Source organism: Citrobacter sp. S55_ASV_140, from assembly GCF_018919505.1.
Lineage (GTDB): Bacteria > Pseudomonadota > Gammaproteobacteria > Enterobacterales > Enterobacteriaceae > Citrobacter > Citrobacter werkmanii.
Genome location: NZ_JAHLQZ010000016.1, coordinates 1 through 44,467, shown reverse-complemented (window position 1 = coordinate 44,467; position 44,467 = coordinate 1). Strand labels below are relative to the sequence as shown.

The window sequence follows — 44,467 nt, the reverse complement described above, 5'->3', positions numbered from 1 at the left end:
TCCTCGATAATATGCAGCGGATTTTGAATACTCGTGCCGGTAGCCTCAAACATTTGCCCGACTACGGTCTGCCGGATATGACCAAAATCCTCCAGGGGATGCCAGGAACGGCGCATCAGCTTATCAGCATACTTTCTCAGGTTTTATTGAAATATGAACCGCGACTAAAAGGTATTCAGGTAACGATGCAGGAGCAGGAAGCGCCGGGGCATTTGCGTTATGCAATCGATGCTGAACTGCAGGACCTGGGCATTGTTCGCTATGGCACTGACTTTACCCCTGAGGGACGGGTGCTTATTCGTCATCTTAAGAAGCAGGGCTGGCTTGAGACGAGAGTGTACTGACATGGAAAAGAATCGCATCATCACCGGTGGCGACCCGCGTGCTTTTACGGAGTTCGGGCAGTTACGCGATGAAATCAGCAAACTGACTCACCCCGCGCGCCCGGATGTTGACTGGCACAAGGTTGAACAGTTAAGCCTGACATTGTTTCGTCATAACGGCGTCGAACTGCAAACCCTGGCCTGGTATACCGTCGGCAGAATACGTAATGCGGGCCTGGTAGGGCTTGCCGAAGGCGCGGAACTTATGGAAGCCTTATTGACGCATCACTGGAGTGCTATATGGCCGCAGCAGACGCATGCCCGCGTTGATATTCTGGCATGGCTGTCTGCCCGTTTACAGCAAGAATTGCGTATGCTGACGCTGTCATATGCTGATTTATCAATGGTGTATCGGGTTGAACAGAGTTTAAAACATGCCTGCGAAGTGCTGCAGCGACTTGAGTTGAAAGCGCTGAGTAAACTGGAGGCAGTGGTTACCTGGATGCACAATGCTGCTTTGCGTCTGGAGAAGGCTGAAGCGGATTCGGGAGCGGGCGCTGTGATGATACCGGCTTCAGGTGCGACCATTAACGTTGAGACGTCAGTGCCACAGTTGGTCTTTGTGGTTAATGAACCTGTGCCATCAGAGCAATCGAGCGCAACGGTTTTTGCTACTCAAACCGCACATGGAACCCGACGGATGTGGTTGGGGTTTGCGATCGGTGTCATGGTGACTGCGGTCGTAAATACAGGCGCTTTTCTTGGTATCACTCATATGCGCGCCGACGGATATGAACTGGTGAAGCCATTGCCGCAGATGCTGACGCCAGAGCAATTGTCCACGTTGAGGCAATCTTCAGATTTGAAGGAACAGAAGCAGGAAATAATTGCCGCAACGCAAGGGCAATTGGACGTTTTACATGACCTGTCACCTTTGTGGTCGAGAGAATATGCCGCATCATTAGCGCAGCAGTTAGTCACCCTGTGGCCGGAGGAATCGCAGACAACGACATTCGTTAGTGGGTTACAGAAAGCGTTAACCACGGAAGCATTGCCGGAAAGCGCTCTGCAAAACTGGCATGATGCCCAGCAGGGTCTGGACGCGTTAACCGCCCGGCTAAATATGCTTGATGAACGCAAAGGTAAATATCTGACGGGGTCGGAGCTGAAATCAGCCATTTTCACTATCCGCCGCCAGCTTGACCAAACGCCGCCGACAGAAGAGTTATTGCGTCAAATAGATGACGAATTAAAAAAGCAGGGGAGTGTATCACCCGCTTTGTATCAGCAGCTCGATATGCGGATTAATCAGCTTCTTAATCGCTATATGCTATTGAAAGAAAGCGCTACGGGAAGGGATTAGATTCTATTCCCCAAAAAGCAAAAACCCGCCTTTTGGGCGGGTTCTTTAAATAGTGGTGCCCGGACTCGGACTAACGCCGTAGGCGTTGAACAGCGTGCTTGTCGCGCTGGCCCCGAAGGGGTGAGCCGCTGGCGGCGAATAATCGAACGGAGTTCGATGGAGAGTCCGCTTCTCCAAAAGCAAAAACCCGCCTTTTGGGCGGGTTCTTTAAATAGTGGTGCCCGGACTCGGAATCGAACCAAGGACACGGGGATTTTCAATCCCCTGCTCTACCGACTGAGCTATCCGGGCAACGAGGCGCATTAAACCCGATTCGCTTCGCTTCGTCAACGAAATTTCTTCAAATCAATGCAGACTGCACAATCTATCACCACATTGCTGCTATTGCACGCATTCTCAGGCAAAAAATGCCGTCCACGCGGCGGAAAGCGGCATTGCCAGCAGCAGGGCCGGAAGCATATTTACAACGGCAAACATTTTGATGCCGCAAATACGTAAACCGGTTGCCAGCAGCAATAGTCCGCCTACAGCGCTGAAATCAGCCATCATCGCAGGCGTGGTCAGGGGTAAAATCAGCGCCGCGCAGGCGGCCAGCGTCAACTGGATTGCCAGCATCGGCACACAAATGGCAGAGACCGCGATCCCCAGCGAACAGGCAAAAATGATGGCCGTGAAGAAATCAAGAAACGATTTCGCGATTAATATATTTGGATCGCCGGTCATGCCTTCATGTATCGCCCCGAAGATCCCGGTTCCGCTGGCGCAAAACAGCACGATGATGGCCACGTAACTTTGGATAAATGATTCATGCGTTGCGTTGGCGTCCGAACGGGTGAAAAGCTGCTGTGCTTTGGCTACGGCGGCGTTAATCCCTTTCTCCAGATGACAGAATTCGCCAATTAACGCGCCAACCAGCGTTGCCAGAACCATTACCGGCAAGTTGGCGCATTTGATAACCAGCAAGATACCAATTCCCAAAGAGCACAGGCCGAATATGGAGGTCATCGAGACCCGAATGCGCTCCGGTAAATGCTGGCTAAGTAGTGCGCCGAAAACGCCGCCAAATAAAATGGCGCCGCCATTAATAAAGGGTCCGATTACCACGTTTGCTCCTGCATACCCATTATCGTCTTGATCCTGAAGGCAATTGACTGGGTGAAATTATGTTTCAGATTGCATTATTATGCCGCTAATTTCAGACAAAATGTTTGTTTATCTGTGAGGTTTTAGCTCCGGATTTTATCTTGCGCCTGTCAGTGAAAGGTGCCATGATTGCGCGAATTTTCTCCTGTCTGAATGGGGCTGCCTGGGATGAAATTATTCCCCCTACATCGCCTTCCCTATCGCCTTTTTGCGCGACGCTTGCCCCTTCCTGCAACATATCTTCACGCTTCCACCATGCGGTGAGGTAAGCGCACGCTCACTGCAGGATAACAGTAAGATCAGAGGCTATCTGCTTTTACTGATGTCTGGCGGTCGGGGCTGGTAACCAGTTTGACCTGTCATTTCGTGGGCAAAGCAGTGCGGCTTTGCCGGGACTTTTGATTTTCCCGAAACGGGTTATTGCGCTTATGAAATCAATGAAAATTGCCGCCAGTAGTGAACTGGTCTCTCGTCTGTCCAGCCATCGTCAGGTGGTCTCGTTGGACAGCACTGATTTTACTGACGTTGCGGCAGTCGTCATTACCGTTGCGGACAGCCGCAGCGGGATCCTTGCTTTGCTTAAACGCACAGGTTTTCATTTACCCGTGTTTCTGTTCGCGGAATCCGATGTGGAGGTGCCAGCGGGAGTCAATGCGGTCATTCGCGGTCAGGCTCAGGAGTGGCTGGAGCTGGAGACTGCTGCCTGTCAGTATGAAGACGATCTACTGCCGCCGTTCTACGACACGCTGACCCAGTATGTCGAAATGGGGAACAGCACGTTTGCCTGCCCGGGACACCAACACGGTGAGTTTTTTAAGAAGCATCCTGCGGGGCGGCATTTCTACGAATTCTTTGGTGAGAATCTGTTTCGTGCGGACATGTGCAACGCTGACGTTAAGCTTGGCGATCTGCTGATTCATGAAGGGTCAGCGAAACATGCGCAGAAATTTGCCGCGAAAGTTTTCCACGCGGATAAAACCTACTTTGTGCTGAACGGAACCTCTGCGGCCAATAAAGTGGTAACCAATGCGCTGCTGACGCGTGGGGATCTGGTGCTTTTTGACCGTAACAACCATAAGTCGAACCACCACGGCGCGCTGATCCAGGCGGGTGCAACGCCGGTTTATCTGGAAGCGGCGCGTAATCCGTTTGGCTTTATCGGCGGCATTGATGAGCACTGCTTTGATGAGCAGTACCTGCGTCAGCAGATCCGTGAAGTTGCGCCACAAAAGGCTGACCAGCCGCGTCCGTTCCGTCTGGCGATCATTCAACTCGGCACTTATGACGGCACGATCTACAACGCCCGGCAGGTGATCGACAAGATCGGTAGCCTGTGTGATTACATCCTGTTTGATTCCGCATGGGTCGGCTACGAGCAATTTATCCCGATGATGGCCGATAGCTCACCGTTGCTGTTGGAGCTTAATGCTAACGATCCGGGGATCTTTGTGACGCAGTCAGTACACAAACAACAGGCTGGGTTTTCGCAAACCTCGCAGATCCACAAAAAGGATAACCACATTCGCGGCCAGGCGCGGTTCTGCCCGCATAAGCGGCTGAACAACGCGTTTATGCTGCATGCTTCCACCAGTCCGTTTTATCCGCTGTTTGCGGCGTTGGACGTTAACGCCAAAATTCATGAAGGCGAGAGCGGTCGTCGGCTATGGGCGGAGTGCGTGGCGCTGGGAATCGAGGCCCGTAAAGCGATAATTGCTCGCTGTAAGATGATTCAGCCGTTTATTCCCCCGGTGGTTGATGGCAAACCGTGGGAAACCTATCCGACGGCGGTGATTGCCAGCGAGCGTCGCTTCTTTAGCTTTGAGCCTGGCGCGAAGTGGCATGGTTTTTCCGGTTACGCGCGCGACCAGTATTTTGTCGATCCCTGCAAGCTGTTGTTAACTACCCCGGGCATTGATGCGCAAACCGGGCAATATACTGAGTTTGGTATTCCGGCGACGATTCTGGCGCATTACCTGCGTGAAAACGGCATTGTGCCGGAGAAATGCGACCTCAACTCGATTCTGTTCCTGCTGACCCCGGCTGAAAGCGCAGAGAAAATGGCGCAACTGGTGGCGATGCTGGCGCAGTTTGAACAGCACATTGAGAATGACACGCCGCTGGCTGAAGTGCTGCCCACCATCTTCAACAAGTATCCGGTGCGCTACCGGGATTACACGCTGCGTGAACTGTGTCAGGAGATGCACTCACTGTACGTCAGCTTTGATGTGAAAGATCTGCAAAAAGCGATGTTCCGTCAGGAGAGTCTGCCTGCCGTGGCGATGAATCCGCAGGATGCCAACAGCGCTTTTATTCGTGGTGATGTTGAACTGGTGCGTATTTGTGATGCTGCTGGCCGCATTGCGGCGGAAGGTGCGCTGCCTTATCCTCCGGGCGTGCTGTGCGTGGTGCCTGGCGAAGTCTGGGGCGGGGCGGTGCAACAATACTTCCTGGCGCTGGAAGAGGGGGTAAACCTGCTGCCTGGCTTCTCGCCGGAGCTGCAAGGCGTTTACAGTGAGACGGATGCAGACGGCATTAAGCGTCTGTATGGATATGTTGTGAAATAAGCGCCATCTGGCCAAAAAGAAGGTCACCTGATGGTGACCTTCTTTCATTATAAAGATTAGTGTGCGATGGTCTGCGTGCCTGCCGGAACGCGCACGTGTTTGTATTTAAACAGCGCAACGAAGGCAAATGCCAGAACCAGCGAGTAACCTGCGAAGATTAGCCACACGGTCTGCCAGTCGGTAATACCGTTCAGCGTGTAGTGTTCAACCACTTTGCCGCTCACCAGACCACCCAGAATACAACCGAAGCCGTTGGTCATCATCAGGAACATACCCTGTGCACTGGCACGAATTTCAGGGCGAACTTCTTTCTCCACGAACACGGAGCCAGAGATGTTGAAGAAGTCGAAGGCGCAGCCGTAAACAATCATCGACAGAACCAGCAGTACGGTACCGAACGGCGTCGGATCGCCGTAGGCAAACAGGCCGAAGCGCAGCATCCACGCGACGATACTGATCAGCATCACGTTCTTAATACCGTAACGGCTTAAGAAGAACGGGATGGTCAGGATAAACAGGGTCTCAGAAATCTGTGAAATCGACATCATCACCGATGCGTGTTCAACGATAAAGCTACCAGAGAACAGCGGGTTGTTGTCGAAGCTGTGCAGGAAGGTATTACCAAACATATTGGTAATCTGCAGCTCCGCGCCCAGCATCATTGAGAAGATGAAGAAAATCGCCATGCGCTTGTTTTTAAACAGCGCAAAGGCATCCAGACCCAGCATAGACGACCAGCTCTGGTTTTTCTGCTGATTGTCGACCGGAATATGCGGCAGCGTCAGAGTGAACAGCGCCAGTACCACAGACAACGTCGCACCGATATACAGCTGCATATGACTCAGTTCAAAGCCGGAGAAGCTTACGCCCCACATCGCCATGATAAAGCCGATGGTGCCCCAGATACGAATTGGTGGGAAATCGGTAACGATATCCATCCCGGCTGATTGCAGACGATAGTAGGAGATGGTGTTGATGAGCCCCAGCGTTGGCATATAGGCCAGTGAGTTAAGCAAAATCACAAAGAACATGGCGCCTGGCGTGGTGACTTCGGCTGCGGCGAACAGCGTTGCGGCACCGACCAGGTGACAAATGGTGTATACCCATTTCGCACTGACCCATTTGTCGGCCACGATCCCTAACAGCGTCGGCATAAACACGGCGGCGATCCCCAGCGAGCTATACACCGCGCCAATGGATGCACCATCGAATTTAAGGGTGACAAACATATAGGAGCCGAGAGTAGTCAGCCAACTACCCCATAAGCAGAACTGCAGAAACGAGAGAACTTTCAGCTGCAGCTTAAGATTCATGTTAATTTCCTCACACCGTAATGCGGATGAATGTTTTAAAAGGCACATTTGCCGTGGCTATATGATGTGATTCTATCAACGAGCAGCACTCTTTTTTTGTTACCTGTGACAAATATTTGCAAACAATTTCTAATTGCAAGGCAAAAGAGTGATGGAGTTAACACTTTTCCCTCTTCTGAACCTCGTTTAAGGGGCCAGAAGAGGGATACATTAGCGGCGTCGATATGATTTTTGTGCGGAATTGACCTTGTAAAGGTATCGGCGTGATTCAGCTGATGGGTGTCGGGTGGTCAGGATTTGATAAACGTCCCCAGGGGACATGCTGTTAATGATATTCGCGGCCTGAATTTTATCATTCGAGAACACACGCAGCACGCTGCCGGCACCGCCGTTATACGCGGTGATCACCGCATAGCGACGCGAGGTTGGATTATCAATGCCGCCCAAATAGACATTGTTGAGCATGGCCAGATAAGCCGTGCCGGTATCAATGTTGCTGGCCGGGTCAAACAGGAAGCTGCGGCTAGGTGTGCCTGATCGCCCTTGCGAGCGGAAAACATCTTTCCCGGCGCTGTGTTGTACCACCTGCATCAGTCCCAGCGCATCGGCATGGCTGACCGCATACGGGTTAAACGAGGATTCGGTTTGCATGATGGCCAGAATCAGCGATTCGTCAACGCCATACTTACGCGATGCCTGACGCACCATGCCGATGTATTTATGCGCGCGCTTATCAAGGTGGTTTGGTACCAGATTGATCGTTACGCTATAAATGATACGCAGGCCATTGCTGCGGCTTTTAAGTCGCGTTTGCAGCAGGTAGTTGGCAAAGTTGGTGGCACGTCCCTCCCAACGAATTGGCTGTCCGGTATTATCGACCACCTGTCCGTACAGGAACGGCTCTTTGGAAATCTTAATGTCGTCGACATCGGAATAGAGATCGATAGAACCCGGATCATCGCCCATCAGCAACGTCTTGATAATCGCCCGACGCAGGTGCCCGGCAGGATCTGTTCCGGCAATGGTCTCGACGGTTATCGTACCGTCATCAAAGTTGATGTGGCTGCGGGTTTGGTACTGATCGGTATACTTTACGTAGTCCTTCGGACCCGCAATCAGCACTTCCTTAAATCCCCACAGATTCTCAATGTTATGGGCAAATTGCCCCATCAGAATATCAAAACCGTTGGTATCCTTGACCCAGGCTTCGTTATAGGAATCGCCTTTTTTGGTCGAATTGGAACAGGAGATGAGCAACGGCGCAATAACGGCAAGCGCGAGATATTTTTTCATCATTCCGGGAGTGCGTGTTGTGTTTGTTATATGCAAGGACCAGATTAAATCGTCGGCCGGATAAGCGCAGCGCCATCCGGCAACGGTTCTTATGACTCTGGTGTATAGCCTTCAATATGCACGTCCTTACCCTCAAACAGGAAGTTGATCATCTCCTGCTCCAGCAGTTTACGGTGCTCGACGTTCATCATATTGAGTTTCTTCTCGTTAATCAGCATGGTTTGCTTGTGCTGCCATTGCGCCCAGGCTTCTTTAGAAATCTCGTTATAAATGCGTTTTCCCAGATCGCCTGGGTACAGCTGAAAATCCTGACCTTCTGCTTCGCGTTGCAGGAAAGTGCAAAAAATCGTTCTGCTCATAAAAAATCCTCTCTTTCGACCGCTACGTTAAACCTGTGTACCGGCACGTAATTGCTGTAACAAACGCTCCACGGGAGCCGCCAGTCCAACAGATGGCGGTTGCGCTAAGTTATACCAGAGCGCGTTGCCTTCATCCATGCATGAGGTGCATGAAGACACGGGAAGCCACATAGGCACAATATCTAAGTGGAAATGGCTAAAGGTATGGCGAAACGCATTAAGTTGGATCAGATTATCTGTGTTAATTTGCCGTTGCGCCAGCCACTTACGCAGCCCATCTTCGTCGTCAAACTGCGGAAAACAGTATAAACCACCCCATAAGCCGCTGGGCGGACGCTGCGATAGCAACACCTCGTCATCATGCTGCAGCAGTAAAAAATAGCCCGTACGTTCCGGTAACGTCTGTTTGGGTTTTTTACCAGGATACAGCGCCCAGCTTGCATTGGCGGCCGCTACACAGCCATTTTCTAACGGACACAGCGAACATTTAGGCTTTGAACGTGTACAAACCATAGCGCCTAAATCCATCATCGCCTGGTTAAAACGCTCAACGCCGTGGGCAGGCGTAACCTGCTCGCTCAGTTCCCACAGTTTCTTTTCGACCTCTTTTTTCCCCGGCCAGCCGCTTACAGCATAACAGCGAGCCAGCACGCGTTTGACGTTACCGTCAAGAATCGGAAAATGCTGACCCAGAGAGAGTGAAAGGATCGCGCCTGCGGTCGAGCGTCCAACGCCTGGCAGGGCGGCGACTTCATCAAAGGTTTGCGGAAAAGTACCGCCATGCAGCGCCACAACCTGCTGCGCGGCTTTATGTAAATTGCGCGCACGGGCGTAATAGCCCAGTCCGGTCCATAAATGCAGAACTTCATCCAGCGGCGCATGGGCCAAATCCGTTACCGTCGGAAAGCGCGTCATAAAGCGCTCAAAATAGGGGATAACGGTGGCAACCTGAGTTTGTTGCAGCATCACCTCAGAGAGCCATACTTTGTAAGGCGTCTTGTCAATTTGCCAGGGCAGCGTCTTGCGCCCGTATTTGTCGTACCAGCTCAAAACCTGAGCTGAAAATTGAGAGGCTTGCATGATTACCGTTTCATTATTGCCGGGGGCAAGATTGCAGCACAGCGGCAACGGGGTGTAAACCGGAACTTTCCGCTGCTCACTTTCTTCCTTTACTTGCATCCGGCAACTAACTTTGGATAATGCCCGTTTTCAGAACTCAAACACAGCAGACTAAACTTTTATGAAGAACGACGTCATTTCACCGGAATTTGATGAAAACGGCCGCCCTCTGCGCCGGATTCGTAGTTTTGTTCGTCGCCAGGGGCGACTGACGAAAGGGCAGGAACACGCGCTGGAAAACTACTGGCCGGTGATGGGCGTTGAGTTCAGCGAAGAGCCTGTAGATTTCGCTGCGCTGTTTGGTCGCGATGCGCCAGTCACGCTTGAAATTGGTTTTGGGATGGGGGCTTCGCTGGTGGCGATGGCGAAAGCGCGTCCGGAACAGAATTTCCTCGGCATCGAGGTTCACTCGCCGGGCGTTGGCGCGTGTCTGGCTTCAGCCCATGAAGAGGGCGTCGAGAACTTGCGTGTCATGTGCCATGATGCCGTTGAAGTCCTGCATAAAATGATTCCTGACAATTCTTTATCTATGGTTCAGCTGTTTTTCCCTGACCCGTGGCATAAAGCACGTCATAATAAACGCCGTATCGTTCAGGTACCGTTTGCTGAGCATATCTTAAGTAAGCTGAAGCTGGGCGGCGTGTTCCATATGGCAACCGACTGGGAAGCGTATGCGGAGCACATGCTGGAAGTGATGTCCTCTATCGACGGGTATAAAAACCAGTCAGAGAGTAACGATTATGTACCGCGCCCACAATCGCGCCCGGTAACCAAATTTGAACAACGTGGTCATCGTCTTGGCCACGGCGTATGGGACTTAATGTTCGAGAGGGTGAAATAATGGCAAAGAACCGTAGCCGTCGTCTGCGTAAAAAAATGCACATCGACGAATTCCAGGAAATAGGATTTTCGGTTGCATGGCGTTTCCCGGAAGGTACATCTGGAGAGCAGGTCGATAAAATCGTTGATGACTTTATCGATGAGGTTATCGAACCGAACAAACTGGCCTTTGACGGCAGCGGCTATCTGGCCTGGGAAGGTCTGATCTGTCTGCAGGAAATCGGCAAATGCACCGAAGAACATCAGGCAATCGTCCGTAAGTGGCTGGAAGAGCATAAACTTGAAGAAGTGCGCACCAGCGAACTTTTCGATATTTGGTGGGACTAAGTAGCACAGGGTCGGCAAATGCCGGCCCGATTTGTATTGAGGGAAAGATATGATGCGCAAAACGCTGCTGGCGGCAGTCCTAACGTTCACGGCGATGGCCGCACATGCCGATTATCAGTGCAGCGTCACCCCACGTGACGATGTGATTTTGAACCCACAAACGGTGCAGGTGAAAGGCGAAAACGGCGATCTGGTTATTACCCAGGCCGGCGATGTCACCTTTAACGGTAAGCAGTACAACCTGAACGCCGCACAGCGTGAGCAGGCTAAAGATTATCAGGCCGCGTTGCGTAGCAGCCTGCCGTGGATTGACGAAGGTGCCAGAGCGCGCGTAGAGAAAGGTCGCGTGGCGCTGGACAAAATCATCGCCAAAGAGGTCGGTGAAAGCAGCAACATGCGTGGCCGCTTAACCAAGCTGGATGCGCAATTGAAAGCGCAGATGAACCGCATCATCGAACATCGTACTGATGGGCTGACCTTCCACTATAAGGCGATTGACCAGGTCCGCGCCGACGGGCAGCAATTAGTGAATCAGGCGATGGGCGGCATTTTGCAGGACAGCATCAACGAGATGGGTGCCAAAGCTGTGCTCAAAGGCGGCGGTAATCCGCTGCAGGGCGTGCTCGGGAGCCTCGGTGGTTTGCAAACGTCAATTCAGAACGAATGGAAGAATCAGGAACAAGACTTCCAGCAGTTTGGCAAAGATGTTTGCGCCCGCGTCGTGACGCTGGAAAACGATCGTAAAACGCTGGTTAGCACGCTGAAATAATTTTCACCTCTTTTTAACGGCACAGAAACATTCTGTGCCGTTTTATTTTGTATCTTTCTGTTTTTTTGATATCCATCTCTAAGAATGGCAATTTGATGGAGATATAAATCTGGTTAATTGGATGCCGTCACATTATTCATCTGTAAGATAGACATAATGCTGCAAATTCAAGTAACTGGAGAAATAACATGGAGTTTTTCAAGAAAACGGCACTTGCCGCACTGGTTATGGGTTTCAGCGGCGCGGCGCTTGCACTGCCAAACATCACTATTTTAGCAACCGGCGGGACCATTGCCGGCGGTGGTGATTCCGCGACAAAATCTAACTACACGGCAGGCAAGGTAGGCGTAGAGAATCTGGTTGAAGCCGTACCTCAGTTGAAAGACATCGCGGTTGTTAAAGGCGAGCAGGTGGTGAACATCGGCTCTCAGGATATGAATGACGACGTCTGGTTAACGCTGGCGAAAAAGATTAACACCGAGTGTGATAAAACCGACGGTTTTGTCGTGACACATGGTACGGATACCATGGAAGAAACCGCCTATTTCCTCGACCTGACCGTCAAGTGCAACAAGCCGGTAGTGCTGGTGGGTGCAATGCGTCCGTCTACAGGGATGAGCGCCGATGGTCCGTTCAACCTGTATAACGCAGTGGTGACGGCTGCAGACAAAGCCTCTGCCAACCGTGGCGTGCTGGTGGTGATGAACGACACCGTGATGGATGGTCGCGACGTGACCAAAACCAACACTACCGATGTAGCCACCTTCAAATCCGTTAACTATGGCCCGCTGGGCTACATCCATAACGGCAAGATTGACTACCAGCGTACGCCTGCGCGTAAGCACACCACGTCTACTCCGTTCGATGTGTCTAAGCTGACCGAACTGCCGAAAGTGGGGATTGTTTACAACTACGCTAACGCCTCGGATCTGCCGGCCAAAGCGCTGGTCGACGCGGGTTATGCGGGTATCGTCAGTGCGGGTGTAGGTAACGGCAACTTGTATAAAACGGTATTCGATACGCTGGCCACTGCCGCGCATAAAGGTACCGTCGTGGTGCGTTCCTCCCGTGTACCAACCGGCTCCACCACGCAGGATGCTGAAGTTGATGATGCGAAATACGGCTTTGTGGCTTCAGGTTCTCTGAACCCGCAAAAAGCGCGTGTTCTGCTGCAGCTTGCGCTGACGCAAACCAAGGATCCTAAGCAGATCCAGGAAATGTTTAATCAGTATTAATCGATGCAGGTGGCTGCGCTTATCGCCCTAACCCTGTAGGCCTGATAAGCGCAGCGCCATCAGGCAATTTGCCGGATGGCGGCTCAAGGCCTTATCCGGCCTACATCGTTACCGTATTACTCCGCCAGGAACAATTCCAGCAGCGAATTCAAAAACAGCTTACCGTGTTGGGTAATCTGCCAGTATTCATCGCATTCACTCAGGTAACCCTGGGCGATAGCTGCATCAATCTGTCCACGAATAACGTCTTCGGCAAGCCCGGTGTATTGCGTGAATTCTGCACGCGGCGCGGCCTCCAGTAGCCGGAAACGGTTCATAAAGAACTCGAACGGCTTGTCGGCTTCGGCGACATCACGCTGGCTTTCCAGGTAACGTCCTTGCATGTATCCGCGTGGATGCCGCGTTTTGGTGGTGCGCAGGATGCGTCCGTCCGGGAAAGTGATTTTGCCGTGCGCGCCGCAGCCAATGCCAAGATAGTCGCCAAAACGCCAGTAATTGAGATTGTGCTGACACTGATAGCCCGGTTTCGCATAGGCTGAGGTTTCGTACTGTTGATACCCCGCGGCAGTCAGCAACTGGTGGCCTTGCTCAAAAATATCCCACAGCGCGTCATCGTCCGGTAATACCGGCGGACGTGAACCAAATAGCGTGTTGGGTTCGATAGTCAGCTGATACCAGGAGAGATGCGGCGGGTTGAGCGCGATGGCCTGTTGCAAATCGCCCAACGCCTCTTCCAGAGTCTGATCCGGCAGGCCGTGCATCAGATCGAGATTAAAGCTACGTAGCCCCAGACCGCTCGCCAGATTCGCGGCACGTTTGGCTTCTTCCGGTCCGTGAATACGCCCCAGGCGCTCAAGTTTGGCGACGCTAAAGCTCTGTACGCCAATGGAGATTCGGTTTACGCCAGCGCGTTGATAATCAACAAAGCGATCGGCTTCCACCGTACCGGGATTCGCCTCCATCGTGATTTCTGCATCCGCGGCCAGCTTCAGGCTTGCGCGCACGCCGTCGAGCAGTGTTTGCATTGCCGGGCCAGAAAGCAGGCTCGGCGTACCGCCACCGATAAAAATTGTCTTTACTTCACGTTCCTGGGCGTGGGCAACCTCAGTATCCAGATCGCTCAACAGATGCTGCACATAGTCGTCATGAGGAACATCGCCCTTCAGTGCATGCGAGTTAAAGTCGCAGTACGGACATTTTTGCACGCACCACGGGATGTGAATATAAAGACTTAGCGGCGGAAGCTTAACCATTACGCAGGGCATCCAGCAGCAGCTTCAACGCCTGTCCGCGGTGAGAAATCGCACTTTTCTCTTCCCGGGTCAGTTCAGCCGCCGTTTTCCCTTCAGTCGGCACAAAGAAGATCGGGTCGTAGCCAAAGCCACCGTTTCCGGCAGGTTCACGGGTAATAATACCCGGCCAGCTTCCGTGGCACACTACCGGCGTTGGATCGTCTGCGTGGCGCATATAGACCAGCACGCAGTGGAACTGTGCCTGGCGCTTGTCATCAGGAACATCCTGCAGGGTGTGAAGCAGTTTTTCCAGATTCTGCCTGTCGGTCGCATCTTCGCCGGAATAACGGGCCGAATAGATGCCCGGCGCGCCGCCCAGGGCGTTCACCGCCAGACCGGAGTCATCAGCAATGGCCGGTAGTCCGGTAATTTGCGCGGCATGACGCGCCTTCAGAATGGCATTCTCAATAAACGTCAGCCCGGTCTCTTCTGCAGAATCAACACCCAGATCCGTTTGGGCAACGACATCAAGTCCGAAATCACTCAGAAGAGAGGCGAGTTCACGCACTTTACCGGCATTGCCGGTCGCGAGGACAACTTTTTGCATGGGATACCTAATCAGTTAGTGCCGCAATTTCGGGCGGGATCTGTTGCGGATGAATGATTTTAACCTGTTTGTGACGGCCAAGCTCGCCCTTCTCAATAACGACCTGGCTTTTTGCCACACGGAACTGTTTGCCGAGAAATTTCACCAGATGGCTGTTCGCTTGCCCATCCACCGGCGGGGCGGTAATGGCGACTTTTACTTCGTCGCCATGCAAACCCACAATACTGTCACGGCTGGCTTTAGGCTGAATGTAGAGCCGTAAAACCAGACCGTCGTCGCAGGGTGTAACGGCACTCATAGCGCCATCCACAGCCCCGGCAGCAGCATATTACCTGTCGCCTGTAACACTTCCGCGATACCCATGTTAATCACATAGAGCAGCAGAACCAGAATCATCGGCGAGAAATCGATGCCGCCCATGCCCGGGAGTATACGACGGATAGGGCGCAGCAGTGGGTCCGCCAGTTGGATCAACACATATTCAACAGGGCTGCGGCCCTGACTGACCCAGCTCATAATCGCCATCACCAGCAGTACCCAGAAAATCAGCAGTCCGATGGTCTTGAGGACAATCAGTACGGCGGCGATCCAGATAATCGGCTGGAACGTGACCACCTTAAACAGCACGATGGCTTTGATAAAGCTGAGAACGAACGCAACTAATGCCGAGGCGCTGTCAATCGGCCCCATCGGGGGAATCACACGGCGTAACGGCCCAATAACAGGCTGAGTGATTTTCACTATAAACTGCGAGAACGGGTTGTAAAAATCGCAGCGAGACCATTGCATCCACACGCGTAGCAGCAGCGCCATGGTATACAGCTCAATTACCGTTGAGAGCAGGAAGGTCAACGTATTCATGGTGTTCCTTAGTTTTCCCTATTTTTTAGTGTAATCACGAGCACCAAAAATGGCGGTGCCAATGCGCACCATCGTGCTACCCGCCGCAATTGCGGCATCCATATCATCAGACATCCCCAGTGAGAGGGTGTCGATGCCTGGGTAGCGTGTTTTCAACCCGGTAAATGCTACAGCCATTTGCTGTGCAACTTCAAACTGCCTTACATAATCTGACTCAGGCGCCGGAATTGCCATCAGACCACGCAGGTTAATACGCGGCAATGCGGCGACCTCAGCGGCCAGTGCATCAAGCTCTGCCAGCGGAATACCCGACTTACTGTTCTCATCGCTGATATTAATTTGGATCAGCACATTCAGCGGCGGCAGTTCCGCCGGGCGCTGTTCGCTCAGACGGGCAGCGATGCGTAGGCGATCAATCGTATGACACCAGTCAAAATGTTCAGCGACCAGACGGCTTTTGTTGGACTGCAGTGGGCCGATAAAGTGCCACTGCAGATCGTTGACGCCTTGTTCCCGGAAGTAGCGAATTTTATCCACTCCTTCCTGAACATAGTTTTCACCGAAGGCTCGCTGACCTGCGGCAATGGCATCTTCGATGGCGCTCGCAGGTTTGGTTTTACTGACTGCAAGCAACGTAACTTCTTCTGAAGACCGCCCGCAACGCGTCGCGGCGGCTGAGATTTTGTCCCGGACCTGTGCCAGGTTATGCGCGATATCGTTCATTTTCCGAGGATGTTCATATGAATATGGAAGAAATAGTGGCCCTTAGTGTAAAGCATTACGTGTCGGATCTACACCTGTGCAATGCATGGCCTGCGCGCTGGCGCATACGCGGAAATGTCGAAATCGCGCCGTTTACCACGCCTGACGTAGAGACGTTGCTGATGTGCTGGCTCAGTGAGCAACAACAGGTACAGTGGCAGAAACAGGGGCAGCTGGATTTTGCCATTACGCTGGCGAACTCACGGCGTCTGCGCGCGAGCGCATTTGTGCATCAGCAGGGAATCTCTCTGGCGCTAAGGCTATTGCCGCTTGATTGCCCATGTTTGGATGATCTCCAGACTCCCGCCGCCTTACCTGAGTTGCTGCACAGTGAAAATGGATTAATTCTGGTGACCGGCGCTACCGGCAGCGGTAAATCAACGACCCTGGCGGCGATGGTGGCATATCTTAATCAGCACGTCGCGGGACATATTTTGACGCTGGAAGATCCCATTGAATATCGTTACACCAGCCAGCGTTGTCTCATTCAACAACGGGAGGTGGGCGTACACTGCGCTTCTTTCGCCGCCGGTTTGCGCGGCGCGCTACGCGAAGATCCTGATGTCATTCTGCTGGGCGAGCTGCGCGACGTAGAAACCATTCGTCTGGCGTTAACGGCTGCGGAAACCGGGCATCTGGTGCTGGCAACGTTACACACGCGAGGGGCGGCTCAGGCGATTGCGCGGCTGGTGGATACTTTTCCCGCACCGGAGAAAGATCCGGTGCGTAATCAACTGGCAGACAGCCTGCGGGCAGTGCTTTCGCAAAAGCTGGAACAAGATAAGCAGGGAGGACGCGTGGCGCTATTCGAACTGCTCATCAACACGCCCGCCGTCGGTAACCTGATCCGTGAAGGGAAAACGCATCAGCTACCCGGCGTAATTCAAACCGGGCAACAGACAGGCATGCAGACGTTTACGCAGAGCCTGCAGCAGCGCCAGGCGCAGGGACGGCTTTAGTAGCCCTGCTCGAAATAGCTTTCGAGAATAATAACGGCAGAAGCAGAGTCCACTTTACCTTTATTCAGTGCCCGGTACCCGCCTTGCTCAAACAGGCCGGAACGGGCTTCGACGGTACTCAAACGCTCATCATGCAACGTCACGGTAACGCCAAAACGACCGTGAATACGGTTAGCGAACTTGCGTGCGCGTGCGGTAAGGGGTTGTTCGGTGCCATCCATATTGAGCGGTAAGCCGACAATGATTTCGTCCGGCTGCCACTCTTTCAGCAGGCGTTCAATCAAATTCCAGTCCGGCGTACCGTCCTGTGCTTTGATCGCGGGCAAGGGTCTCGCGGTACCGGTAATACGCTGACCAATCGCAACGCCAATGCTTTTGGTACCAAAGTCGAAAGAGAGTAATGTTCCGCTCATCAGGCATGTCCCGCCACGCCAGGCATGGTCAGAATATCTATCCCGATAAGTTTCGCCGCATCGCGCCAGCGGTCGGCAATCGGCGTTTTAAACAAGATGTTGAGATCGGCGGGGGCCGTAAGCCAGGCATTATCCAGCAGTTCTTGTTCGAGCTGGCCTTTTTCCCATGATGAATAGCCTAGCGCAACCAGCACCTCAGAGGGTTGCTCCTGCGTACCTAAGGTTTCTAATACATCGCGGGAGGTGGTGATGATGGTGTTATCTGAAATGCGGATACTGGATGCAAAGCGTGACGGCGGGGTATGCAGAATAAACCCACGGTCTTCCGCCAGCGGTCCGCCGAGCATCACCGGTTTATCCAGACGAATAGCCGGATCGCGTGCTTCAGGTGTAATTTTCAGCTTTTCCAGAATCCCTTCAATTTGTAAGTTTTCCAGAGGTTTATTGATGATAATCCCCATTGCTCCGTTCTCATTGTGTTCACAGATATACACCACGGAACGGCGGAAAATCGGATCCTGGAGAGCAGGCATGGCAATAAGAAAGTGATGCTGTAAATTCATTGTCAGAGGTTCTGTTTCCTGGTTCAAAAAAGCAACAGCGCCCAGTATGCGTACAAATACGAGCGCTGTCACTATGAGTATTGGTAGGATCCCTTCTACCGGCGAGTTCTTTTATTTTTGCAAACGAGCCTCAATGGCATCCATCAACATACCGGTAATCGAAACCGGGAATTCTGCTTCAATCTCACGAATACAGGTTGGGCTGGTGACGTTAATTTCCGTCAGGCGATCGCCAATGATATCCAGACCGACAAAAATCAACCCCTTCGCTTTCAGCGTTGGCCCAATGCGGCGGGCAATTTCCCAGTCGTTGTCGGTTAATGGACGCGGCTCGCCACGACCACCGGCGGCCAGGTTGCCACGGGTTTCACCACCCTGCGGAATACGCGCCAGGCAGTACGGAACGGGTTCGCCATCCACGACCAGTACGCGTTTGTCGCCGTCTTTGATTGCTGGCAAATAGTTCTGCGCCATGCAGTAGCGAGTACCATGTTCGGTCAGCGTTTCGGCAATAACGCCGAGATTCGGGTCACCTTCCTTCACACGGAAAATAGATGCGCCGCCCATGCCGTCCAGCGGCTTGAGAATGATGTCGCTGTGCTTTTGCCAGAAGGCTTTTAGCTGCGCTTTGTTACGGGTGACCAGCGTTTCTGGCGTCAGGTCGGCAAACCATGCGGTAAAAAGTTTTTCGTTACAATCGCGCAGGCTCTGCGGTTTGTTGACGATTAACGTCCCTTTTTCTTCTGCACGTTCCAGAATATAGGTCGCGTAAATGAACTCAGTATCAAATGGCGGATCCTTACGCATCAGAATCACATCCAGATCGGCCAGCGGGAGATCCTGCTCACCCTTGAACTCATACCATTTGTCGTAGTTCTGCTCTACGCTCAGGGTCCGCGTACGGGCGCGGGCTTCACCGTTGATCAGATAAAGATCGGCCATCTCCATATAGTGAATTTCGTAACCACGACGTTGTGCTTCCAGCAGCATAGCGAAGCTGGAATCCTTCTTGATGTTGATGCTTGCGATGGGATCCATCACGATGCCGAGCTTGATCATTGTTCTTCTCCGTTAGCCCAGATCGCCAAAACGCACCTGTAGCGCGGTAATGGCGGTGAGCGCAGTTGTCTCAGTACGCAGAACGCGAGGTCCTAACAGAATATCAGTAAACTGATAACGTGCGGTCATGGCAATTTCATCTGCCGACAGCCCACCCTCCGGGCCAATCAGCAAGCGGATGCGCTCTACCGGCAGCGGCAGCGTATTGATGCTGGCGCTGGCGCGAGGATGCAGGTTCAGTTTTAACCCTTCGTCCTGCTCAGCGCACCATGCTTCCAGATCCATTGCCGGGCGAATTTCAGGCACCCGGTTACGACCGCACTGTTCGCAGGCGGCAATGGCGATTTTCTGCCACTGCTGGAGCTTTTTGTTCAGGCGTTCACTGTCCAGTTTAACGCCGCAGCGCTCAGAAAAAAGTGGCGTAATGAGGCTTACACCCAGTTCGATCGATTTCTGGATAGTAAATTCCATTTTTTCGCCGCGCGACATCACCTGGCCCAGATGGATGTGCAACGGCGATTCACGATCGTCGAGTTCGGCGTTAAGCACCTTCACGTCAACGCTTTTCTTGCTGGCGTGAGTGATTTCGGCGTCAAAGATTTGATTGCTGCCGTCAAACAGCTGTAACGCCTGGCCTGGTCCCATACGCAGCACACGACCGATATGGTTGGCGGCATCTTCACACAGTGAAATTTGGCTGCCGGAAGCGAGTGGTTCAGGGTGATAAATGCGAGGAATGCGCATAGTTAAACATCCGCGTCATGGCCCTGGGCTGCGAAAGGCCAGGGCATGGTTAAAAATATTGCCGCTAGTGTAGGTTAGCTCTTTTGCGCCTGGCAAGCGCGTTGCACATAGGGGTTATGGTTCCCCTGTACCTTCGCAATGCGTTCGTCGCGCTCACACTCCCAGTCGGTAACCGGATATTGCTTGTTCCAGGCATTAAAAAGCTGGGTTTGTTGGCGGGAGAGCGTCAGGTTGTATTGGTCGCGCATATAAAAATAGGTGCGTGCGATAGCGCCGCGGGCGCGGGCTGGCGGCTCGGCAACTTTCTCTTTGAAATCAACCTTCATGGCGCACTGTCCATACTGGCCTTCGCCACCGTTCCACTGGCTGTACATAAAGTTTGCGCGATCGCCATTTACTTCACCCACTGCAGGCTGCAGGTTATGCATATCGCTTTCCATCTGGCGATAGACTGGATCTTTGGCGCAGTTTTTACGTCCTCCGTCCTGCCAGCACTGGCGCTGATGGCCAAACTGCCAGGCAGGGACAACATGTTCCCATTCGATACGACTGGCGCGGTTTTCGTTTTTTCGCACTTTATAGCCGCAGGATTCAAGGTCAACGACCCCTTTTTTACCTTGCCAGTTAATTTTACAACCGCAGTAGAAATCGCCCGGCGCATCGGCGTTAACTTTGACGCCTGCTGCTTTCGCCTGAGAAAAACTGTTGATACCTTCGGCTAACACCGGGCCAGAAAACGCAGCGGCTAACATGACCGCGGCAAAAGAAAGATTACGGTACATCACGAACTCCGTGTCAAAACGAGCCCGCAACGTAGCGAAAGTTGTTCTTGTATGCAATCAGCGAGATCAGAAAGGTTCCTGATAATTCTGAATATTATTCTGCAACCAGTGGTTCGCCGCAATGGACGCAGCGGTAGGTAGCTTCACCGCGAACAACACGGTTATGGCGGCGAACGGTCAAGTGATGTTCCTGGCACTTACAGCGGTAAGCAAAGGTTTTACGTTGCACGGATTGCAGCTCAAACTGATGCGTGCGTCGGGCCGGGACGCCCAGCACACTCTCCATCATCCATTTCCACTCTTTTCCGTGCGGCGGGACGCGGCCAAAGTGCTTCCACACCAGCAAATGCGCCAGTTCATGGGGGACCACTTCGTTAACGAACGCATCGATGTTTTCCATCAGCAGCACCGGGTTGAGGCGGATTTCGTAAGTTTGTAGCCACGCCGTACCTGCGGCGGTTCCGCGCTGTTGGTAAACCAGCTTTGGCTCCGGGTAATGACGTTCCAGCTTGAGATTGGCCTGGGCGAGTTTTTCCCGCAGGCTGCGCATAACGGCTTGCTGGATGGCGATGGGAAGTCGGGAGGTTTTCATAACGCCAGAGGATAGTGCGACAGGGAAGGGACTGCAAGAGGAAGGCTTCCTCCCGCCTGGGGAGGAAGCCTTGAGTGATTAGTCGTGTGCGCCAATTTCGCGCAGTTTACGACCTTTCATCAGGTTACGTTCAATGTGTTCCAGAGAGACGTTTTTCGTTTCCGGGATTAGCCACAGGGTCAGGAAGATGAACAGGACGTTCAGGCCGCCGTAGACCCAGAAGGTGTTAGCGCTGCCCAGCGAGTTCAGCATCGTCAGGAAGGTTGCGCCGACGATCATGTTAGCAATCCAGTTGGTTGCGGTAGAGCAGGTGATGCCGAAATCGCGGCCTTTCAGCGGCTGAATTTCAGAACACAGTACCCAAATCAGCGGACCGGCACTCATCGCGAAGCCAACGATAAACATCAGCAGCATCAGCACGGCAAAGTACTGGGCGGCAGCGGAGTGGATACCCACATGCATCATGGTGCCCAGTACGCCCATACCTACAGCCATAACGATAAAGCCAAGAATCAGCGTAGGTTTACGGCCCCAGCGGTCAACCAGACCAATGGCGATAAAGGTTGCCAGCACGTTGGTCAGGCCAACGATAACCGTTCCCCACATCTGCTCGGTGGTGTTGGTATAACCCGCCAGTTCAAAGATTTTTGGCGCGTAGTACATGATGACGTTCATCCCGGTGAACTGCTGCATCACCTGTAACAGCACGCCAAGGAACACTGCGCGACGGAAGTTGCTGTTTTCTTTAAACAGCGCCCAGCCGCTTTGTTTAACCTGCAGACTCTCACGAATTTCATCCAGTTCGCGTTTGGCCTCAGCGCTGGTATCACGCAGACGCAACAGAACGCGCTCGGCATCGACAAAACGACGTTTAGCTGCAAACCAACGCGGGCTGTCCGGCAGGAAGATAACGCCAATCAGCAGTAACAGAGCAGGGATAATGATTACGCCCAGCATCCAGCGCCATGCGCCGCTATAACTGAACGCGGTATCGGAGAGGTAAGCGCCGAGGATCCCGATGGTGATCATCAACTGATACATCGAGATCATGCTGCCGCGGATTTTTTCCGGTGCGATTTCGGACAGGTACAGCGGCGCGGTATAAGACGCAACGCCAACGGCCAGGCCCAGCAGAACGCGGGAAACCAGTAGCACTTCAACGTTTGGTGCCGCGGCGGAGAACAATGAACCGGCAACAAACAGGATCGCGCCAATCATCAGGCTCTTTTTACGCCCCAGTTTGAAGGAGAGCCAGCCGCTGCCGACAGCGCCTACAGCCGCACCAAACATCATTGAGCTCACCACCCATTCTTGAGTGTGCGGGGTAATTTGAAACTCGTCGGTGATGAACGGTAAAGCACCGGCAATAACACCGATATCCAGGCCAAAAAGTAATCCAGCCAGGGCTGCAAGAAAGCAGACAAAAAATGTCATGGCTTTGTTGGAACGCCCCGTTTTTTTATTGTCAGGCATGATGCCCTCCGGTTGGGTAGCTAGTTTTGTTGATGTTAAGGGTAGGTGAGTACGGGGTAAAAAAATGCGAATCACATCACATTAGTGTAATCGCTTACATTAGCATTCATGGCGATTATTAATTATGACTTTGAAAGATAAGGTTTTTATAATAATACGATACAGTTATTTGCCTGGAATTAAGACAATACTGAAAAGTAATGTAACAATGATGCACAAGAGATGGCCAGGTTATGTTAATTAGAAGAGGGAGGAAACACAGCTTAATGTAATCGCTTTCATTTTCGTTCAAAAAGAGGATTAATAGCGCTGTTATGGAAAGGGGAGGCAGAGAGAAGATGGGCATAAAAAAGACCAGCCGAGGCTGGTCTTAAGAAGCATAAGCGTTCAGTCGTGACTGAATTATTTCAGTCCGGCAGCGTCACGCAGCAGTTGCGCTTTGTCGGTTTTTTCCCAAGGGAAATGCTCACGACCAAAGTGACCATAGGCTGCGGTTTCTTTGTAGATTGGGTGCAGCAGATCCAGCATCTGAATCAGACCATACGGGCGCAGGTCGAAGAACTCACGCACCAGCAGGGTCAACTGTTCTGAAGGCACTTTTTCGGTACCGAACGTTTCTACCATGATAGAGGTCGGTTCAGCCACGCCGATGGCGTAGGAAACCTGAATCTCACAACGGTCAGCCAGGCCAGCGGCAACGATGTTTTTCGCGACGTAGCGGGCCGCATAGGCTGCGGAACGGTCAACTTTAGACGGATCCTTACCAGAGAATGCGCCGCCACCGTGACGAGCCATACCGCCGTAGGTATCAACGATAATCTTACGACCGGTCAGACCGCAGTCGCCCATTGGGCCGCCGATAACGAAACGACCGGTTGGGTTGATGAAGAATTTGGTAGAAGCATTCAGCCATTCAGTCGGCAGTACCGGCTTGATGATCTCTTCCATAACGGCTTCTTGCAGCGATTTCTGATCGATATCTTCAGAGTGCTGAGTCGACAGAACGACCGCATCAATACCGACGATTTTGCCGTCGTCATACTGGAAGGTAACCTGGCTTTTTGCATCCGGGCGCAGCCAGGATAAGGTGCCGTTTTTACGCACTTCAGCCTGACGCTGCACCAGACGGTGAGCATAGGTAATCGGGGCTGGCATCAGCACGTCGGTTTCGTTGGTGGCGTAGCCAAACATCAGGCCCTGGTCGCCCGCGCCCTGTTCCAGCGGATCGGCACGGTCAACGCCCTGGTTGATGTCCGGAGACTGTTTACCAATTGCGCTCAGTACCGCACAAGAGTTGGCGTCAAAACCCATGTCGGAATGCACATAGCCAATTTCGCGCACCGTGTTACGGGTGATCTCTTCGATATCGACCCATGCGCTGGTGGTGATCTCACCGCCAACTAAAACCATACCGGTTTTGACGTAGGTTTCGCAGGCAACGCGTGCTTTCGGATCCTGTTCCAGGATTGCATCCAGCACGGCATCAGAGATTTGGTCAGCGATTTTGTCAGGATGCCCTTCTGATACGGACTCGGACGTAAAAAGGTGTTTTGCCATATTTAATTTCACCTAAGGAGAATTTGGTTAGCTCAAACTGTCGAGTGGGATAGCCATGTGTAGAAGATTCTACCATGAGTCTGCAGATGACGGACACTGGCAGTCTGAGTGTTAATCGGTATAGATGGATTAACATCTGGACGGCTATTTTAGGACAGTTCTTCGCCTGATTTCCAGCTTTTTTTGATTGAGGTCGCATTGTACTGAAAATGTAACTGGAAATTTTTCCTGACGGTGCTGGCAATGTGTGCATTTATCTTTTGCTTTTTACTCCCCATATCGGTATAAAACGCGGCGCGCGGCTCATATCCGTCATACTTCAAGTTGCATGTGCGTTGGCTTCCTCGCTCGCCCCAGTCACTTACTTATGTAAGCTCCCGGGGACTCTCTGCGTTGCCGCCTTCCCGCAACTCGAATTATTTAGGATAGACAAAAAGCACACGACATTTTCATCGTGTTGCCACTTCCAGCCGGGTTAAAACTTTAGCTTTGGCTTGTGGGTTCTCCCTAAGGAGCAACCGTGGAGGTGATACGAGATAATGAACCGTTGTATTCTGCTGAATCTGTCGCACCGTTCTGGTGTACATATGTCCCCCGCAATCTGCATCTCTGTTTTGCATACCTGTCGATGTTATATACACAAAATCATTTATGCTGCGTCGAGGCGGCAAATGAATGAGTCTCCTGAACGTACGAGTAGTACGTGACTGGGGCGAATGCGCGTAGCCAACAAAGAGGCTGCATGAAGGATGAAGTGTATACCCATCTCGGCGTATCTCAGGACTCAAGAGCCGGTAACGGTCACTAAGAACTGAACAAGGGCGCTCTTGGTAAACAAGAGTTTTCTCGTGGTTTCGCCGAACTGTCAGCAGTACGTTCGGTTACGTGTTTACAATGATATGAAAAAGAAACCGGTCGCACAGTCGGAGCGTCAGCACTATCTGCTGGAAATTCTGCCTGTATTTGGGTTGTTATCGCGTCTTTGGATTGCGATAGTAGTCAACTGTTTTACACTTGTTAATAAAATTTGAGGTTCGCTATGTCTGACGACATTTCTTTGGGTTCGCCTTCGTCAGCAGGCGAACACGGTGTACTACGCTCCATGCAGGAGGTTGCAATGAGTTCCGAGGAAGCCAGCAAGATGCTGCGTACTTACAATATTGCCTGGTGGGGTAATAACTACTATGACGTCAATGAACTGGGTCACATCAGCGTGTGCCCGGATCCGGACGTACCAGAAGCGCGTGTTGACCTTGCTGAGTTGGTGAAAGCCCGTGAAGCGCAGGGCCAGCGTCTGCCTGCTTTGTTCTGCTTCCCGCAGATCCTGCAACACCGACTGCGTTCGATTAACGCCGCGTTCAAACGCGCCCGTGAATCCTACGGCTACAACGGTGACTATTTCCTCGTTTACCCGATCAAGGTCAACCAACACCGTCGCGTGATTGAATCACTGATCCACTCCGGCGAACCGTTGGGACTGGAAGCGGGTTCCAAGGCTGAACTGATGGCCGTTCTGGCTCATGCCGGAATGACCCGTAGCGTGATCGTCTGTAACGGCTATAAAGACCGTGAATACATCCGTCTGGCGCTGATTGGCGAGAAGATGGGCCATAAGGTCTATCTGGTTATCGAGAAGATGTCTGAAATCGCCATCGTGTTGGATGAAGCTGAACGCCTGAATGTCGTTCCGCGTCTGGGCGTGCGTGCGCGTCTGGCGTCGCAGGGTTCCGGCAAGTGGCAGTCCTCCGGTGGTGAAAAATCCAAATTCGGCCTGGCGGCAAACCAGGTACTGCAACTGGTAGAAATTCTGCGTGAGCGCGGCCGTCTGGACAGCATTCAACTGCTGCACTTCCACCTCGGCTCGCAGATGGCGAACATTCGTGATATCGCCACTGGCGTGCGTGAGTCGGCCCGTTTCTACGTTGAGCTGCACAAGCTGGGCGTGAATATTCAGTGCTTCGACGTGGGCGGCGGCCTGGGCGTGGACTATGAAGGTACCCGCTCGCAGTCCGACTGCTCCGTAAACTACGGCCTGAACGAATACGCCAACAACATTATCTGGGCGATTGGCGATGCCTGTGAAGAGCATGGTCTACCGCACCCGACAGTGATCACTGAATCGGGTCGTGCCGTTACCGCGCACCATACCGTGCTGGTCTCCAACATCATTGGCGTTGAGCGTAGCGAAATTACCGAAGCGACGCCGCCGGCAGACAACGCGCCGCGCTCCCTGCAAAGCATGTGGGAAACCTGGCAGGAGATGCACGAGCCGGGCACGCGTCGTTCGCTGCGTGAATGGCTGCACGACAGCCAGATGGACCTGCACGATATTCACGTTGGCTACTCTTCTGGCACCTTTAGCCTGCAGGAACGTGCGTGGGCAGAGCAGCTCTATCTGAACATGTGCCATAATGTGCAAAAACAACTCGATCCGAGCAATCGCGCGCACCGCCCGATTATCGATGAGCTGCAGGAGCGGATGGCGGATAAGATTTACGTCAACTTCTCACTGTTCCAGTCAATGCCGGATGCGTGGGGGATCGACCAACTGTTCCCGGTGCTGCCGCTGGAAGGGCTGAACCAAGCGCCTGAGCGCCGCGCGGTGCTGCTGGATATTACCTGTGACTCTGATGGTGCTATCGACCATTACGTTGACGGGGATGGTATTGCCACCACCATGCCGATGCCGGAATACGACCCGGAGAACCCGCCGATGCTGGGCTTCTTTATGGTCGGCGCGTATCAGGAGATCCTTGGTAACATGCACAACCTGTTCGGCGATACCGAAGCCGTTGACGTGTTTGTCTTCCCTGACGGCAGCGTGGAAGTTGAGCTGTCTGACGAAGGCGATACCGTGGCGGATATGCTGCAGTACGTGCAGTTGGATCCGAAAACGCTGCTGACGCAGTTCCGTGATCAGGTGAAAAACACCGATCTGGACGCCGAGTTGCAACAACAGTTCCTCGAAGAATTTGAAGCAGGGCTGTACGGATACACCTATCTGGAAGATGAATAACGGTAAATTCCCGGTGGCGCTGCGTTTGCGGCGCTCACTTGAATCCGTACAAATTAACGGCGATAATTCGCCGATACAAGTAGTCACGTAAATCAATCCCTTCCTCGTCGGGCTTAACGACGCGGAGGGGATTTTTTTTCACCGATTTTACAAGAGGTCAGCACATGAGCACCTTAGGTCATCAATACGACAACTCCCTGGTTTCTAACGCCTTTGGTTTTTTGCGTCTGCCGATGAACTTCATGCCGTACGATAGCGACGCCGACTGGGTGATCACCGGCGTACCGTTTGATATGGCAACGTCTGGCCGCGCGGGCGGTCGCCATGGCCCGGCAGCAATCCGTCAGGTTTCTACCAACCTGGCGTGGGAGCACAACCGCTTCCCATGGAACTTCGATATGCGCGAGCGCCTGAACGTGGTGGACTGCGGCGATCTGGTGTATGCGTTTGGCGATGCCCGTGAAATGAGTGAGAAACTGCAGGCGCACGCAGAGAAACTGCTTTCTTCAGGTAAGCGCATGCTTTCCTTCGGTGGCGACCACTTCGTCACGCTGCCGCTGCTGCGCGCGCACGCAAAGCACTTTGGTAAGATGGCGCTGGTGCATTTTGATGCCCACACCGACACCTACGCTAACGGCTGCGAATTCGACCACGGCACCATGTTCTATACTGCGCCAAATGAAGGGTTGATCGATCCGAACCACTCTGTACAGATTGGTATTCGCACTGAGTTCGACAAAGATAATGGCTTTACCGTATTGGATGCCTGCCAGGTGAACGATCGCGGCGTAGACGACGTCATTGCCCAGGTGAAACAGATCGTTGGCGATATGCCAGTGTATCTGACCTTTGATATCGACTGTCTGGATCCTGCGTTTGCGCCGGGTACCGGTACGCCGGTAATCGGCGGTCTGACGTCCGATCGTGCGATCAAGCTGGTACGTGGTCTGAAGGATCTGAATATCGTGGGGATGGACGTGGTGGAAGTGGCACCGGCTTACGATCAGTCTGAGATCACCGCGTTGGCGGCGGCGACTTTAGCGTTAGAAATGCTGTATATTCAGGCGGCGAAGAAAGGCGAATAATAGTCGGACTATTTTACTCGTCATTTTGGGTCCGGACAGTGCTCGCCATCCTCACGTACTAGGTGTACGCTCCGGTGGCTGTGCGCTGGCCGGGCCCAAACTGACTTCGCCAATTACGTCCGATAATGGGATGAAATCTATAGGCCGGATAAGGCTTCATGCCGCCATCCGGCACTGCTTGAAGATTACTTAATTCCGTCCGCGCTCATGCGATCGCGAATATGCTGCGCACGTTCGGCGGATGCCGGGTGATCGTCAAACATGGAGCTTTGACGTCCGGCTTCCAGTTTTGCCAGTTTCTCAAAGCTGGTGGCTAAGCCTGCCGGATTGATCCCGCGTTTGCGCAACAAATCATACGAGTAATCATCCGCTTCGGATTCCTGACGCTGGGAGAACTGTGAGTTCACCAGTTTCTCGCCAAGATCGCCCAATTGCGACTGCGACAGGCTGCCGACAATGCCGCCAGCGGAGGCCGCCGCTGCACGCACGGCGTTCGTGCCCAGCGCAACCTGCATGCCTTTTTTCACGTGACCCAACGCGACGTGGCCCATTTCGTGGCCGATCACCGCTTCGACTTCGTTATCCGTCATCATATCCATCAGGCCGCTGTATACGCGGATACAGCCGTTCGCCATGGCAAAAGCATTTACATCTTTCGCCATATAGACTTTGTAGTTCACCGGCTGGCCGTTAATGTTATCGCCAAGCGCGGAGGCGATTTTGCCAAGACGCGTTGCATACTCGCTGCCAGCCGGGGCGATGGTAGCTTTGCTGTCCATATCATTACAGGCCTGATCGCTCAGCGCTTTTACCTGAGCATCGCTCAGGCTGTAGGCCTGAAAAGCCTCTGCGCCTGAGGAAAGCAGTCCGTTTGAGTCCATGTTCTGGCAGCCGGTCAATGCCGCTGCCATGCTCGTAGCAAGCAGTAAAGCGCGAATTTTCATTTTTTCTCTTCCGCACAAAGTCAGGATTATTCTAAAAAATGCGTCGTTTGCAGGTAAACCGACGCTCAGCATAAGTATAAAGAAAAGAACAATAAGCGGGCGAGAAGATTGCGCAACATGCGTGCATGATCCAGAGATTTCTGAAGCGGTAAAAGGATGCTCCATGTACATGACACGCGGCTTGGGTTACATTGTTGGCACTTTTTTCCGGCGTAGCCCAAAACGCGCTGTCGTCAAGTCGTTTAGGGCGTGGCCTTCATTATCCGATCTGGAGTCAAAATGTCCTCACGTAAAGAGCTTGCCAATGCTATTCGTGCGCTGAGCATGGACGCAGTACAGAAAGCCAAATCCGGTCACCCGGGTGCCCCGATGGGTATGGCTGACATTGCCGAAGTCCTGTGGCGTGATTTCCTGAACCACAACCCGACTAACCCGTCCTGGGCTGACCGTGACCGCTTCGTGCTGTCTAACGGCCACGGCTCCATGCTGATTTATAGCCTGCTGCACCTCACCGGTTATGACCTGCCGATGTCTGAGCTGCAGAATTTCCGTCAGTTGCATTCCAAAACACCGGGTCACCCGGAAGTGGGTTACACCGCAGGTGTTGAAACCACGACGGGTCCTCTGGGCCAGGGTATTGCGAACGCAGTCGGTATGGCTATCGCTGAAAAAACGCTGGCGGCGCAGTTTAACCGCCCAGGTCATGACATCGTTGATCACTTCACCTACGCTTTCATGGGCGACGGCTGCATGATGGAAGGTATCTCTCACGAGGTATGTTCTCTGGCCGGTACGCTGAAGCTGGGCAAACTGGTTGCGTTCTACGATGACAACGGCATCTCTATCGATGGTCACGTTGAAGGCTGGTTCACCGATGACACCGCTAAGCGTTTTGAAGCTTATGGCTGGCATGTGGTTCGTAGCGTTGATGGTCACGATGCTGATGCGATTAAACGCGCAGTCGAAGAAGCGCGCGCAGTGACCGACAAACCGTCTCTGCTGATGTGCAAAACCATTATCGGTTTCGGTTCTCCGAACAAAGCGGGTACCCATGACTCTCATGGTGCGCCGTTGGGCGATGCTGAAATCGCACTGACCCGCGAACAGCTGGGCTGGAAATACGCGCCGTTCGAAATCCCGTCTGAAATCTATGCTCAGTGGGATGCGAAAGAAGCAGGCCAGGCAAAAGAAGCTGCGTGGAATGAGAAGTTCGCTGCATATGCGAAAGCCTTCCCGCAGGAAGCGGCTGAATTCACCCGTCGTATGAAAGGTGACATGCCGGCTGATTTCGACGCGAAAGCGAACGAGTTCATTGCTAAGCTGCAGGCGAACCCATCCAAGATCGCCAGCCGTAAAGCGTCTCAGAACGCGATTGAAGCATTCGGTCCTCTGCTGCCGGAATTCCTTGGCGGCTCTGCTGACCTGGCACCTTCTAACCTGACTCTGTGGTCTGGTTCTAAAGCGATCAACGAAGATACCGCCGGTAACTACATCCATTACGGTGTGCGTGAATTCGGTATGACCGCTATCGCTAACGGTATATCCCTGCACGGTGGTTTCCTGCCGTATACCTCTACCTTCCTGATGTTTGTAGAATATGCCCGTAACGCGGTGCGTATGGCTGCGCTGATGAAACAGCGTCAGGTGATGGTCTACACCCACGACTCCATCGGTCTGGGCGAAGATGGCCCGACTCACCAGCCGGTAGAGCAGGTTGCGTCTCTGCGTGTGACGCCAAACATGAGCACATGGCGTCCGTGTGACCAGGTCGAATCCGCCGTGGCGTGGAAATACGGTGTTGAGCGTCAGGACGGCCCGACCGCGCTGATCCTCTCCCGTCAGAACCTGGCACAGCAGGAACGTACCGAAGAGCAACTGGCGAACATCGCTCGCGGCGGCTACGTGCTGAAAGATTGCGCTGGTCAGCCGGAACTGATCTTCATTGCGACCGGTTCTGAAGTTGAGCTGGCTGTGGCTGCGTGGGACAAACTGACAGCTGAAGGCGTGAAGGCGCGCGTGGTTTCCATGCCGTCCACCGACGCGTTCGACAAACAGGATGCCGCTTACCGTGAATCCGTACTGCCGAAAGCCGTTTCTGCACGCGTGGCAATCGAAGCGGGGATTGCTGACTACTGGTTCAAATACGTGGGCCTGAACGGCGCTATCGTCGGCATGACCACTTTTGGCGAGTCTGCTCCGGCTGAGCTGCTGTTTGAAGAGTTCGGTTTCACCGTAGACAACGTTGTCGCGAAAGCAAAAGAACTGCTGTAATTACGGTTACAGATGAAAACGGGTCGCTTAGGCGGCCCGTTTTTTTTGGACACTGATTGCGGCAGAAAAGTGTGTTAAGCATTTTATCTTTCATCTATTTTTCATTTAATATAAGTGTCCGGCTGAATCTATTATATTTTATCGATAAAAACTGACGTGAATGCACTGGTTTTTTGTGCGTTTTCATAAATTTGAAATACATTTCAAATTAAATGCATTCATTGCATTTATTATTTGAGTAGGTCTGTATTGAATTTTAATTATTCCGTCTTTTAAGTTCATTTTTATCAATGTCTTTATATTAAGGGAGTATGATGAATATTAAACACGTTAGCGCCGCTTTTCTCCTGTTATGCGCTGCAGCCGTGGAGGCTGCACCTCAAGTAATTGCACATCGAGGAGGGACCGGGGATGCGCCAGAAAATACCTTACCCGCTATTGAAAAAGCGTTGAATAACCATGCTGATGCCATCTGGATAACTGTCCAGCTAAGTAAGGATGGTGTGCCTGTGTTGTATCGTCCTTCCGATCTTAGCAGCCTGACAAATTTAAAAGGCAAGGTCTCTGAATTTACCGCCGAGCAGCTAGCGAAAGCCGATGCGGCCATTAATTTTGGTACCCCTGACTCCCCTTATCGTAATAAAAATATCGGTATTCCCACGTTGAAACAGGCGCTAACGCGCTGGCCAGATACGTTCTTCTATCTGGATATAAAATCCCCGGATGCAGTACCGGCCGATATTGCCAATGCAATCCACCGCGTTTTGAGCAGCAGCAAGGCGCTACAACGTACGCGTATCTATTCGACGGATTCACGCTTTTTAGCGGCGCTGCCTCCGGATGTGGCCCGTTTCGAAAGCCGGGATATAACGCGTACGTTACTGGCCAATGTTACCATGGGTCACCAGTGCGGAATTACTGCCGAAGATTCTCGGGAGCGCTGGTATGGCCTGGAGCTTCAGAGCCAGGTTGAGGTGGTTGAAAAATTCACGCTAGGAGAGGGGCGCTCTAAAGCAACAATGCGCTGGGATGATGAAGCGATGTCCTGCTTCCGTTCACAGCCGGGCGCACATATCATTCTACTTGGCATCAACGATGCCGAGAGCTACCAGCAGGCTGTGAAACTTGGAGCTGACGGCGTTCTCGTCAATTCTCCATTGATGATTGCCGGGTTGAAATAGCGGTTGTAGGCAATAAGCCATCCGGGGGGAACATTATTCCATCGGATGGCGAGCGTTATTATGACGCTGAGGCAGTTTTAATAGGTGTGTTGCGGTAAAAATGTGACGCAAGTCAGATAACTGCGTTCTGTCGCTGGACAATCATTCCTTTTATTCCGCGTTTCGCTTATTCTAGCTGAAGCGTTTCAGTCGATTAAATGTTCGACAATTAACCAATTAGTCGCAGTTTGCGACAGGTAAGGTTTCCCTGAGCGATTTGCTGCATTACTCTGTCTGCCACATCGTTTCTGAGAAATCCTTGCAGGAGACCTATGACCGTACGCGTAGCGATTAATGGTTTCGGTCGCATCGGACGCAACGTGGTTCGTGCTTTGTATGAATCCGGGCGTCGGGCGGAAATCACCGTGGTGGCAATCAACGAACTGGCGGATGCTGCAGGCATGGCGCATTTGTTGAAATATGACACCAGCCATGGGCGTTTTGCCTGGGATGTTCGTCAGGAACGTGACCAGCTCATCGTTGGTGATGACGCGATCCGCATTTTGCATGAGCGAACGCTTGACGCGCTGCCATGGCGTGAACTGGGTGTTGACGTTGTGCTGGATTGTACGGGCGTCTTCGGTAACCGCGAACACGGCGAGGCGCATATTGCCGCCGGTGCAAAAAAAGTGCTCTTTTCACATCCTGGCAGTCCCGACATCGACGCAACGGTTGTATTTGGCGTTAATCAGGATCAGCTGCGCGCTGAGCACCGAATTGTATCCAACGCCTCCTGCACCACGAATTGTATAATTCCCGTCATTAAATTGCTGGATGATGCTTACGGCATTGAGTCTGGTACCGTTACAACGATCCACTCTGCGATGCACGATCAGCAGGTGATTGATGCCTATCATCCTGACCTGCGTCGTACGCGAGCGGCCAGCCAGTCAATTATTCCGGTTGATACCAAACTGGCGGCGGGTATTACGCGAATTTTTCCGCAATTTAACGATCGTTTTGAAGCGATCGCGGTGCGTGTACCGACCATAAATGTGACGGCGATCGACTTAAGCGTGACGGTGAAAAAACCGGTAAAAGCCAGCGAAGTCAACCAGTTGCTGCAAAAAGCAGCACAAGGTGCATTTCATGGTATAGTTGACTATACGGAATTACCGTTGGTCTCTGTAGATTTTAACCATGACCCGCACAGCGCCATCGTTGATGGTACGCAAACGCGCGTGAGTGGTGCTCACCTGATCAAGACCCTGGTCTGGTGTGATAATGAATGGGGCTTTGCTAACCGTATGCTCGACACAACGTTAGCGATGGCTGCTATTGGTTTCAGGCTCGACGCTTGAGCGTCGACAAAACTTTAAGTATCAACGAGAGGATTCACCATGTCTGTAATTAAGATGACCGATCTGGATCTGGCTGGTAAACGCGTTTTTATCCGTGCCGACCTGAACGTACCAGTTAAAGAAGGGAAAGTAACCAGCGACGCGCGTATCCGTGCTTCCCTGCCGACCATCGAACTGGCCCTGAAGCAGGGTGCTAAAGTGATGGTAACTTCCCACCTGGGTCGTCCTACCGAAGGCGAGTACAACGAAGAATTCTCTCTGCTGCCGGTTGTTAACTACCTGAAAGACAAACTGTCTGCTCCGGTTCGCCTGGTAAAAGATTATCTGGACGGCGTTGAAGTCGCTGCCGGTGAGCTGGTGGTCCTGGAAAACGTTCGCTTCAACAAAGGCGAGAAGAAAGACGACGAAGCTCTGTCCAAAAAATATGCGGCGCTGTGCGACGTATTCGTCATGGATGCTTTCGGTACGGCTCACCGTGCGCAGGCTTCTACCCACGGTATCGGTAAATTCGCTGATGTAGCTTGCGCGGGTCCGCTGCTGGCTGCTGAGCTGGACGCGCTGGGCAAAGCGCTGAAAGAACCGGCTCGTCCGATGGTTGCTATCGTTGGTGGTTCTAAAGTTTCTACCAAACTGACCGTTCTGGACTCCCTGTCTAAAATCGCTGACCAGTTGATCGTTGGCGGCGGTATCGCGAACACCTTCGTTGCCGCTCAAGGCCACAACGTCGGTAAATCCCTGTACGAAGCCGACCTGGTTGACGAAGCTAAGCGTCTGCTGACCACTTGCGATATCCCGGTTCCGACCGACGTTCGCGTAGCGACTGAGTTCTCCGAAACTGCGCCGGCGACGCTGAAATCCGTTAGCGACGTGAAAGAAGACGAGCAGATCCTGGATATCGGCGACGCTTCTGCACAGCAGCTGGCTGAAATCCTGAAGAATGCGAAAACCATTCTGTGGAACGGCCCGGTTGGCGTGTTCGAATTCCCGAACTTCCGTAAAGGTACTGAAATCGTTGCTAACGCTATCGCAGACAGCGAAGCGTTCTCCATCGCGGGCGGCGGCGATACCCTGGCAGCAATCGACCTGTTCGGCATTGCTGACAAAATCTCCTACATCTCCACTGGCGGCGGCGCATTCCTCGAATTCGTGGAAGGCAAAGTTCTGCCAGCAGTAGCGATGCTCGAAGAGCGCGCTAAAAAGTAAGCATTTAATGGGCAGGGAAACCTGCCCAATTATTAGCGCGCTTTAGAGCGCGCGCCCTTTCCAAGGCCGAAGATACAGGACTCGCAACATGTCTAAAATTTTTGATTTCGTAAAACCAGGCGTAATCACTGGTGATGACGTACAGAAAGTTTTCCAGGTAGCTAAAGAAAACAACTTTGCTCTGCCAGCTGTTAACTGCGTTGGTACCGACTCCATCAACGCCGTACTGGAAACCGCTGCAAAAGTTAAAGCGCCGGTAATCGTACAGTTCTCCAACGGTGGTGCTTCTTTCATCGCGGGTAAAGGCGTGAAGTCCGACGTGCCTCAGGGCGCTGCAATCCTGGGTGCTATCTCTGGCGCGCATCACGTTCACCAGATGGCTGAACACTATGGTGTTCCGGTTATCCTGCACACTGACCACTGCGCGAAGAAACTGCTGCCGTGGATCGACGGTCTGCTGGACGCGGGTGAAAAACACTTCGCAGCAACCGGCAAACCGCTGTTCTCTTCTCACATGATCGACCTGTCTGAAGAGTCTCTGGAAGAGAACATCGAAATCTGCTCCAAATACCTGGCGCGCATGTCCAAAATGGGCATGACCCTGGAAATCGAACTGGGTTGCACCGGTGGCGAAGAAGACGGCGTGGACAACAGCCACATGGACGCTTCCGCACTGTACACCCAGCCGGAAGACGTTGATTATGCGTACACCGAGCTGAGCAAAATCAGCCCGCGTTTCACCATCGCCGCTTCCTTCGGTAACGTACACGGCGTTTACAAGCCGGGTAACGTGGTTCTGACCCCGACCATCCTGCGCGACTCTCAGGACTATGTTTCTAAGAAACATAACCTGCCGCACAACAGCCTGAACTTCGTCTTCCACGGCGGTTCCGGTTCTACTGCTCAGGAAATCAAAGACTCCGTAAGCTACGGCGTAGTGAAAATGAACATCGATACCGATACCCAATGGGCGACCTGGGAAGGTGTTCTGAACTACTACAAAGCAAACGAAGCTTACCTGCAGGGCCAGCTGGGTAACCCGAAAGGCGAAGATCAGCCGAACAAGAAATACTACGATCCGCGCGTTTGGCTGCGTGCTGGTCAGACAAGCATGATCACCCGTCTGGAACAGGCTTTCAAAGAACTGAACGCGGTTGACGTTCTGTAATTTACGCCGTTCTACGTGACATGAGGCCCGCCAATGCGGGCCTTTTTTATTGCCATTTCAACAGGCTGCCGGCAGAGATTTCTGTGATCTGTTTGGCAAAAATTAGGTTTATTGTTTACTCTTGTCAGATTGCCAGCCCCGGCGGGGCGGCTTTATTTTTTCCCATTTGGGTAAGCAAAAAAGGAATAGTGAATGGAAGATTTGAATGTTGTCGACAGCATAAACGGGGCGGGCACCTGGCTGGTCCGCAATCAGGAACTGCTGTTGAGCTATGCCGTCAACATCGTTGCGGCCATCGCCATTGTTATCATCGGTATGATTGTGGCGCGTATCGTATCAAACACCGTTAATCGTCTGATGGTGTCGCGGAAAATTGATGCAACGGTTGCCGATTTTCTCTCCGCACTGGTGCGCTACGGTATTATCGCGTTCACGCTGATTGCCGCGCTGGGCCGCGTTGGGGTGCAAACCGCCTCCGTGATCGCCGTTCTCGGTGCCGCAGGTTTAGCCGTGGGTCTGGCGCTGCAAGGTTCTCTGTCCAACCTTGCCGCAGGCGTGCTGTTGGTGATGTTCCGTCCGTTCCGCGCGGGTGAGTATGTAGACCTCGGCGGCGTAGCGGGAACCGTACTTAACGTGCAGATTTTCTCTACCACCATGCGTACCGTAGACGGTAAGATTGTGGTGATCCCGAACGGTAAAATCATTGCCGGGAACATCATTAACTTCTCTCGCGAACCGGTTCGTCGTAACGAATTCATTATCGGCGTGGCCTACGATTCCGATATCGATCAGGTGAAGAAAATCCTCACCGATATCATCCAATCCGACGAGCGCATCCTTAAAGATCGTGAAATGACGGTGCGCCTGAATGAACTGGGCGCTTCTTCGATTAATTTCGTTGTACGCGTCTGGAGCAACAGCAGCGATCTGCAAAGCGTCTATTGGGACGTACTGGAGCGTATTAAGCGCGAGTTTGACGCCAACGGCATCAGCTTCCCGTATCCGCAGATGGATGTGAACTTCAAGCGTGTGAAAGAGAACGCGGCAGAGTAATCTTTTTCTGCACCACGGTGCCGGATGGCGCTTCGCTTATCCGGCCTGGTCAGATTTCTATACTGTAGGCCGGAGAAGGCGTTAGCTGCTATCCGGCAAAATATCTTCTCATTAATTTCTCTAATCTACGATTAATATTATCAATTTCCGCTAATGATTCTCCCGCGCTATAGTCTGCTCCTAAGAGAAATAGTTCGGGATGAGTAACGTGTTATCTTATTATTTTCAAGGGCTTGCGCTTGGCGCGGCCATGATACTACCGCTTGGTCCGCAAAACGCCTTTGTAATGAATCAGGGCATTCGTCGCCAGTATCACATCATGATTGCATTACTCTGTGCCATCAGCGATCTGGTGCTGATTTGCGCGGGGATTTTTGGCGGTAGCGCCTTGCTGATGCAGTCACCGTGGCTGATGGCGCTGGTCACCTGGGGGGGAGTGGCGTTTCTACTCTGGTACGGTTTCGGTGCGTTAAAAACGGCGATGAGCAGTAATCTGGAACTGGCCAGTGCTGAAGTAATGAAGCAGGGGCGCTGGAAAATCATCGCCACTATGCTGGCGGTGACCTGGCTTAACCCACACGTTTATCTGGATACCTTTGTGGTGTTGGGGAGTCTCGGAGGCCAACTGGACGTTGAACCTAAGCGCTGGTTTGCGCTGGGTACCGTCAGCGCCTCGTTCCTGTGGTTCTTTGGTCTGGCATTGCTGGCGGCCTGGCTGGCGCCGCGTCTGCGCACTGCTAAAGCACAGCGCATCATCAATATCTTAGTAGGATTAGTGATGTGGTTTATCGCTTTTCAGCTGGCAAAAGAAGGTGTTACGCATGTTCATGCGCTGTTCAACTAAGTGTTGTCTGATGGACAACGCAGCGAGATCGGCTAAGCTTGCCTGCATGTGCCCTGAGTTTCGGGGTAATTAATGAAACATGGAGGAACGACCGTGAAGTTCAAAATAATGGCCCTGGCGGCATTAGTCGGATTCAGCGCACTATCGGTACAGGCAAATGAGTTGCCAAACGGACCGCACATCGTGACTTCCGGAACGGCAAGCGTGGATGCAACGCCTGATATCGCCACCCTGGCGATTGAAGTCAATGTTGCTGCGAAGGATGCGGCTTCAGCGAAGAAGCAAGCCGATGAGCGCGTGGCGCAATACCTGTCCTTCCTTGAGCAGAATCAGATAGCGAAGAAAGACATTAGCGCTGCCAACCTGCGCACGCAGCCGGACTACGATTACCAGAACGGCAAAAGCATCCTCAAAGGTTATCGTGCGGTGCGTACCGTTGAAGTGACGCTGCGTCAGCTGGACAAACTCAACGCTCTGCTTGATGGCGCGCTAAAGGCTGGTCTGAATGAGATCCGTTCGGTATCGCTTGGCGTCGCCCAACCGGATGCCTACAAAGATAAGGCGCGTAAAGCGGCAATTGATGATGCAATTCATCAGGCTGAACAGCTGGCGGCGGGCTTTAACAGCAAACTGGGACCCGTTTATAGTGTGCGCTACCACGTGTCCAATTATCAGCCGAGCCCGATGGTACGGATGATGAAAGCAGATGCAGCGCCTGCGGCATCTGCTCAGGAAACCTACGAACAGCCGGTTATTCAGTTTGACGATCAGGTTGATGTGGTCTTCCAGATCGAACCGACGGCGGGGCAGCCGGCAGCAACACCTGCCAAAACCCAGTAATCTTTTCAAACCCGGCCTTCCAGCCGGGTTTTTTCTGTGAGCAACTGTAAAAATGAGATCTCACATCCAGTCTTTTTTTTCGCCGTAATGAGGATAGGCCATAGCGATTTTTAAGGGGACGCTATGGATATTTTTATCTCGAAAAAGATGCGTAATTTCATTCTGCTGGCGCAAACCAATAACATCGCCAGAGCGGCAGAAAAAATCCATATGACCGCATCGCCTTTCGGTAAAAGCATTGCCGCACTGGAAGATCAAATCGGCTATACGCTGTTTACCCGCAAAGATAACAACATCAGCCTGAATAAAGCCGGGCAGGAGCTCTATCAGAAACTGTTCCCTGTTTATCAGCGTCTCTCTGCTATTGATAACGAAATCCATAACGCCTCTCGCCGCTCGCGAGAAATCGTCATCGGCATCGACAATACCTATCCAACGATTATTTTCGACCAGTTGATTAGCCTTGGCGACAAGTACGATGGCGTGACGGCTCAGGCCATTGAATTCAGCGAGAATGGGGTGATCGATAACCTGTTCGATCGGAAACTGGATTTTATTATCTCACCGCAGCACGTTTCCCCTCGCGTGCAGGAACTGGAAAATCTGGCGATTAGCGAGTTGTCTCCGCTGCGTCTGGGGTTTCTCGTTTCCCGGCGCTACGAAGAAAAACAGCCGCATGAGCTGCTACGTGAGCTGCCATGGCTGCAAATGCGCTTCCAGAATCGCGCCAACTTTGAGGCGATGCTCGATGCTTACATGCGGCCCTGCGGAATTCATCCGACGATTATCTACCGCCCGTACAGCTTTATGGCCAAGATTAGCGCGGTGGAGCGTGGGCAGTTTTTGACGGTGATCCCCCATTTTGCCTGGCGGCTGGTTAACCCCTCGACGTTGAAATATTTTGATGCGCCCGGCAGCCCTATGTATATGCAGGAATTTCTCTATTCGCTGAAAAACCATCGTTATACCGCCACGATGCTTCAGCATATTGCTGAAGATCGTGAGGGTACGGCAAGTTAAACGAGCATCGATCCGGTTTCGATCAGGTTACGATGCAGATCGAACGCATGACTGAGATCGTGATGGATATGCCCGCCGGGCGCTCGTTCCAGATAACGGTGCAGGTAGTCCCGATACAGAGGATGCGCACAGTTATCGATAATCGTGTGCGCCCGCTGCATCGGAGATAACCCACGCAGATCGGCAATTCCCTGTTCGGTAACGATCACTTTGACGCTATGTTCGCTGTGATCGACATGGCTGCACATCGGTACGATGGTGGAGATTTTCCCGCCTTTGGCAATCGACGGCGCCATAAAGATCGACAGGTAGGCGTTGCGCTCGAAATCGCCGCTGCCGCCAATGCCATTCATCAGGTTCACACCTGCTACGTGTGTGGAATTAGCATGACCGTAGATGTCAAACTCCAGACCGACATTGAGCGCAATGACGCCCAGCCGACGAATGATTTCCGGGTTATTGGAAATCTCCTGCGGGCGCAGCACAATCCGGCTGGCGAAGAAGTCCATGTTGTCATAAATCTTCTGCAGCGATGGGGCTGAAATGGTCAAACTGGAGGCGCTGGCGCCGGTTATCTTGCCCGTTTCCAGCAGATGCACCACAGATTCTTGCAACACCTCGGAATACATCATAAAGGGTGGAATATCCGGGTTCTCGCCCAATCGCGCCATTACCGCGTTGTTGATATTGCCCACGCCGCTTTGTAAGGGCAGGAATTCCGCTGGGATGCGTTTGTGCGCCATTTCCGCCAGCAGAAATGTCACCACGTTATCGGCAATTTGCTGGCTGACCGGGTTGCTTTTATCCGCGGCATTTCCGGCATCGGGTAGTTCGGTATCCACGACCGCGATAATTTTTTTCGGGTCTATCTGCACACACTGGCTGCCCACGCGATCCATGGTGTGAAAAATCGGTACGCTGTTTCGCCGCGGCGGCGCGCCAGGTATCACAATGTCGGCAAACTCCGCCACGCGCGGGTTATGGTAATGATTCAGTTCGATAATCACCTTTTTCGCCCGCAGCAGCCAGGTCGGCGCGTTGCCGATGCCGCTGGAAAGCCAAATCCGACCATCTGGCGCAATGGCGGAGGCTTCAATGACGGCAACATCGATCTCGCCAAAAAAGCCATAATTGACCATTTGCGCCACTTCGCTCAAATGGAGATCGACAAACCTCACCTGACCCTGATTAATTTTCTCGCGCAGGCCCGATGATGTTTGATAGGGAGCCCGCCAGGAAACGGCATCCGCCGCGGATAACGCATCATCAGCGGCAGCGCCAATTGAAGCTCCTGTCAGCAGGCGGATTTGAAAAGGTTGCCCGACCTGATGCCGTTCGCAGGCGAGTTGAGCAATTGCGTTAGGTAATGCTTTTGGCGAACCCGCAGGGGTAAAGCCGCTGAATGCCACCATATCGTCGTGCTGGATAATTTCTGCCGCTTCTTCGGCACTCATCCGTTTCATGGCCGTCTCCTTCCTCGGGCGTGATTAATGGCCGACAAAATTGGGTTTACGTTTTTCCATAAACGCGTTCATCCCTTCCTGATAATCCTCGCTGTCGTACACCGCGCGGCGCATGCCCTGAATACGCTCAAATTCGTCTGAGTTCATGGTGTGCGCTTCGCCCAGCACGCGCAGTTCTTCTTTAATGACGGCGATGGCCAGCGGCGCTTTCTCCGAGATGTGGTGCGCCATTTGCAGAGTGAAATCCTCCAGTTCGTCGACAGGAACCACATGGTTGAGGATCCCGACGGCCATCGCACGCTGAGCGGTAATCGGCGAGGCGGTAAAGATCAGCTCTTTCACGATGTGGAATCCAGCATCGCGGGTCAGGTTGTGGATGCCGACCAGGTTATACGGTACCCCGAGGTTGACCGGTGTCATCGAGAAGGTAGAGGTTTCAGCGGCGATGATGAGATCGGAACTCATGATCATCTCAAACGCGCCGCCCCAGACGCTGCCTTCGACCATGGAGATCACTGGTTTTGGATATTTTTGGATCATGCGGGTGATCTGGCGCAGCGGATCGTCATAGGAGAGCGGATCGCGACGTCCGGAGGGGAGTTCATGAATATCATGTCCGGCAGAGAACACTTTGGCCCCGCTCGGGGCGCGCAGAATGATGCAGCGAATTTCCGGACGATTAAGATCGCTCAGCGCCTGCATCAGATCGTCGATAAACACTTTGCTCAGCGCATTGAGCTTGCGGGCGTAATTGAACTCAATGACCGCGACTTTCTGGATGATGACTACGTTGACGTATTGATAAGACATAATGTTCTCTTCATTCAAAGTAATGATGCTGGATAAATTCACTAATGTGACGCAGACCGGTACGCGGCGAAAGGTCGTTATTTTTGACGGCCTGCAGCGTCTGCTGGAAATAACGGTCGAAATCAGTCCGGGTAAACAGCAGATGCAAAGCTTCTTCTTCAGCCTGCTTGTGTAACCAGTCCACCGCTTGCTGCTGGCGGACTTTTTCCAGTCGACCGCTGACGGTAAGGCACGTTTTAAAGTCAGTTATCGCCTGCCAAATCTCCTCGATGCCACGTTTTTCCAGAGCGCTACAGGCCAGAACCTGCGGCTGCCACTCGTCATACTTGCGGCGCAGAATATGCAGGGCGGATTCGTACATATGGCGGGCGATGGCAACCTGGTTACGGTTATCACCGTCGTCCTTGTTGATGACGACCAGATCCGCCATCTCCATCAGGCCCTTTTTGATGCCCTGCAAATCGTCGCCACCGCCGGCAATTTGCAGTGAGATAAAGCAATCCACCATGCCGGCGACTTCAGTTTCTGACTGCCCGACGCCGACGGTTTCCACAATCACCACGTCAAAGCCCGCCGCCTCGCACAACAGCATTAATTCACGGGCACGCTGGCTGGCGCCGCCTAAATGACCGCTGGAAGGAACCGGGCGAATAAATGCCGATTCTGCGCGGGACAGTTCCGTCATCCGGGTTTTATCGCCAAGAATGCTGCCGCCGCTAACGGGACTACTGGGATCGACCGCAATCACTGCCACCCGTAATCCCCGACGGATCAACAGCATACCGAACGCCTCCAGAAAGGTGCTTTTGCCCGCGCCCGGCGTGCCAGTGATGCCCAGACGCAGCGCGTTACCGGTGAACGGCATTATCGCGTCCAGCAATTGCGTACTCAGTGGCTGGTGGCGCGGGTGGCTGCTCTCAACCAGCGTCATCGCCTGGGCAAGCGTGGCCCGTTCACCGCGCCGCAAGCGTCGGACGGCATCGTCAAGCGTGGCGGCGTTAATCATGATGCTGGCTGATCCGGGTCAATACATCGCGGACGCTGTCGAGCATTGGCGTGCCGGGGCCATAAATGGCTGCCACGCCATGCTCGTACAGGAAGGCGTAGTCCTGTGGTGGTATTACACCGCCTGCCACCACGCAGATATCTGCGCGTCCCCAGCCTTTGAGCGCCGTGACCAGTTCAGGGATCAGCGTCTTATGCCCTGCAGCCAGTGACGATGCGCCTATGACATGTACATCGTTTTCTACCGCCAGACGGGCGATCTCTTCTGGCGTGGAGAACATCGGACTGAGATCGACGTCGAAGCCGAGATCGGAGTAGGCGCTGGCGATCACTTTCGCGCCGCGATCGTGACCATCCTGGCCCATCTTGGCGATCAGGATCCGAGGTCGGCGACCATTTTCCGCGAGGAACTGTTCGGTTTGCGCAACAATGGCGTCGAACTCATTGGCGGATTTGTCGGACTGGTGATAGCTTTGCGCAATCACGCCGGTGACGCACTGGCTGGGAACCAGATAGCGGTCAAAAGCGGCTTCCAGCGCGTCGGAGATCTCACCGAGCGTGGCGCGAACGCGGGCGGCGTTAACGGCGGCGGTCAGCAGATTTTCATTATGCTGCGCGGCGTGGGTCAGCGCCGTTAGCGCGGCGTTGACGGCATCATTGTCGCGAGTGGCGCGGATATGCTGTAGTGAAGCAATCTGTTCGTTGCGCACTTTCACGTTGTCGATTTCCAGTACCGACGTTTCGTCTTCTTTATCCAGCTTGTACTTGTTCACGCCAACGATGACGCGTTTGCCCTGGTCTATCAGCGACTGCTCGCGCGCCGAAGCTTCTTCGATCATCCGTTTGGGGAGTCCAGCTTCAATCGCCTTCGCCATGCCGCCCGCTTCATCAATTTGTTTAATGATCGTGCGCGCCTGCTTCACGATTTGATCGGTCAATGATTCGACGTAGTACGATCCGGCCAGCGGATCG

At 52.9% G+C, this 44,467-nt stretch carries 43 protein-coding genes, 1 tRNA gene and 1 pseudogene; 21 read left to right on the top strand and 24 right to left on the bottom strand.

Annotation, left to right across the window (positions count from 1 at the left end; genetic code table 11):
- Positions 1-344: type VI secretion system baseplate subunit TssE (gene tssE, locus KQJ18_RS04850; RefSeq protein ID WP_216421556.1), on the top strand; the 344-nt coding region annotated here is incomplete at its 5' end.
- Between the two features lies 1 nt (position 345).
- Positions 346-1,686: a VasL domain-containing protein gene (locus KQJ18_RS04845; protein ID WP_216421555.1), complete on the top strand. Its 1,341-nt coding sequence runs from the start codon at positions 346-348 to the stop codon at positions 1,684-1,686.
- A gap of 215 nt (positions 1,687-1,901) precedes the next feature.
- Here KQJ18_RS04845 and KQJ18_RS04840 read toward each other — a convergent pair.
- Positions 1,902-1,977, bottom strand: a tRNA-Phe gene (locus KQJ18_RS04840).
- A 105-nt stretch (positions 1,978-2,082) separates the two neighbouring features.
- A complete protein-coding gene (locus KQJ18_RS04835) occupies positions 2,083-2,790 on the bottom strand; it encodes a DUF554 domain-containing protein (RefSeq protein ID WP_038633642.1) in 708 nt (235 codons plus the stop codon).
- Positions 2,791-3,257: 467 nt separating this feature from the next.
- Between KQJ18_RS04835 and KQJ18_RS04830 the strand changes: the two genes are divergently transcribed.
- Positions 3,258-5,393: an ornithine decarboxylase gene (locus KQJ18_RS04830; RefSeq protein ID WP_137347442.1), complete on the top strand. Its 2,136-nt coding sequence runs from the start codon at positions 3,258-3,260 to the stop codon at positions 5,391-5,393.
- A 56-nt stretch (positions 5,394-5,449) separates the two neighbouring features.
- Here KQJ18_RS04830 and KQJ18_RS04825 read toward each other — a convergent pair whose 3' ends face one another.
- From KQJ18_RS04825 to mutY, 4 genes are all read right to left on the bottom strand, one after another.
- Positions 5,450-6,706 carry a nucleoside permease gene (locus KQJ18_RS04825; protein WP_199964004.1) on the bottom strand — a complete coding sequence of 419 codons (1,257 nt, stop codon included), beginning with the start codon at positions 6,704-6,706 and terminating at the stop codon, positions 5,450-5,452.
- A 210-nt stretch (positions 6,707-6,916) separates the two neighbouring features.
- Positions 6,917-8,002: a membrane-bound lytic murein transglycosylase MltC gene (gene mltC, locus KQJ18_RS04820; RefSeq protein WP_160955388.1), complete on the bottom strand. Its 1,086-nt coding sequence runs from the start codon at positions 8,000-8,002 to the stop codon at positions 6,917-6,919.
- A gap of 86 nt (positions 8,003-8,088) precedes the next feature.
- Positions 8,089-8,358 carry an oxidative damage protection protein gene (locus tag KQJ18_RS04815; RefSeq protein WP_003027126.1) on the bottom strand — a complete coding sequence of 90 codons (270 nt, stop codon included), beginning with the start codon at positions 8,356-8,358 and terminating at the stop codon, positions 8,089-8,091.
- 27 nt (positions 8,359-8,385) lie between these two features.
- Positions 8,386-9,438 carry an A/G-specific adenine glycosylase gene (gene mutY / locus KQJ18_RS04810; RefSeq protein WP_110496878.1) on the bottom strand — a complete coding sequence of 351 codons (1,053 nt, stop codon included), beginning with the start codon at positions 9,436-9,438 and terminating at the stop codon, positions 8,386-8,388.
- 160 nt (positions 9,439-9,598) lie between these two features.
- Between mutY and trmB the strand changes: the two genes are divergently transcribed.
- From trmB to ansB, 4 genes are all read left to right on the top strand, one after another.
- A complete protein-coding gene (gene trmB / locus KQJ18_RS04805) occupies positions 9,599-10,318 on the top strand; it encodes a tRNA (guanosine(46)-N7)-methyltransferase TrmB (protein ID WP_038633629.1) in 720 nt (239 codons plus the stop codon).
- Positions 10,318-10,644 (top strand): YggL family protein, encoded by a 327-nt coding sequence (locus tag KQJ18_RS04800; RefSeq protein WP_038633626.1) that lies wholly within the window; start codon positions 10,318-10,320, stop codon positions 10,642-10,644. Before trmB ends, KQJ18_RS04800 begins: the two co-directional genes overlap by 1 nt.
- A gap of 49 nt (positions 10,645-10,693) precedes the next feature.
- Positions 10,694-11,413 (top strand): DUF2884 domain-containing protein, encoded by a 720-nt coding sequence (locus KQJ18_RS04795; protein ID WP_038633622.1) that lies wholly within the window; start codon positions 10,694-10,696, stop codon positions 11,411-11,413.
- A gap of 188 nt (positions 11,414-11,601) precedes the next feature.
- Entirely contained in the window at positions 11,602-12,648 is a 1,047-nt protein-coding gene (ansB, locus tag KQJ18_RS04790) for an L-asparaginase 2 (RefSeq protein WP_038633619.1), read from the top strand.
- A gap of 116 nt (positions 12,649-12,764) precedes the next feature.
- Here ansB and hemW read toward each other — a convergent pair whose 3' ends face one another.
- Genes hemW through KQJ18_RS04765 form a run of 5 tightly spaced genes read right to left on the bottom strand, consistent with a single transcriptional unit; the run spans position 12,765 to position 16,071 of the window.
- The gene (hemW, locus tag KQJ18_RS04785; protein WP_216421554.1) at positions 12,765-13,901 is read right to left on the bottom strand and encodes a radical SAM family heme chaperone HemW; all 1,137 of its coding nucleotides are present in this window, start codon (positions 13,899-13,901) and stop codon (positions 12,765-12,767) included.
- Positions 13,894-14,487 (bottom strand): XTP/dITP diphosphatase, encoded by a 594-nt coding sequence (locus KQJ18_RS04780; protein WP_038633614.1) that lies wholly within the window; start codon positions 14,485-14,487, stop codon positions 13,894-13,896. The genes hemW and KQJ18_RS04780 overlap by 8 nt, the downstream gene beginning before the upstream one ends.
- 7 nt (positions 14,488-14,494) lie before the next feature.
- Positions 14,495-14,785 (bottom strand): DUF167 family protein YggU, encoded by a 291-nt coding sequence (gene yggU / locus KQJ18_RS04775; protein WP_003027101.1) that lies wholly within the window; start codon positions 14,783-14,785, stop codon positions 14,495-14,497.
- Positions 14,782-15,348, bottom strand: coding sequence for a YggT family protein (locus KQJ18_RS04770; protein ID WP_121529528.1), 567 nt, complete (start codon positions 15,346-15,348; stop codon positions 14,782-14,784). Before KQJ18_RS04770 ends, yggU begins: the two co-directional genes overlap by 4 nt.
- Positions 15,349-15,366: 18 nt before the next feature.
- Positions 15,367-16,071 (bottom strand): YggS family pyridoxal phosphate-dependent enzyme, encoded by a 705-nt coding sequence (locus KQJ18_RS04765; RefSeq protein WP_199979281.1) that lies wholly within the window; start codon positions 16,069-16,071, stop codon positions 15,367-15,369.
- Between the two features lie 17 nt (positions 16,072-16,088).
- On the opposite strand from KQJ18_RS04765, the gene KQJ18_RS04760 reads away from it, so the two are divergent.
- Positions 16,089-17,069, top strand: a complete 981-nt coding sequence (locus tag KQJ18_RS04760; protein ID WP_216421553.1) for a type IV pilus twitching motility protein PilT — start codon at positions 16,089-16,091, stop codon at positions 17,067-17,069.
- Here the strand turns inward: KQJ18_RS04760 and ruvX are convergent.
- From ruvX to metK, 8 genes are all read right to left on the bottom strand, one after another.
- Complete coding sequence (ruvX, locus tag KQJ18_RS04755; protein WP_038633601.1) at positions 17,066-17,482, bottom strand: Holliday junction resolvase RuvX; 417 nt, start codon at positions 17,480-17,482, stop codon at positions 17,066-17,068. The genes KQJ18_RS04760 and ruvX overlap by 4 nt on opposite strands.
- A complete protein-coding gene (locus KQJ18_RS04750; RefSeq protein WP_032940453.1) occupies positions 17,482-18,045 on the bottom strand; it encodes a YqgE/AlgH family protein in 564 nt (187 codons plus the stop codon). The genes ruvX and KQJ18_RS04750 overlap by 1 nt, the downstream gene beginning before the upstream one ends.
- A 111-nt stretch (positions 18,046-18,156) precedes the next feature.
- Positions 18,157-19,104: a glutathione synthase gene (gene gshB / locus KQJ18_RS04745; RefSeq protein WP_216421552.1), complete on the bottom strand. Its 948-nt coding sequence runs from the start codon at positions 19,102-19,104 to the stop codon at positions 18,157-18,159.
- 12 nt (positions 19,105-19,116) lie between these two features.
- Positions 19,117-19,848 (bottom strand): 16S rRNA (uracil(1498)-N(3))-methyltransferase, encoded by a 732-nt coding sequence (rsmE, locus tag KQJ18_RS04740; RefSeq protein WP_038633593.1) that lies wholly within the window; start codon positions 19,846-19,848, stop codon positions 19,117-19,119.
- A gap of 74 nt (positions 19,849-19,922) precedes the next feature.
- Positions 19,923-20,630, bottom strand: a complete 708-nt coding sequence (endA, locus tag KQJ18_RS04735) for a deoxyribonuclease I (RefSeq protein ID WP_137347447.1) — start codon at positions 20,628-20,630, stop codon at positions 19,923-19,925.
- Between the two features lie 94 nt (positions 20,631-20,724).
- Positions 20,725-21,222, bottom strand: a complete 498-nt coding sequence (locus KQJ18_RS04730; RefSeq protein WP_137351598.1) for a SprT family zinc-dependent metalloprotease — start codon at positions 21,220-21,222, stop codon at positions 20,725-20,727.
- Between the two features lie 78 nt (positions 21,223-21,300).
- Entirely contained in the window at positions 21,301-22,695 is a 1,395-nt protein-coding gene (gene galP / locus KQJ18_RS04725; RefSeq protein WP_069324803.1) for a galactose/proton symporter, read from the bottom strand.
- 402 nt (positions 22,696-23,097) lie between these two features.
- On the bottom strand, positions 23,098-24,252 hold the full coding sequence (gene metK, locus KQJ18_RS04720; protein WP_006686850.1) for a methionine adenosyltransferase: 1,155 nt from the start codon (positions 24,250-24,252) through the stop codon (positions 23,098-23,100).
- A 539-nt stretch (positions 24,253-24,791) separates the two neighbouring features.
- Between metK and KQJ18_RS24870 the strand changes: the two are divergent.
- The 4 genes and pseudogenes from KQJ18_RS24870 to speB form a co-directional block, all read left to right on the top strand.
- Positions 24,792-24,893 (top strand): annotated as a pseudogene (locus KQJ18_RS24870) (hypothetical protein); the annotation flags it as partial.
- 258 nt (positions 24,894-25,151) lie between these two features.
- Positions 25,152-25,283 carry an acid stress response protein YqgB gene (gene yqgB / locus KQJ18_RS04710; RefSeq protein WP_064507034.1) on the top strand — a complete coding sequence of 44 codons (132 nt, stop codon included), beginning with the start codon at positions 25,152-25,154 and terminating at the stop codon, positions 25,281-25,283.
- Positions 25,284-25,291: 8 nt separating this feature from the next.
- A complete protein-coding gene (speA, locus tag KQJ18_RS04705) occupies positions 25,292-27,268 on the top strand; it encodes a biosynthetic arginine decarboxylase (RefSeq protein WP_072014782.1) in 1,977 nt (658 codons plus the stop codon).
- A gap of 164 nt (positions 27,269-27,432) precedes the next feature.
- Positions 27,433-28,353: an agmatinase gene (gene speB / locus KQJ18_RS04700; RefSeq protein ID WP_216421550.1), complete on the top strand. Its 921-nt coding sequence runs from the start codon at positions 27,433-27,435 to the stop codon at positions 28,351-28,353.
- A gap of 185 nt (positions 28,354-28,538) precedes the next feature.
- Here speB and KQJ18_RS04695 read toward each other — a convergent pair whose 3' ends face one another.
- Positions 28,539-29,297 carry a M48 family metallopeptidase gene (locus KQJ18_RS04695; RefSeq protein ID WP_038633572.1) on the bottom strand — a complete coding sequence of 253 codons (759 nt, stop codon included), beginning with the start codon at positions 29,295-29,297 and terminating at the stop codon, positions 28,539-28,541.
- Positions 29,298-29,576: 279 nt separating this feature from the next.
- On the opposite strand from KQJ18_RS04695, the gene tkt reads away from it, so the two are divergent.
- The 9 genes from tkt to KQJ18_RS04650 all read left to right on the top strand — a co-directional run bounded on the left by tkt (position 29,577) and on the right by KQJ18_RS04650 (position 40,217).
- On the top strand, positions 29,577-31,568 hold the full coding sequence (tkt, locus tag KQJ18_RS04690) for a transketolase (RefSeq protein WP_216421548.1): 1,992 nt from the start codon (positions 29,577-29,579) through the stop codon (positions 31,566-31,568).
- A 314-nt stretch (positions 31,569-31,882) separates the two neighbouring features.
- Positions 31,883-32,749 (top strand): glycerophosphodiester phosphodiesterase family protein, encoded by an 867-nt coding sequence (locus KQJ18_RS04685; RefSeq protein ID WP_087856784.1) that lies wholly within the window; start codon positions 31,883-31,885, stop codon positions 32,747-32,749.
- 311 nt (positions 32,750-33,060) lie between these two features.
- Positions 33,061-34,089: an erythrose-4-phosphate dehydrogenase gene (gene epd / locus KQJ18_RS04680; RefSeq protein WP_038633548.1), complete on the top strand. Its 1,029-nt coding sequence runs from the start codon at positions 33,061-33,063 to the stop codon at positions 34,087-34,089.
- A 39-nt stretch (positions 34,090-34,128) separates the two neighbouring features.
- Entirely contained in the window at positions 34,129-35,292 is a 1,164-nt protein-coding gene (gene pgk, locus KQJ18_RS04675) for a phosphoglycerate kinase (protein WP_006686863.1), read from the top strand.
- Between the two features lie 88 nt (positions 35,293-35,380).
- Positions 35,381-36,460 (top strand): class II fructose-bisphosphate aldolase, encoded by a 1,080-nt coding sequence (gene fbaA / locus KQJ18_RS04670; RefSeq protein WP_038633542.1) that lies wholly within the window; start codon positions 35,381-35,383, stop codon positions 36,458-36,460.
- A gap of 192 nt (positions 36,461-36,652) precedes the next feature.
- Positions 36,653-37,513: a small-conductance mechanosensitive channel MscS gene (locus KQJ18_RS04665; RefSeq protein WP_038633539.1), complete on the top strand. Its 861-nt coding sequence runs from the start codon at positions 36,653-36,655 to the stop codon at positions 37,511-37,513.
- A 208-nt stretch (positions 37,514-37,721) separates the two neighbouring features.
- Entirely contained in the window at positions 37,722-38,357 is a 636-nt protein-coding gene (gene argO / locus KQJ18_RS04660) for an arginine exporter ArgO (RefSeq protein ID WP_038642859.1), read from the top strand.
- 93 nt (positions 38,358-38,450) lie between these two features.
- Positions 38,451-39,197, top strand: a complete 747-nt coding sequence (locus tag KQJ18_RS04655) for an oxidative stress defense protein (protein WP_003027002.1) — start codon at positions 38,451-38,453, stop codon at positions 39,195-39,197.
- 123 nt (positions 39,198-39,320) lie between these two features.
- Positions 39,321-40,217, top strand: coding sequence for a LysR family transcriptional regulator (locus KQJ18_RS04650; RefSeq protein ID WP_038633537.1), 897 nt, complete (start codon positions 39,321-39,323; stop codon positions 40,215-40,217).
- Here the strand turns inward: KQJ18_RS04650 and KQJ18_RS04645 are convergent.
- From KQJ18_RS04645 to KQJ18_RS04630, 4 genes are all read right to left on the bottom strand, one after another.
- Entirely contained in the window at positions 40,214-41,680 is a 1,467-nt protein-coding gene (locus KQJ18_RS04645; protein ID WP_038633535.1) for an acetyl-CoA hydrolase/transferase family protein, read from the bottom strand. The genes KQJ18_RS04650 and KQJ18_RS04645 overlap by 4 nt on opposite strands.
- A 24-nt stretch (positions 41,681-41,704) precedes the next feature.
- On the bottom strand, positions 41,705-42,490 hold the full coding sequence (gene scpB / locus KQJ18_RS04640; RefSeq protein WP_032940464.1) for a methylmalonyl-CoA decarboxylase: 786 nt from the start codon (positions 42,488-42,490) through the stop codon (positions 41,705-41,707).
- A gap of 10 nt (positions 42,491-42,500) precedes the next feature.
- Positions 42,501-43,496 carry a methylmalonyl Co-A mutase-associated GTPase MeaB gene (meaB, locus tag KQJ18_RS04635; protein ID WP_038633531.1) on the bottom strand — a complete coding sequence of 332 codons (996 nt, stop codon included), beginning with the start codon at positions 43,494-43,496 and terminating at the stop codon, positions 42,501-42,503.
- A partial coding sequence (locus KQJ18_RS04630; RefSeq protein ID WP_216421547.1) for a methylmalonyl-CoA mutase family protein occupies positions 43,489-44,467 on the bottom strand: 979 nt, incomplete at its 5' end. The genes meaB and KQJ18_RS04630, both read right to left, overlap by 8 nt.

Excerpts from the sequence above, each read along its gene's own strand:
- KQJ18_RS04845 (WP_216421555.1), top strand. The coding sequence starts at position 346 with ATGGAAAAGAATCGCATCATCACCGGTGGCGACCCGCGTGCTTTTACG.
- KQJ18_RS04830 (WP_137347442.1), top strand. The coding sequence starts at position 3,258 with ATGAAATCAATGAAAATTGCCGCCAGTAGTGAACTGGTCTCTCGTCTG.
- KQJ18_RS04825 (WP_199964004.1), bottom strand. The coding sequence starts at position 6,706 with ATGAATCTTAAGCTGCAGCTGAAAGTTCTCTCGTTTCTGCAGTTCTGC.
- mltC (WP_160955388.1), bottom strand. The coding sequence starts at position 8,002 with ATGATGAAAAAATATCTCGCGCTTGCCGTTATTGCGCCGTTGCTCATC.
- KQJ18_RS04815 (WP_003027126.1), bottom strand. The coding sequence starts at position 8,358 with ATGAGCAGAACGATTTTTTGCACTTTCCTGCAACGCGAAGCAGAAGGT.
- mutY (WP_110496878.1), bottom strand. The coding sequence starts at position 9,438 with ATGCAAGCCTCTCAATTTTCAGCTCAGGTTTTGAGCTGGTACGACAAA.
- trmB (WP_038633629.1), top strand. The coding sequence starts at position 9,599 with ATGAAGAACGACGTCATTTCACCGGAATTTGATGAAAACGGCCGCCCT.
- KQJ18_RS04800 (WP_038633626.1), top strand. The coding sequence starts at position 10,318 with ATGGCAAAGAACCGTAGCCGTCGTCTGCGTAAAAAAATGCACATCGAC.
- KQJ18_RS04795 (WP_038633622.1), top strand. The coding sequence starts at position 10,694 with ATGATGCGCAAAACGCTGCTGGCGGCAGTCCTAACGTTCACGGCGATG.
- ansB (WP_038633619.1), top strand. The coding sequence starts at position 11,602 with ATGGAGTTTTTCAAGAAAACGGCACTTGCCGCACTGGTTATGGGTTTC.
- hemW (WP_216421554.1), bottom strand. The coding sequence starts at position 13,901 with ATGGTTAAGCTTCCGCCGCTAAGTCTTTATATTCACATCCCGTGGTGC.
- KQJ18_RS04780 (WP_038633614.1), bottom strand. The coding sequence starts at position 14,487 with ATGCAAAAAGTTGTCCTCGCGACCGGCAATGCCGGTAAAGTGCGTGAA.
- yggU (WP_003027101.1), bottom strand. The coding sequence starts at position 14,785 with ATGAGTGCCGTTACACCCTGCGACGACGGTCTGGTTTTACGGCTCTAC.
- KQJ18_RS04770 (WP_121529528.1), bottom strand. The coding sequence starts at position 15,348 with ATGAATACGTTGACCTTCCTGCTCTCAACGGTAATTGAGCTGTATACC.
- KQJ18_RS04765 (WP_199979281.1), bottom strand. The coding sequence starts at position 16,071 with ATGAACGATATCGCGCATAACCTGGCACAGGTCCGGGACAAAATCTCA.
- KQJ18_RS04760 (WP_216421553.1), top strand. The coding sequence starts at position 16,089 with ATGAATATGGAAGAAATAGTGGCCCTTAGTGTAAAGCATTACGTGTCG.
- ruvX (WP_038633601.1), bottom strand. The coding sequence starts at position 17,482 with ATGAGCGGAACATTACTCTCTTTCGACTTTGGTACCAAAAGCATTGGC.
- KQJ18_RS04750 (WP_032940453.1), bottom strand. The coding sequence starts at position 18,045 with ATGAATTTACAGCATCACTTTCTTATTGCCATGCCTGCTCTCCAGGAT.
- gshB (WP_216421552.1), bottom strand. The coding sequence starts at position 19,104 with ATGATCAAGCTCGGCATCGTGATGGATCCCATCGCAAGCATCAACATC.
- rsmE (WP_038633593.1), bottom strand. The coding sequence starts at position 19,848 with ATGCGCATTCCTCGCATTTATCACCCTGAACCACTCGCTTCCGGCAGC.
- endA (WP_137347447.1), bottom strand. The coding sequence starts at position 20,630 with ATGTACCGTAATCTTTCTTTTGCCGCGGTCATGTTAGCCGCTGCGTTT.
- KQJ18_RS04730 (WP_137351598.1), bottom strand. The coding sequence starts at position 21,222 with ATGAAAACCTCCCGACTTCCCATCGCCATCCAGCAAGCCGTTATGCGC.
- galP (WP_069324803.1), bottom strand. The coding sequence starts at position 22,695 with ATGCCTGACAATAAAAAAACGGGGCGTTCCAACAAAGCCATGACATTT.
- metK (WP_006686850.1), bottom strand. The coding sequence starts at position 24,252 with ATGGCAAAACACCTTTTTACGTCCGAGTCCGTATCAGAAGGGCATCCT.
- yqgB (WP_064507034.1), top strand. The coding sequence starts at position 25,152 with ATGAAAAAGAAACCGGTCGCACAGTCGGAGCGTCAGCACTATCTGCTG.
- speA (WP_072014782.1), top strand. The coding sequence starts at position 25,292 with ATGTCTGACGACATTTCTTTGGGTTCGCCTTCGTCAGCAGGCGAACAC.
- speB (WP_216421550.1), top strand. The coding sequence starts at position 27,433 with ATGAGCACCTTAGGTCATCAATACGACAACTCCCTGGTTTCTAACGCC.
- KQJ18_RS04695 (WP_038633572.1), bottom strand. The coding sequence starts at position 29,297 with ATGAAAATTCGCGCTTTACTGCTTGCTACGAGCATGGCAGCGGCATTG.
- tkt (WP_216421548.1), top strand. The coding sequence starts at position 29,577 with ATGTCCTCACGTAAAGAGCTTGCCAATGCTATTCGTGCGCTGAGCATG.
- KQJ18_RS04685 (WP_087856784.1), top strand. The coding sequence starts at position 31,883 with ATGAATATTAAACACGTTAGCGCCGCTTTTCTCCTGTTATGCGCTGCA.
- epd (WP_038633548.1), top strand. The coding sequence starts at position 33,061 with ATGACCGTACGCGTAGCGATTAATGGTTTCGGTCGCATCGGACGCAAC.
- pgk (WP_006686863.1), top strand. The coding sequence starts at position 34,129 with ATGTCTGTAATTAAGATGACCGATCTGGATCTGGCTGGTAAACGCGTT.
- fbaA (WP_038633542.1), top strand. The coding sequence starts at position 35,381 with ATGTCTAAAATTTTTGATTTCGTAAAACCAGGCGTAATCACTGGTGAT.
- KQJ18_RS04665 (WP_038633539.1), top strand. The coding sequence starts at position 36,653 with ATGGAAGATTTGAATGTTGTCGACAGCATAAACGGGGCGGGCACCTGG.
- KQJ18_RS04650 (WP_038633537.1), top strand. The coding sequence starts at position 39,321 with ATGGATATTTTTATCTCGAAAAAGATGCGTAATTTCATTCTGCTGGCG.
- KQJ18_RS04645 (WP_038633535.1), bottom strand. The coding sequence starts at position 41,680 with ATGAAACGGATGAGTGCCGAAGAAGCGGCAGAAATTATCCAGCACGAC.
- scpB (WP_032940464.1), bottom strand. The coding sequence starts at position 42,490 with ATGTCTTATCAATACGTCAACGTAGTCATCATCCAGAAAGTCGCGGTC.
- meaB (WP_038633531.1), bottom strand. The coding sequence starts at position 43,496 with ATGATTAACGCCGCCACGCTTGACGATGCCGTCCGACGCTTGCGGCGC.